General features: G+C 66.6%; 51 protein-coding genes and 1 pseudogene (2 of these 52 cut by a window edge). 15 read left to right on the forward strand and 37 right to left on the reverse strand.

The features are described 5' to 3' along the window. Positions 1–177, forward strand: partial view of an aspartate/glutamate/uridylate kinase gene (locus AZKH_RS24130; protein ID WP_015451920.1) — the final stretch only. Its footprint begins 426 nt before the window's first position; 177 of the gene's 603 nt are visible here — the last part of the coding sequence; its start codon lies beyond the left edge, outside the window; it ends in the stop codon at positions 175–177. 58 nt (positions 178–235) lie between these two features. Here AZKH_RS24130 and AZKH_RS24135 read toward each other — a convergent pair whose 3' ends face one another. From AZKH_RS24135 to AZKH_RS24155, 5 genes are read right to left on the reverse strand one after another with little or no spacing between them, the layout of a single operon-like run. Further along, positions 236–973: a (5-formylfuran-3-yl)methyl phosphate synthase gene (locus AZKH_RS24135; protein WP_015451921.1), complete on the reverse strand. Its 738-nt coding sequence runs from the start codon at positions 971–973 to the stop codon at positions 236–238. Next, positions 970–1560, reverse strand: coding sequence for a DUF447 domain-containing protein (locus AZKH_RS24140; RefSeq protein WP_015451922.1), 591 nt, complete (start codon positions 1558–1560; stop codon positions 970–972). Before AZKH_RS24140 ends, AZKH_RS24135 begins: the two co-directional genes overlap by 4 nt. Next, positions 1557–2993 (reverse strand): DUF6513 domain-containing protein, encoded by a 1437-nt coding sequence (locus AZKH_RS24145; RefSeq protein ID WP_015451923.1) that lies wholly within the window; start codon positions 2991–2993, stop codon positions 1557–1559. Before AZKH_RS24145 ends, AZKH_RS24140 begins: the two co-directional genes overlap by 4 nt. Continuing rightward, positions 2972–3697 carry a flavoprotein gene (locus AZKH_RS24150; protein ID WP_015451924.1) on the reverse strand — a complete coding sequence of 242 codons (726 nt, stop codon included), beginning with the start codon at positions 3695–3697 and terminating at the stop codon, positions 2972–2974. Before AZKH_RS24150 ends, AZKH_RS24145 begins: the two co-directional genes overlap by 22 nt. Continuing rightward, entirely contained in the window at positions 3600–5624 is a 2025-nt protein-coding gene (locus AZKH_RS24155) for a sigma-54-dependent Fis family transcriptional regulator (protein WP_015451925.1), read from the reverse strand. Before AZKH_RS24155 ends, AZKH_RS24150 begins: the two co-directional genes overlap by 98 nt. A 301-nt stretch (positions 5625–5925) precedes the next feature. Here AZKH_RS24155 and AZKH_RS24160 point away from each other — a divergent pair, with 301 nt between their 5' ends. Then, positions 5926–6426: a dihydroneopterin aldolase gene (locus tag AZKH_RS24160; RefSeq protein ID WP_015451926.1), complete on the forward strand. Its 501-nt coding sequence runs from the start codon at positions 5926–5928 to the stop codon at positions 6424–6426. A gap of 93 nt (positions 6427–6519) precedes the next feature. On the opposite strand, the gene fae is transcribed toward AZKH_RS24160, so the two are convergent. The 7 genes from fae to AZKH_RS24195 all read right to left on the reverse strand — a co-directional run bounded on the left by fae (position 6520) and on the right by AZKH_RS24195 (position 13174). Next, positions 6520–7032, reverse strand: a complete 513-nt coding sequence (fae, locus tag AZKH_RS24165; RefSeq protein WP_015451927.1) for a formaldehyde-activating enzyme — start codon at positions 7030–7032, stop codon at positions 6520–6522. Between the two features lie 95 nt (positions 7033–7127). Then, positions 7128–8030, reverse strand: coding sequence for a triphosphoribosyl-dephospho-CoA synthase (locus AZKH_RS24170; protein WP_015451928.1), 903 nt, complete (start codon positions 8028–8030; stop codon positions 7128–7130). 4 nt (positions 8031–8034) lie between these two features. Then, entirely contained in the window at positions 8035–9000 is a 966-nt protein-coding gene (locus AZKH_RS24175; RefSeq protein ID WP_015451929.1) for a RimK family alpha-L-glutamate ligase, read from the reverse strand. Next, positions 8997–10007, reverse strand: a complete 1011-nt coding sequence (gene mch, locus AZKH_RS24180) for a methenyltetrahydromethanopterin cyclohydrolase (RefSeq protein ID WP_015451930.1) — start codon at positions 10005–10007, stop codon at positions 8997–8999. Before mch ends, AZKH_RS24175 begins: the two co-directional genes overlap by 4 nt. Next, a complete protein-coding gene (locus tag AZKH_RS24185) occupies positions 9958–11142 on the reverse strand; it encodes an ATP-grasp domain-containing protein (protein WP_015451931.1) in 1185 nt (394 codons plus the stop codon). Before AZKH_RS24185 ends, mch begins: the two co-directional genes overlap by 50 nt. A 16-nt stretch (positions 11143–11158) precedes the next feature. After that, positions 11159–12070, reverse strand: coding sequence for an NAD(P)-dependent methylenetetrahydromethanopterin dehydrogenase (locus AZKH_RS24190; RefSeq protein WP_015451932.1), 912 nt, complete (start codon positions 12068–12070; stop codon positions 11159–11161). Positions 12071–12133: 63 nt separating this feature from the next. After that, the gene (locus AZKH_RS24195; protein WP_051071807.1) at positions 12134–13174 is read right to left on the reverse strand and encodes a beta-ribofuranosylaminobenzene 5'-phosphate synthase family protein; all 1041 of its coding nucleotides are present in this window, start codon (positions 13172–13174) and stop codon (positions 12134–12136) included. A 315-nt stretch (positions 13175–13489) separates the two neighbouring features. On the opposite strand from AZKH_RS24195, the gene AZKH_RS24200 reads away from it, so the two are divergent. The 5 genes from AZKH_RS24200 to AZKH_RS24220 are packed head-to-tail and all read left to right on the forward strand — an operon-like array spanning position 13490 to position 19530. Further along, complete coding sequence (locus AZKH_RS24200; protein WP_015451934.1) at positions 13490–13972, forward strand: formate dehydrogenase subunit gamma; 483 nt, start codon at positions 13490–13492, stop codon at positions 13970–13972. Beyond that, complete coding sequence (locus tag AZKH_RS24205; protein WP_015451935.1) at positions 13969–15528, forward strand: NADH-quinone oxidoreductase subunit NuoF; 1560 nt, start codon at positions 13969–13971, stop codon at positions 15526–15528. The genes AZKH_RS24200 and AZKH_RS24205 overlap by 4 nt, the downstream gene beginning before the upstream one ends. A gap of 22 nt (positions 15529–15550) precedes the next feature. Continuing rightward, complete coding sequence (fdhF, locus tag AZKH_RS24210) at positions 15551–18445, forward strand: formate dehydrogenase subunit alpha (RefSeq protein WP_015451936.1); 2895 nt, start codon at positions 15551–15553, stop codon at positions 18443–18445. Further along, positions 18442–19290 carry a formate dehydrogenase accessory sulfurtransferase FdhD gene (gene fdhD / locus AZKH_RS24215; RefSeq protein ID WP_015451937.1) on the forward strand — a complete coding sequence of 283 codons (849 nt, stop codon included), beginning with the start codon at positions 18442–18444 and terminating at the stop codon, positions 19288–19290. Before fdhF ends, fdhD begins: the two co-directional genes overlap by 4 nt. Before the next feature lie 3 nt (positions 19291–19293). Further along, positions 19294–19530 carry a formate dehydrogenase subunit delta gene (locus AZKH_RS24220; RefSeq protein WP_015451938.1) on the forward strand — a complete coding sequence of 79 codons (237 nt, stop codon included), beginning with the start codon at positions 19294–19296 and terminating at the stop codon, positions 19528–19530. A gap of 105 nt (positions 19531–19635) precedes the next feature. Here AZKH_RS24220 and AZKH_RS24225 read toward each other — a convergent pair whose 3' ends face one another. The 9 genes and pseudogenes from AZKH_RS24225 to AZKH_RS24260 form a co-directional block, all read right to left on the reverse strand. Beyond that, positions 19636–20304: a hypothetical protein gene (locus AZKH_RS24225; protein WP_015451939.1), complete on the reverse strand. Its 669-nt coding sequence runs from the start codon at positions 20302–20304 to the stop codon at positions 19636–19638. 164 nt (positions 20305–20468) lie between these two features. Beyond that, positions 20469–20615, reverse strand: a pseudogene (locus AZKH_RS27070) (3-hydroxyacyl-CoA dehydrogenase family protein); the annotation flags it as partial. 82 nt (positions 20616–20697) lie between these two features. Beyond that, positions 20698–21345: a response regulator transcription factor gene (locus AZKH_RS24230; RefSeq protein WP_015451941.1), complete on the reverse strand. Its 648-nt coding sequence runs from the start codon at positions 21343–21345 to the stop codon at positions 20698–20700. A 138-nt stretch (positions 21346–21483) separates the two neighbouring features. Beyond that, positions 21484–22353 carry a transporter gene (locus tag AZKH_RS24235; RefSeq protein ID WP_015451942.1) on the reverse strand — a complete coding sequence of 290 codons (870 nt, stop codon included), beginning with the start codon at positions 22351–22353 and terminating at the stop codon, positions 21484–21486. A 136-nt stretch (positions 22354–22489) separates the two neighbouring features. Beyond that, entirely contained in the window at positions 22490–23923 is a 1434-nt protein-coding gene (gene aldA, locus AZKH_RS24240) for an aldehyde dehydrogenase (RefSeq protein ID WP_015451943.1), read from the reverse strand. A 103-nt stretch (positions 23924–24026) separates the two neighbouring features. After that, complete coding sequence (locus AZKH_RS24245) at positions 24027–25763, reverse strand: PQQ-dependent dehydrogenase, methanol/ethanol family (RefSeq protein WP_015451944.1); 1737 nt, start codon at positions 25761–25763, stop codon at positions 24027–24029. Between the two features lie 76 nt (positions 25764–25839). Further along, on the reverse strand, positions 25840–26451 hold the full coding sequence (locus tag AZKH_RS24250; RefSeq protein ID WP_015451945.1) for a ubiquinol-cytochrome c reductase iron-sulfur subunit: 612 nt from the start codon (positions 26449–26451) through the stop codon (positions 25840–25842). Positions 26452–26642: 191 nt separating this feature from the next. After that, entirely contained in the window at positions 26643–27611 is a 969-nt protein-coding gene (locus AZKH_RS24255) for an AEC family transporter (RefSeq protein ID WP_015451946.1), read from the reverse strand. 61 nt (positions 27612–27672) lie between these two features. Beyond that, positions 27673–29241: a class I adenylate-forming enzyme family protein gene (locus AZKH_RS24260; protein ID WP_015451947.1), complete on the reverse strand. Its 1569-nt coding sequence runs from the start codon at positions 29239–29241 to the stop codon at positions 27673–27675. Positions 29242–29395: 154 nt separating this feature from the next. Here AZKH_RS24260 and AZKH_RS24265 point away from each other — a divergent pair, with 154 nt between their 5' ends. Both AZKH_RS24265 and AZKH_RS24270 read left to right on the forward strand, forming a co-directional pair. Next, positions 29396–31117: a thiamine pyrophosphate-binding protein gene (locus AZKH_RS24265; protein ID WP_041658080.1), complete on the forward strand. Its 1722-nt coding sequence runs from the start codon at positions 29396–29398 to the stop codon at positions 31115–31117. Positions 31118–31162: 45 nt separating this feature from the next. Then, positions 31163–31846 carry a GntR family transcriptional regulator gene (locus tag AZKH_RS24270; RefSeq protein ID WP_015451949.1) on the forward strand — a complete coding sequence of 228 codons (684 nt, stop codon included), beginning with the start codon at positions 31163–31165 and terminating at the stop codon, positions 31844–31846. Between the two features lie 68 nt (positions 31847–31914). Here the strand turns inward: AZKH_RS24270 and AZKH_RS24275 are convergent, their stop codons facing one another. The 9 genes from AZKH_RS24275 to AZKH_RS24315 all read right to left on the reverse strand — a co-directional run bounded on the left by AZKH_RS24275 (position 31915) and on the right by AZKH_RS24315 (position 40896). Then, positions 31915–32592, reverse strand: a complete 678-nt coding sequence (locus AZKH_RS24275; protein ID WP_015451950.1) for a histidine phosphatase family protein — start codon at positions 32590–32592, stop codon at positions 31915–31917. Then, complete coding sequence (locus tag AZKH_RS24280; RefSeq protein WP_015451951.1) at positions 32592–32963, reverse strand: DUF6285 domain-containing protein; 372 nt, start codon at positions 32961–32963, stop codon at positions 32592–32594. Before AZKH_RS24280 ends, AZKH_RS24275 begins: the two co-directional genes overlap by 1 nt. Continuing rightward, entirely contained in the window at positions 32963–33979 is a 1017-nt protein-coding gene (locus AZKH_RS24285; RefSeq protein WP_015451952.1) for a phosphotransferase family protein, read from the reverse strand. The genes AZKH_RS24280 and AZKH_RS24285 overlap by 1 nt, the downstream gene beginning before the upstream one ends. A gap of 17 nt (positions 33980–33996) precedes the next feature. Next, positions 33997–34779, reverse strand: coding sequence for an SDR family NAD(P)-dependent oxidoreductase (locus tag AZKH_RS24290; RefSeq protein WP_015451953.1), 783 nt, complete (start codon positions 34777–34779; stop codon positions 33997–33999). Continuing rightward, positions 34779–35972 carry an acyl-CoA dehydrogenase family protein gene (locus AZKH_RS24295; protein WP_015451954.1) on the reverse strand — a complete coding sequence of 398 codons (1194 nt, stop codon included), beginning with the start codon at positions 35970–35972 and terminating at the stop codon, positions 34779–34781. Before AZKH_RS24295 ends, AZKH_RS24290 begins: the two co-directional genes overlap by 1 nt. A 48-nt stretch (positions 35973–36020) precedes the next feature. Beyond that, positions 36021–37907 carry a TRAP transporter large permease subunit gene (locus AZKH_RS24300; protein ID WP_015451955.1) on the reverse strand — a complete coding sequence of 629 codons (1887 nt, stop codon included), beginning with the start codon at positions 37905–37907 and terminating at the stop codon, positions 36021–36023. A 17-nt stretch (positions 37908–37924) separates the two neighbouring features. Beyond that, positions 37925–38953 carry a TRAP transporter substrate-binding protein gene (locus AZKH_RS24305; protein ID WP_015451956.1) on the reverse strand — a complete coding sequence of 343 codons (1029 nt, stop codon included), beginning with the start codon at positions 38951–38953 and terminating at the stop codon, positions 37925–37927. A gap of 375 nt (positions 38954–39328) precedes the next feature. Then, the gene (locus tag AZKH_RS24310; protein ID WP_015451957.1) at positions 39329–40654 is read right to left on the reverse strand and encodes a type II toxin-antitoxin system HipA family toxin; all 1326 of its coding nucleotides are present in this window, start codon (positions 40652–40654) and stop codon (positions 39329–39331) included. A 2-nt stretch (positions 40655–40656) separates the two neighbouring features. After that, on the reverse strand, positions 40657–40896 hold the full coding sequence (locus tag AZKH_RS24315) for a helix-turn-helix domain-containing protein (RefSeq protein WP_041657902.1): 240 nt from the start codon (positions 40894–40896) through the stop codon (positions 40657–40659). Between the two features lie 194 nt (positions 40897–41090). On the opposite strand from AZKH_RS24315, the gene AZKH_RS24320 reads away from it, so the two are divergent. From AZKH_RS24320 to hppD, 6 genes are all read left to right on the forward strand, one after another. Continuing rightward, positions 41091–41720: a LysE family translocator gene (locus AZKH_RS24320; protein WP_015451959.1), complete on the forward strand. Its 630-nt coding sequence runs from the start codon at positions 41091–41093 to the stop codon at positions 41718–41720. Positions 41721–41850: 130 nt separating this feature from the next. Next, positions 41851–42873: an efflux RND transporter periplasmic adaptor subunit gene (locus AZKH_RS24325; RefSeq protein WP_015451960.1), complete on the forward strand. Its 1023-nt coding sequence runs from the start codon at positions 41851–41853 to the stop codon at positions 42871–42873. Continuing rightward, complete coding sequence (locus AZKH_RS24330) at positions 42873–44618, forward strand: ATP-binding cassette domain-containing protein (protein ID WP_015451961.1); 1746 nt, start codon at positions 42873–42875, stop codon at positions 44616–44618. Before AZKH_RS24325 ends, AZKH_RS24330 begins: the two co-directional genes overlap by 1 nt. Next, entirely contained in the window at positions 44615–45748 is a 1134-nt protein-coding gene (locus AZKH_RS24335; protein ID WP_015451962.1) for an ABC transporter permease, read from the forward strand. Before AZKH_RS24330 ends, AZKH_RS24335 begins: the two co-directional genes overlap by 4 nt. After that, entirely contained in the window at positions 45748–46857 is a 1110-nt protein-coding gene (locus tag AZKH_RS24340; RefSeq protein WP_015451963.1) for an ABC transporter permease, read from the forward strand. Before AZKH_RS24335 ends, AZKH_RS24340 begins: the two co-directional genes overlap by 1 nt. Positions 46858–46944: 87 nt before the next feature. Further along, positions 46945–48024, forward strand: a complete 1080-nt coding sequence (gene hppD, locus AZKH_RS24345; protein ID WP_015451964.1) for a 4-hydroxyphenylpyruvate dioxygenase — start codon at positions 46945–46947, stop codon at positions 48022–48024. On the opposite strand, the gene AZKH_RS24350 is transcribed toward hppD, so the two are convergent. The 7 genes from AZKH_RS24350 to AZKH_RS27075 form a co-directional block, all read right to left on the reverse strand. Then, positions 47957–48862: a DUF3025 domain-containing protein gene (locus AZKH_RS24350; RefSeq protein WP_015451965.1), complete on the reverse strand. Its 906-nt coding sequence runs from the start codon at positions 48860–48862 to the stop codon at positions 47957–47959. The genes hppD and AZKH_RS24350 overlap by 68 nt on opposite strands. Before the next feature lie 181 nt (positions 48863–49043). Continuing rightward, positions 49044–51155: an ATP-binding protein gene (locus AZKH_RS24355; protein WP_051071808.1), complete on the reverse strand. Its 2112-nt coding sequence runs from the start codon at positions 51153–51155 to the stop codon at positions 49044–49046. Continuing rightward, positions 51140–52267, reverse strand: a complete 1128-nt coding sequence (locus AZKH_RS24360; RefSeq protein WP_015451967.1) for an ABC transporter substrate-binding protein — start codon at positions 52265–52267, stop codon at positions 51140–51142. The genes AZKH_RS24355 and AZKH_RS24360 overlap by 16 nt, the downstream gene beginning before the upstream one ends. Positions 52268–52360: 93 nt before the next feature. Further along, positions 52361–54235 carry a bifunctional diguanylate cyclase/phosphodiesterase gene (locus AZKH_RS24365; RefSeq protein WP_015451968.1) on the reverse strand — a complete coding sequence of 625 codons (1875 nt, stop codon included), beginning with the start codon at positions 54233–54235 and terminating at the stop codon, positions 52361–52363. Positions 54236–54482: 247 nt separating this feature from the next. After that, positions 54483–55577, reverse strand: a complete 1095-nt coding sequence (locus AZKH_RS24370) for a YncE family protein (RefSeq protein WP_231874592.1) — start codon at positions 55575–55577, stop codon at positions 54483–54485. 67 nt (positions 55578–55644) lie between these two features. Then, complete coding sequence (locus AZKH_RS24375; protein ID WP_015451970.1) at positions 55645–56178, reverse strand: hypothetical protein; 534 nt, start codon at positions 56176–56178, stop codon at positions 55645–55647. A gap of 59 nt (positions 56179–56237) precedes the next feature. After that, positions 56238–56755 carry the end of a PepSY domain-containing protein gene (locus AZKH_RS27075; protein WP_231874593.1) on the reverse strand. The gene runs 1672 nt beyond the window's last position, so only the last 518 of its 2190 coding nucleotides appear in the window; its start codon lies off the right edge, out of view; its stop codon occupies positions 56238–56240.

The following is a 56755-nucleotide window of genomic DNA, read 5'->3' on the forward strand; positions in this document are numbered from 1 at the left end:
TGCCCGATTCCGGCGACGACGCCCGCCCCGGACGAATGGCCTGCGCTGTCGGCCGAGGGTATCGTCGATCGGCGGTTTCCGGCGTTGGCGTCGGAGGCGGCTTATCCGATTCACCTGTTGGAACGGACCGACCTCGCGCGCCTGCGCGAATTGTTGCTCGACGCAACCGTTGTCTGAGGCCGGCTGGGCGGGCGGTCCGCCTGCCGGATCAAGCTGCGCTGCTACAGGACTTGATTCAGCCCACGCACAGCTCGACCGCGGGCACGCGCGTCGCGTCGTGCAGCGCCTTGCGCAGCGCCCGCAACCTGTCGGGGTCGAGTGTGCCGATGCGCGAACCTTCGCACAGCGCACCCCGAAACCCCGCAAAATCCGGTTCCAGAGCCACTAGCCGCGGCAGATGCTGCGTACGCAGCGCCCCCGAGAGCCCGACGAGCTTGCCTGCGCCGCGCACGCACCCGACGAACTCGGCGAGCGCGGCCCTGGTGACGCAGTCGAAGAGGCTGCCGGCGCGCTTGTCTTCGGTGTCGGCCATCACGGCCGGAAAGGGCAGACGGCAGGCGGCGTGGACGGCGCTGAGGTCGATCCCGCGGTCGGCGATGAAGACCGGCACGACGGGGCGCGGCGACTGGGCGAGGCGGGCGAGTAGCGCGACCTGTACGCGGACGTCGCCGCCCGCGATGCCGACCTTGACGTAATCGACATCGCAGGCCGCAACGGCGGCGACGGCCGCGTCGATCTCGGCGAGCGCGTCGATCTCGGCGAGCGCGTCGGCCGCGTGATCGCCGATCGTCGCGCTGATCGGCAGCGCGGGATGCGTGTCGCGCAGCACGGCGACGATGTCGCGGATCTGCGGAATGGCAAGGCCGCCGAGCGCGCCGTCGCGCGGTTCCTTCAGGTCGATGAAATCCGCGCCGGCCGCTGCGGCGGCCAGGGCCTCGCCGCGGTCGCGCACGCTCGCGAGCAGGCGGATCATGCGGCGGCCTCAGTGGTGTCCTGAGCGGTGCCGGACGCCGCGCGGTGCGCCGCGACGGCCTCGGTCAGCCATTGCCACGCCTCGCGCTCGGTCGGGCCGGCGGTCTTGTCGATCGCGATCTGCAGGTAGGCCATCTCGCTGTCGATCTTCTCCGCCGGCAGCATCCGCAGCCGGCTCACAAGCACCGCCCCTTCGATGACGGCAGCCTGGGCGCGGTTGAAGCCGGGGAAAGGCGCATGCGTGCGCTCGCAGACGCGGGAGAAGTGCAGCACCGGGCGCTGCGGGTCCTCGTCGCAGGCTTCGAGCTGCAGCTCGACGTGGGCGAGCGCGCCGACGAGGCGGCGCCCGGTGATGCGCTCGGCCGGCAGCGTCGGCCAGTCACGGCGGCCCGTGACGCAGCCGGCGAAGACGCGCACGTCGGTCGTGAGGTTCATCACCGCGACGCCCGTCGCGAGGATGTTGTCGAGCGTCGCCGACGGCCTGAAGGGCATCAGCACAACTTCGTCGGCCGCATAGCGCGCGCCCATCGGTGCGCAGTGCACTCGTCCGTCGGCGCCGACGGTGGTCACGAGGGTCTCGAAGATCATGGCTGGGGCGCAACCTCGGGCGCGCGATTCTTTGGAGTCAAGGAAGCCGTGACGGCGCGCTGCTTGGTGGGCGCGGGGGCGCACTGGCGCATCAAGTCCTCGGCGGGGTGTTCGGTCGCGCAGCCCCAGTCGAGCGGCTGGTCCTGGGCGTAGCGCTTGCCGAGCGACCATGCGATCTCGGCGCGCGCGAGTTCGACGCCGAGGTAGAAGGCGTGGCCGGCGTCGCCGTCGAGCGCAAGCCGCGGATAGAGCGCGAAGGGGTCGGTGTCGACGTGATGGCCGTCGCGGTTGTAGATGTGCAATCCGAGGCGCGAGACCTGCACGCGGTAGCTCGGATCGCGCACGGCGCAGGCGGTGGCGTGGATCTCTTCGGGCGTATCCGGGAAGGGATGCTTGGCGTGCACGGTCATCAGTTCGTCGGTGATGCCCTTGGGCAGCGAGCCGCTCTCGCGCGCCTCGTACATCACGCGGCGCGCGACGTCGGCCTCGCGCACCGCGCGGCGCGCGTGCTGGCTCACCTGCGTCGTCAGCACCGCGCCGGCGCGCAGCTCGGCGGCGATGCCGAAGAGCACGGCATTGATGCCGCTGGTGTCGGCCTCGGTGAGCTCGGTGACGTTGCCGACGCCCATCATGATCGCGACCTCGGGGAAGCGCTCGCGCAGCCGCTGGTAGCGGCACAGCGAGCCGAGCAGCCCGAAGGGGATCGGATCGAGGATCGCATCGGCGAGGAAAGGCCGGCCGCGGCGCGCGAGCGTCTCGATCGCCGCGTACAGCGAGGCCTCGTCGCCAGGCTCGCGCGGGATCAGCACGGGCGTCGAGGCGACCTCGTCGGCGATCCACAGCGTGTCGACGGTGAGGCTCAGCAGGTAGTCGGCGCCGGCCCGTCCGCCGCGCAGCAGCTCGTCCGTGTCCTGCGAATCGACGCTGACCCGGAAGCCTTCGGCCTTCAGCGCGGCGACCGCGTCTTCGAGCTGCGGGAAGGGGGTCGCCGGCAGGCAGCCGAGGTCGATGACGTTCGCGCCGTCCGTCGCGAGGCGCCGCGCGCGCTCGACGATGGCGTCGACGTCGAGGCGCGGCGCGTCGACGATCTCCGCGAAGATGTCGATGTCGTAGGCGTCGAGCCGCCCCGCGGAGGCGCTGCGATTGAAGTGGCGCGGGATGTCCTTCAGCTCGTCGGGCCCGCGCTCGACCGGCACGCCGTAGTGGGCCGACAGCGCGTCGAGGTCGCCACGGCAGCGCCCCGGCACGAGCACGCGGTCGGCGCTGATCGGCGCGGGGACGCGGCGGCGGATCATGTCGGCGGTCATCAGCCCGGCGACCTGCAGGCCGATCTCGCGCACTTCCCAGGTGAAGGGGGCCGGCGCCATGCCGGCGAGCACGCGTTCGAGGGCGGGCTGCGCAAGGCGTCCCGTCAGGAGGACAATGTGCTCCATTTCAGAGACAACTCCGCGAGACGTGCATTCAGGGCCTGCTCCAATGTGGAGAGCGATTCGACGACCCGGCAATGATCGATCTGGCGTAGCCGGGCCACGTTCTCGAGGTCGATGTTGCGCGGACGCAGCTCGACCCACTCCCGCGGGCTCTTCGTGACGACCACAGGTTCGCTGTCACACGCAAATACGATGCCGGGTATGCCGAGCTTGCCCGCCTGCGCGAACATGTTGGTCGGCAAGGTATCGGAGATGCCCACGACGCATTTCGCGACGGTGTTGCTGGTGGCCGGTGCAATCACGACGGTGTGATAGACGTCGTCGTAGAGCATGCCGACCGGCACCGAGCTCGCGGTCTTGTCGCGGAACACGCGGAAGCGTTCCTTCAGCGCGTCGATGCGGTAGCCGTAGAGCGGCAGCACCTCTTCTGCCGCGGGCGACAGGAAGAAGTCGACGTTCGGCAGGCGGAACGCGAGCTCCAGCGATTCGGTGAGGAAATGACCCGAGCCCGTGATGGTCCAGGCCCAGCGGTCGCGCCGCGCGGCATCGCCCGCGGTGCCGCCGGTGGGGACATGCTCCGCCTCCTGCGGCGGAGCATGTCCCGGGATGTCACTGCATTGAGGGGTCGCCGTGGGAGAGGGGGATGCGCAATCGGTGCAATCGGCGGTACAGGGTGTTGCGACTGATATCGAGGGCTTTGGCGACATTGCTCACGTTCCAGCGTTGTTGTTCGAGCAGGCCGAGCAACACCGCACGCTCGCTGGCCTGAACCGGATTGAGCGCCGCCAGTTCATCGTCCGCAGCATCGCTGCCGCCCCCCGCCACCCCATCCGCCACCCCTTCCGTCTCGTGCAAGGCCACCGCAGGCGCTGCCATCGGCTCCGGCCGCGCTGCGATGCGTTGCCGCAGGGCCGGGGGCAGATCCTCCATCCGCAGCCGATCGCCCCCCGCAAGCACGACTGCGGTCCGCAGTACGTGGCGCAGCTGGCGAAGATTTCCCGGCCACGGGTGGCTCATCAGCAGGGCCTCGGCGTCCGCGTCGATCGTCATCTTCTGCCCCGCCGCCTCCTCCTGCAGGACGCGATACAGCAATTCGCGCTTGTCGGCGCGCTCGCGCAGCGGCGGCAGCGCCACCTCCAAACCGGACAGCCGGTAGTACAGATCCTCGCGGAACACCCCTTCGGCGACGAGCTTCGGCAGGTTGCGGTGACTCGCGCTCACGAGCTGGAAATCGACCGGGATCGTCTCCTCGGAGCCGAGCGGCGAAACCTGGCGCTCGTCGAGTACACGCAAGAGCCGGGCCTGCAACGCGAGCGGCATGTCGCCGATCTCGTCGAGGAAGAGCGTGCCGCGGTCGGCTTGCAGGATCTTGCCGCGCCGGCCCGTGCGCTGGGCGCCGGTGAAGGCGCCAGCACGGTAGCCGAAGAGCTCGCTCTCGATCAGGCTCTCGGGCAGCGACGCGCAATTGACGGCGACGAAGGCGCCGCTCGCAAAGGGACTGCCCTTGTGCAAGGCGCGCGCAAACACCTCCTTGCCCGCGCCGGTCTCGCCGTGCAGCAGCACCGGAATGCGTTTTGCGATGACGCGTGCGGCCACGTGCAGCTGCGAGGCGATGCGCTCGTCGCCGAACTCGGTGTCCGGCCCGCCGATGCCGCGCAGATTGACCGTCACCTGCTTCGCGGCGCCGCGTTCGGCATTGGATGCGTAGAGCGTCGCCGGCTCCTGCGCGACGACGAAGAAGCGGTTCGAGCGCTGCGTGCAGAAGGTCGGCACCGGATGGAAGGAGCTGCGGGCGCTGCGCTGCAGGATATCCGGCAGCGTCGTCTGAAACACCTCGTCGATCTTCCTGCCCCGGATCTCCTGCACCGACGGGATACCGAGCTGGAACAGCGCGCTGCGGTTCGCGGCGCGGATGCTGCCGTCGTCGGCGACGACGAGCTTGCCTTCGTGCAGCGTATAGACGAACTCCGGACGGCTGTGGAAGTGGATCGGACAGGCGTCGCGGAAGCGCAGGTCGAGCAGACGGTTCTCGATCATCTGGGCCGTCATGCTGAGCAGCACCAGCGAATGCTGCTGCATCAGCTGCGAGCGGCTCGTGACGTCGAGCACCGCGACGAGCGCGCCGTCGGGATCGAAGATCGGCACTGCCGAGCAGGTGAGCGACGTGTAAGCGCCAAAGAAGTGATCGTGCTGCCGCACCGCGACCGGCTCGCCGACGACGAGGCAGGTGCCCATGCCGTTCGTGCCGACCGCGGACTCGCTCCACACCGCGCCCGGGCAGAAGCCGACCTTGCCCATGTCGCGCGCGAACTCCGGGGCGGCCACCATGTGCAGGATGGTCCCTTCGGTATCGACCAGCACCACCGCGGACTCGCGATCGCCGAGCTGCTGGTACAGCGTGGTCATCTCGAGCTTGGCGCAGTCGATGACGTCGGCCGCCTTCGTGCGGCGCTCTTCGAGCGCGCGATCGGTGAGCACGGTCGGGTGCGACGGTCTGTCCGGGTCGAGGCGGTAATCCTTGACGCAGCGCTCCCAGGAGCTCGTCACGAGATCGGTGGTGCCGCTACCGCGGCCCTCGACCACCTCGTAGATCCGGTGCGCATGGCCCCGGGGCTCAAGCATCATCGACGACATCACTAATGTCTCCTCCTTCAAACGCGCGTGTCCCTTCCGCTTCCGGCGCAGGGCGTCTGACGCGCCCCGTCTGCCGCGGCGACCGCCGTCTTTCCGCGGCGGATCGTCCCATACAACCAACAAAGTATAAGCCTGCTCCGGCTGCAGCGACGATGCAATGGCGACCGGTTACGTTCCGCACTGCACCATCGCTACATGGCCCGCTTCTCGCTTTTCCGGGAGGAGGTGACACACATCTACTGCATCGAACGTGCCACCCCTACTTCCCACCTCCCGAAATCTCTCTCGCAGGAGCGCCATCTTGCACGCCACCCATCCACTGCAGCGGCTGCCGACGAGCGCCGCGCCTTCCACCGCCGCCGCCGCGATGGACGTCATCTTCATCGACGGCTTCCGCGGCAACACGATCATCGGCATCTGCGACGACGAGCTGCACGAGCCGCAGCCGGTGCGCATCGATCTCGCCGCCGGCGTGCCACGGGCGCTCGCATGCAACACCGATCGCATCGGCGATACGATCGACTACGGCGAGGTGCGTGCCGCGCTGCGCGAGCTGTTGCAGTCGCATCGCTTCCAGCTCCTCGAAGCCTTCGCCGAGGCCATCTCGAACCTGCTGCTGACGCGCTTCGGCGCCCACTGGCTGCGCGTGGCGGTGACGAAGCCGGGCAAGTTCGACGACGTCGAGGGCGTCGGGGTCGTCATCGAGCGCACCCGCACGGCGCCCGAGCAGGCCCCGCGCCGCGCCGCCGAAGTCCTGCATCTCCTCGGCTCCGGGCTCGTGCCGCATCCACGGAAGGACTGAACGGCCGCCCCTAACGCAAAAAGCCGAAGGATCCCTTCGGCTTTTTTCTTTGCATCGCGCCGACCGCGTCTGCCGCGGTCCGGCGCCCGTCGATTACACGTGCGCTGCGAACGGGTGGGCGACCGAGGACTTCTTCGCGACCACTTCCTCGGCGCGCGGTTGGCCCGTCACGGCGCGCTGGATCGCCTCGCGGGTGGCCTGGTAGTTGTAGTCCTGGATCTTCGCGTCGTCTTCGGCGAGCCAATGGATGAAGACGCCGACGCAGATGAACAGGTTGTCCGCCTCGTTCATCGGGATCGTGCCGTCCTCGACGCTGTCGGCGACCGCCATCGCGACGCCGCGCTGCGCCGGCCCGAACATTTGCACCGCCTGCTTGGCGCCCTTGATCGTGACCTTGTTGAACATCACCGTCGCCGGCTTCGTCAGCAGGTTCGGCGCGACCACCGCGAGCAGCGATGTGAAGCCGTCCTTGTTGTTCGTGAGCGCGTTGGCGAATGCCGTTTCCGCCGGGGTGCCGCGCGGCCCGATGATCAGGTCGATGTGGGCGACTTCATTGCCATCCCCGACCAGCGATTCACCCACCAGCATGCGATCGATTTTTGCCATTGCCTGTTTCTCCTTTGATTTTCACACGGCCTCCCTCACCGGAGGTGCGCCGCAGTTCCGGACGTCGGATGGGACCGATGTCTCATGAGGTGAACTCACGATCCATGCCAGCTTTCGGCAACGCGCAGACTGATCGCCTCAGGACGCAGCAATGCACCGGCGAAAAGCGTGCAAACAGTGAGATCGGCGGTCGTTCCGGGGTTGATTCCTGTCGTTTTCAGGCCTTCGTCCCATTCGGCGAAGGCCTTCGATTCGCCCGCGGCAGGGTCGCCATCGAAGCGCGTGCGCCACGCGGCGGCCTCGGCGGTGACAGTCTGCGCCGCGCCGAGACCGAGTTTTCGAACAATGTGTGTATCGGGCCAGGCCGCGAGGAATGCGAGGAAGACCGATTGAACGCCGCTCGCGAGGCCGGCGCTCGTCAGCCGCGCGACGCGCAGTGCCGCGAGGCCGCAATCGAACACGTCGGCATAGCCGTCGGCATACTGTCGGGCGATGCTGTCGCGGTCGGCGGCGAGCGTCATCGCGGCGCGCAGGTCGATGGTCGGCGCCGCAGCGACGTCCTGCTCGCGCGAGCGCCCGAGCCCGCCCGGGTTCGCGAGCGCGATCGCCCGGTACGCGGCCCGCGCGTCGTCGATGTCGAGGTCTGCGAGTACCGTGTGCAGGGCGCTCCGCAGTGCGGCTGCCTCCTCTGCCCCATCGAGCCGCTCCAGCGCGGCCGCGAGCGGCGCGCATAGCAGCAGGATGCCGAGATTCGTGTTGCAGCCGACCGCTGCCCGCGTCGCCGCGACGGCCGCCTCGATGCGCTCGCCCACCGGCATCCCGCGCGCGAATAGCGGCCCGGCGGAGGCCTCGGCGCTCGCGAGGAAGGCCTGCGCCTCCATGCCATGACCGGCGGAGTGGTGGCTGACGTTGCCGGGCTTGCGCACCGCGACATCGAGCCCGCAGGCCCACAGGAAAGCGGCCCGCCCGTGGGCGAGCCGTTCGTCGATCCGATCCACGATGCTAGCCCGCGCGCAGCTCGTCGGCCGGCGCCAGGGCGACGCCCAGCCGGCGGCCGAGGAGATCGTCGACCATCGCCTGCGCGATGTCGAAGCCGGTCACCGACTGCAATCCCCGCCACGCGGCGACGCCGTTGACTTCGAGCACCTGAGCGCCGAGCGGCGCGGCTGCGTCGGGCACGAGATCGACGCCGGCATAGTCCATCCCCAGCGCGGTGGCGGCGCCCTCGGCGAGCGTCGCGAGCGCCGGCGTGATCTGCGCGGCCCGGCAACGAGCGCCCTGCGCGACGTTCCTGACCCAGTGCACGCTCACGCGCCGCATCGCCGCGACCGCCCGCCCGCCGACCACCAGCACGCGCCAGTCGAAGCCGGGCGCGCCGGGGCCTTCCGGTTGCGGCACATAGCGCTGCAGATAGGCGAGCCGCCCGTAGCCCGCCAGATCAGGCAAGGGCACCGCCTGCCCGTCGACGCAGCCGACGCGTTGCAAGCCCTTGCCCTGCGAGCCGAACAGCGGCTTCAGCACGAGGCAGCGGCCCGCGGCCGTCTCGGCCATCACGAGCCGCCGCGCCTCGGCCTCGGACTCCATCGCCCAGCATGGCGGCGACGCGATGCCGGCGCGGTGCAGCAGGAAACTCGTCATCGATTTGTCGACGCTGCGCTCGATCGCCCGCGCGTCGTTGTAGACCGGCACGCCGAGCTCGCGCAGCGCGTGCAGGATACCGAGCCGCTTCGTGACCTGTTCGAGCGTGCCGCCAGCGATCCCGCGGACGATCGCGGCGACCGGCAGCGAGCGTCCGAAGCCCGGGATCACGATGCCGGAACCACCGCGCGAGGTGTCGAAGCGGCAATCCTCGAGATCCGCGCAACGGCCGTCGAAGCCACGGCGCGCGAGTGCCCGGCGCAGCCGGCTGGTGTGCCAGCCGGTCTCGTCCGTCAGGATCGCCACGCGCGGCCGGGCGGGGGCGCTCATGCCTCGTCCAGCCACAGACGCCGCAGCAGGCCCATGTCGAGCTTTCCGGCGTGCCAGGTCCGTCCGCTCGCGAGGTTGCTGACCCACACCTCGGCGGGAGCGAAGAGCGCGCCGTCGATGCGGTAGAAGTCGTAGTCGTAGTCGCGGAAGATGTCCGCGAAGGAGCGCCCGTAGTCGCGTGAGGTCGACGAGGGCAGCTTGTTCGCGAGCTCGCGCGCCGCGTCGTCATCGCCGGCAACGGTCAGATGCACCTGGCCGCCGTAAAGGATCGCGTCGTTCGTGCGCCCCATCGCGATGCCCGTGTCCGGGCTCGGCGCCGGCAAGGGCGCACGCGCACTCCCGTCGACGACGTCGCCGAGCGCGAATCCCAGTTCATGCGCCTTATGCAGCGCTACTTCGAGCACACGCGCGACGACCTGGGTCGAGCCGGCGAGGCTCGTCGTCGGCGTCAGCACCAGCGTGAGCTGCCACGGCTCGAGCCCGCAGTCGCGCAGGATCTTGTCGATCACGACCGGCGGCGGCGCGCGATCGACCTCGAGCACGAGCACTGCAGGACCCGCGCGGTCGCGGTAGCCGAGTTCCTCGAACAGCGGCTCGCGGCACGCGAGCGCACGCGCCGGGCCGGAACCGAGCGAGAAGAATTTCTTTCCTCCGCCCTCCTCCTTGCTCGCCGACAGGCTCCAGCCCGCGTACTGGCTCGCGAGGCACGCGAGCACCGGCTGCGAACTGGCGACCTCGACCCAGGTGGGCCAGCCTCCATCACCGTCGCTCCCCGAGGCGAGGCGCACACGGCCGAGCCCGCCCATGCAGATCTCGCCGATGGCGAGTCCTGCCGCGACGCTGCCGCGCGTGCCGATGCCGGCATCGACGATCGTGACGCCGGTCTCCGTATGCTGCACGTCGAGCCGCCACTCGGCCGCGCGGCCGGTCAGCCGCGCGACGAGCGGGGCCGCCAGTTCATTGATACTCGAGCGCTCGGAGGCGAGCACCTTCGCTGCTTCGTTCATCGACCTGCTCCATCAGGAAGGGAATCTGTTGACGGCGCCGCAGGAGCTGCGCCTCGACTTCGGCCACCGTATCGCCCACCGCCGACACCGTGCACAGCGGCTCGCCGCGCGCGATGCGCGTGCCGCTTGCCGGCAGGTCGTGGCACCACGTCCGCTGCGCGAGCGCATCGGATGCCCGCGCGCCGACCTCACAGGCCCGCTTCGCGAAGAGGGTCTCGAAACCACGCGGGCGCTCGGAACCGGCAAGGAGCTCGGGCCCGGGCAAGCGACCAGAGAGGCTCGCTTCGACGTGAACCCGCAGCAATCCGCCCGCCAGCGCGTGACGGTACAAGGCGATGGTCGCGGGCGGCCGCGGATTGAGCTCGATCACGCGGATCTCTTCGTCATCGAGCATGAAATCGAGGCCATTCAAGCCGCGCAGGCCGAATTCGGCCGCAAGCGCATCGAGCATCGTCTCCAGCGCACTGAGGACGACCGGCGCGACACGCACCGGGCCGATGCAGCCGCGGAACACGAAAGGGCGCTCGCCGAGCGGGCGCACGGTCTGGCGATTGACGCCGAGGAGCCGGCTGCGGCGACCGTCGGCGACGAACAGGGCCGACATCGGCACGCCGGCGGCGATGCGCTGGTAATAGACGCGGGAGCCCGCATCCGCGTCGTCATCAGGACGCGCCCGCCACACGCCCCACCCGCCGCTGCTCGCCGCGTTCTTGCGCAGCCAGCCGAACGGCGATGGAGGACAGTCGGAACGGGTCTCCGGATGCGGGATGCCGAGCGCCGCGAGGCGGCCGAAGAACAGCGCCGGATCGCGCACGCGTGCGACCACTTCCGCGGTGTTGCCGGCAAGCGGCAGCACTTCGGCTCCCGCCGCCAGCAGCTCCGGACATCCGTCGAAGCCGCTGCCGGCGACCCAGGCTTCGGCGCCCGCCGCGCGCGACCGCCGCAAGGCGTCGATCAGCGCTTCGCCATCGATCGCGAGGCGCGCCGTTTCGCCGATCGGAAACCACGCCTCCGCTGCGCGCCGTGTATCGCGGTCGCCGAAGAGATCCAGCGCGATGGCGCGATAGCCGCTACCGCGAGCGACCTCGGCAAGCATCCGCGCAGACAGCGCGGCGACGGCGAGCAGCGGGGACATGATGTTTCCTCCTACGTCAGCGGGCGGCCTTCTCGGCGACGACCTCACGCGCCATCGCGAAGGCCTCGCGGAAGCCGAGATAGACCGGCTTGTCCGCCTCGCGCATCATGCGCAGCAGCCGATGCTCGGTCTGGTACTTGACGTTGCCGATCGCCAGCGCGCCGATGCCCACGCCACGGCCTTCGGGCAGCGGCTTGCCGTCGTCCATCACGCCGACCCCGGCGATGCCTTCGGGCGGCACCGCATTGACGTCGGCCGCGACGAGCAGCCGGGCGGCCGCGGCGCGCTCCGCATCGGTGACGACCTGGACACCCGCAACGGACGCTGCGAAGACGACGTCGGCCGCGGCGAGTGCCGCGCGGCGCGCCTCAGGCGTACTCGCATCGGCGCCGGCGAGCCGACAGTCGAAACGCGCGCCGGTCTCGGCGGCGGCGGCCTCCGCCGAGGACAGCTTCGCATGGTGGCCGAGCAACACCTCGGCCCCGAGCCCCGCCGCAAGCACGCCGGCGATGCGTCCGACCGTTCCCGTGCCGCCGAGCACCAGCACGCGCTTGCCGGCGAAGCCCGTATCGTGCGCACGCTTCAGCTGCTGCTCGACGCAGGCGACGAGCGCCGCCGCGGTCGTGTAGGAGCCGCTCGGATCGGCCATCACCGACACCTCGAAGGGCGGCACCATCGCGGCGCGGGCGGTCTCGAGCATGTCGGAGGCGGCGATCACGTTGCGCCCGCCGATGAAGATGCCGGTCGCCTTCACCCCCTTCGGCCCGCGCGAAAAGATCGCGTCCTGCGTCAGGCCGCGGATCTCCTCGGCCGTCACGCGGCAGTACGGCACGACCACGTCATAGCCGGCATCGACCGCCATATTGATGTCGAAGGGGCTCATCTGGCCGGAGGGGGTGAACATGTGGAGGATGTATCGGGCTGACATGGATTCCGTCCGTGGGCGAAGGAAGATCGTTGAAAGAGAAAAAGGGAACGGCCGGAAGCGCGATCAGGCGCTTCCGCAGCCGCCCCAAGGAGAAGACGGTCGGTCGTCGAGCTGGGCGCCGTGGTTACGCCCGGCGACGACCACGAGGCGCAGCGCCGGATCGACGACACCGGCTGCGCGCGCGGCGGCGATGATTTCGGCGGCGCGCGCAGCCGTCGGCAGGATCGCGAAGCCGGTCGGCCCCCACGAGCTCTGTCCGATGCCGGCGCAATAGCGCGGGCGGATCCATTCGAGCACCCGCTCGACGGCCGGGCTCGTGTACATCGAGCCCCCCTGGGCCGGCGCGAAGTAGTCGCCGATGAGCCGCTGCAGCGTCGATACGCCCTCGGCGAAGGGCTCGAAGTCGCTTTCCATTGCGCCGGGCAGCACGCGCATCAGCACCTGGTGGCACAGTTCCGCGGCAAGCTCACGCGGGAAGGGCGCGAGGCGTTCCATCGCGACGCGTTCCTCGGCGCCGTGCAGCCCGTCGCGTTGCTCGTCGAGCACCAGCAGCACGCGCCAAGCCTGTGGAAACGCCATGCGCGCGAGCAGCGGGGGCGTCGCCCCTTCGACGCCCGGCCCGCCGTCGAGCAACAGACCGCCGCGGTCGAATCCGGCGATGCCCACGCCCGAACGCCCACCGCGGGCGAGCAGCGCGGCGATGCGGCGGGTTTCCAGATCGAGCCGATGGCAGGCGCTGAACGCGCGCCCCAGCGCCAGCGCGAGTTGCGTCCCGGAGCCGAAGCCAGCGTGTGCGGGGGGGCTGCGATGCAACACGACGTGCAGCGGCGCCAGCATGCCGGTCTCGGTCCGCAGCGCCGCGAGGTGCCGTGCGAGCCGCTCCCGGACCTCATTGCCGCAGTCGGCCGGCACCTCGATCGCGTCGCATTCCGACGCCGAAACGCTCACCTGCGTGCTCATTCCGTTGATGACGAGGCCGAGGCTCGCGAAGCGACGGCCGAGCGAGGCGCTGGGATCGAGGAAGCCGAGGTGCAGCCGCGCCGGCGCATCCACCATGGCGACGGCGGACGCGGACATCGGGGAGGCGAACGAAGCGATGGTCATCGGGGTTCCGGAGTCGGAGAGGTCTGCGGCATCCACAGCAAGCTCCGGGCCACTGCCCCGCCAGCCCCGAAAACCAAGGCACTGCGCGCTTCACAAGGTTTTCGGCGGGACACAGTGTCACGCGCATGGCGCACCTCGCGCCCCGTACAGCCGTGTTCGGAAAAACCGAATATGCCTGCAAAATTTCTCGGTTTCCCTCGTCATGGCGGGCGCCTAAGCTCCGGTCACCCGATCGGATGACGCCAGCCGTCTCACCCTCCCTCCCTCCATGAGCCGCCTCGCGCTCCGATCGGTTCCCCCCAACGGAGACCCCTCATGGCGGACGAAACCACCGCGGCAAGAATCCAGCGCATCGTCGACCAGCGCCGCACGCTGCCCGGCGCACTGCTGCCGATCCTGCATGCGATCCAGGACGAAATCGGCTGGGTGCCGGACGACGCGGTCCCGACCATCGCCACCGCCCTGCGCCTGAGCCGCGCCGAAGTGCATGGCGTCATCAGCTTCTACCACCACTTCCGCACCCGCCCCGCCGGTCGCCACGTCGTCCAGGTCTGCCGCGCCGAGTCCTGCCGTTCGATGGGCGCGGTGGCGCTCGAAGAGCACGCCAAGGCGAGCCTCGGCGTCGACTTTCATGAAACCACCGGCGACGGCGCCGTCACGCTCGAACCGGTGTACTGCCTCGGCAACTGCGCCTGTTCGCCCGCGATCCGCATCGACGACGAGATCGTCGGCCGCGTCGACGCCCAGCGTTTCGACGCCGAGATCGCCGCGCTGCGTGCCGTCCGGGAGGAAGTATGAGCACCCGCATCTACGTGCCGATCGACTCGACCGCCCTCTCACTCGGCGCCGAACGCGTCGCCCGCGCGATCGCTGCGGAAGCCACACGGCGCGGCCTCGACGTCACTCTCGTGCGCAACGGCTCGCGCGGCATGTTCTGGCTCGAACCGCTCGTCGAGGTCGAAACGCCGGCCGGCCGAGTCGCCTACGGGCCGGTGCAGCCCGACGACGTACCCGGGCTCTTCGCGGCGGACTTCCTCGCCGGCGCCGCCCACCCGCTCGCGATCGGCTGTGTCAAACACCAGCCCTGGTTCGTCGGCCAGCAGCGCCTGACCTTCGCGCGCGTCGGACTGACCGACCCGCTGTCGCTCGACGACTACCGCTCGTACGGCGGCTTCGAAGGCCTTGCCCGCGCACTCGCGCAATCCGGCGCGGAGACGGTCGCCCAAGTCACCGACTCCGGCCTGCGCGGCCGCGGCGGCGCCGCCTTCCCGACCGGCATCAAATGGCGCACCGTGCTCGACGCCGCGGCCGACCGCAAGTACGTCGTCTGCAACGCCGACGAGGGCGATTCGGGGACTTTCTCGGACCGCATGCTGATGGAAGGCGATCCCTACTGCCTGATCGAGGGCATGACGATCGCCGCCATCGCGGTCGGCGCGACCCAAGGCTACATCTACCTGCGTTCGGAATATCCGCATGCCTTCCGCACGCTGCAGGCGGCGATCGGCTGCGCGCGCGACGCGGGCTACCTCGGCCCCGACGTCATGGGCTCTGGCAAGGCCTTCGAACTCGAAGTCCGCATGGGCGCCGGCGCCTATATCTGCGGCGAAGAGACCTCGATGCTCGAGAGCCTCGAAGGCAAGCGCGGCACGGTGCGCGCGAAGCCGCCGCTGCCGGCGATCGCGGGCCTCTTCGGCAAACCGACGGTCATCAACAACGTCATGAGCTTCGCGTCGGTGCCGGTGATCCTCTCGCGCGGCGCGGCCTTCTACCGCGACTACGGCATGGGCCGCTCGCGCGGCACGCTGCCCTTCCAGCTCGCCGGCAACCTCAAGCGCACCGGGCTCTTCGAGTGCGCGTTCGGACTCACGCTGCGCGAGCTCCTGTACGACTACGGCGGCGGTTCCGCGAGCGGACGGCCGATCCGCGCCGTGCAGGTCGGCGGCCCGCTCGGCGCCTACGTCCCCGAGTCGCAGTTCGACGTGCCGCTCGACTACGAAGCCTACGTCGGCATCGGCGCAATGATCGGCCACGGCGGCATCGTCGCCTTCGACGACACCGTCGACATGGCCGCGATGGCCCGCTATGCGATGGAATTCTGCGCCGTCGAATCCTGCGGCAAATGCACACCCTGCCGCATCGGCTCGACGCGCGGCGTCGAAGTCATCGACCGCATCATCGCCGGCGAGGAGCGTGCGAAGAACATCGCGCTGCTCGGCTCGCTGTGCGACACGATGCTCGCCGGATCGCTGTGTGCACTCGGCGGCATGGCGCCCTACCCGGTGCAGTCCGCGCTGACCCACTTCCCCGAAGACTTCGGCGTCCCGCGCGCCGACAAGCAGGCGGCGGCCTGAAGCCCCGCCGAGGAGCAATAACATGTCCCTCCCCCGCGACACGGACTACGGCACCCCCAAGCGCGAATCCGCCGAGATGGTCAGCCTGACGATCGACGGCGTCGAGATCACGGTGCCGGCTGGCACCTCGGTGATGCGCGCCGCCCAGGAAATGGACATCGCGATCCCCAAGCTCTGCGCCACCGACAGCATCGAACCCTTCGGCTCGTGCCGCTTGTGCGCCGTCGAGATCGAAGGCCGCCGCGGCTACCCGTCCTCCTGCACGACGCCAGTCGAGCCCGGCATGGTCGTGCGCACGCAGACGCCCAAGCTCGCCGATCTGCGTCGCGGCGTCATGGAGCTCTACATCTCCGACCACCCGCTCGACTGCCTCACCTGCCCCTCCAACGGCAACTGCGAACTGCAGGACATGGCCGGCGTCGTCGGCCTGCGCGAAGTGCGCTACACCGCGCCGAGCAGTATCCAGAACAAGAACCACTTCGACGCCGCCAGCCGCGCCCCCCTCGACACCTCCAACCCCTACTTCGCTTACGACCCGTCGAAATGCATCGTCTGCAACCGCTGCGTGCGCGCCTGTGAGGAGACGCAGGGCACCTTCGCGCTGACGATCGCCGGCCGCGGCTTCGAATCGCGCGTCAGCCCCGGCCAGGGCCAGAGCTTCATGGACTCCGAATGCGTGTCCTGCGGCGCCTGCGTCCAGGCCTGTCCGACCGCGACGCTGATGGAGAAATCGGTCATCGAGCTGGGCCAGGCCGAACGCAGCCTCGTGACCACCTGCGCGTACTGCGGCGTCGGCTGCTCCTTCAAGGCCGAGATGAAGGGCAACCAGGTCGTGCGCATGGTCCCGCACAAGGACGGCCACGCGAACCACGGCCACTCCTGCGTCAAGGGCCGCTTCGCCTGGGGCTACGCGACCCACCCGGACCGCATCACGACGCCGATGATCCGCGCGAGCATCGACGAACCCTGGCGCAAGGTCAGCTGGGAAGAAGCGATCGCCTACGCCGCATCCGAATTCCGCCGCATCCAGGCCAAGCACGGCCGCAGCTCGGTCGGCGCGATCACCTCGTCGCGCTGCACGAACGAAGAGACCTACCTCGTGCAGAAGCTCGTGCGCGCGGCCTTCGGCAACAACAACGTCGACACCTGCGCCCGCGTCTGCCATTCGCCGACCGGCTACGGTCTGAAGCAGACGCTCGGCGAGTCGGCCGGCACGCAGACCTTCGACTCGGTGATGCAGTCCGACGTCGTACTCGTGATCGGCGCGAACCCGACCGACGGCCATCCCGTGTTCGGCTCCCAGTTGAAGCGTCGCCTACGCCAGGGCGCGAAGCTCGTCGTCATCGACCCGCGCGAGATCGATCTCCTGAAAGGCGCGCACTACGAGCCCGCCTACCACCTGAAGCTCAGGCCCGGCACCAACGTCGCGATCGCCAACGCGCTGGCGCACGTGATCGTCACCGAAGGGCTCGTGCAGGAAGACTTCGTCGCCGAACGCTGCGATACGGCCTCGTTCGCGATGTGGCGCGAGTTCGTCGCGCGCCCGGAAAATTCCCCCGAAGCGACCGCCGATATCACCGGCGTCCCCGCCGAAGCGGTACGCGGCGCGGCTCGCCTCTATGCCGGCGGCGGCAACGGCGCGATCTACTACGGTCTCGGCGTCACCGAGCACAGCCAGGGCTCGACGATGGTCATGGGGATCGCGAACCTCGCGATGGCGACCGGCAACGTCGGCCGTCTGGGCGTCGGCGTGAATCCGCTGCGCGGCCAGAACAACGTTCAGGGCTCCTGCGACATGGGCTCCTTCCCGCACGAGCTGCCTGGCTATCGTCACGTCTCGGACGGCACGGTGCGCGGCCTGTTCGAGGGCGCCTGGGGTGTCACGCTCGACGCCGAGCCGGGACTGCGCATCCCGAACATGTTCGAAGCCGCCCTCGACGGCAGCTTCCGCGGCCTGTACTGCGAGGGCGAGGACATCGCGCAATCCGACCCGAACACCCACCACGTCGAGGCGGCACTGCGCGCGATGGAATGCGTCGTCGTGCAGGACATCTTCCTCAACGAAACCGCCAAGTACGCGCACGTCTTCCTGCCCGGCGCGAGCTTCCTCGAGAAGAACGGCACCTTCACCAACGCCGAGCGCCGCATCTCGCGCGTCCGCAAGGCGATGCCGCCGCTCGCAGGTAAGGAAGACTGGGAAGTCACCGTCGATCTCGCCAACGCGCTCGGCTATCCGATGCAATACGGCCATCCGTCCGAGATCATGGACGAGATCGCGCGCCTGACTCCGACCTTCCGCGGCGTCAGCTACGAGCTGCTCGACCGGCTCGGCAGCGTGCAGTGGCCCTGCACGGACGCCGCGCCCGAAGGCACGCCGATCATGCACATCGACGCCTTCGTCCGTGGCAAGGGGCGCTTCATGCCGACCGAGTACATACCGACCGAGGAGAAGGTCACCAAGCGCTATCCGCTGATCCTGACCACGGGACGCATCCTGTCGCAATACAACGTCGGCGCACAGACGCGGCGCACCGCCAACGTCGCGTGGCACGGCGAGGACCGGCTGGAGATCCACCCGCAGGACGCCGAGGACCGCGGCATCCGCGACGGCGACTGGGTCGGCATCGCGAGCCGCGCCGGCGAGACCGTGCTGCGCGCGACGATCACGGCGCGCGTGCAGCCGGGCGTTGTCTACACGACCTTCCACTTCCCCGAGTCCGGCGCGAATGTCATCACCACCGACAACTCGGACTGGGCGACGAACTGCCCCGAGTACAAGGTCACCGCGGTCGAAGTGATGCCGGTCGCGCAGCCCTCCGAATGGCAGCAACGCTATCGGCAGCATCACCGCAAGCAGACCGCACTGCTGCGTGGCGATGCCGCGGCGGCGCTCGCCGGCAATGGAGAAAGGGTGTGAGCGCGCAGCTGAAACCTGAGGCCTGCCCTGTAGCCGAGCACGCGCCATGGGACGCGCGCGCTACCGTCCTCGCGTGCAGGCACATCGACGGCGAAGCGCTCGCAAGCGTTGAGACCGTCATCGAGGAAGTGCCCGTGGCGCTGGTCTACAACGGCATCTCGCACGCCGTGATGCTCGCTAGCCCGACCGATCTGGAAGACTTCGCCCTCGGCTTCAGCCTGTCGGAAGGCATTCTGTCGAACCCCGGCGAGCTTTACGACTGCGAAGTCGTCCATGGCCCCGGCGGCATCGAAGTGCGCCTCGACATCGCCGCCGCACGGATGTTCGGCCTGAAGGAGCGGCGGCGCAACCTCGCCGGCCGCACCGGCTGCGGACTGTGCGGCGTCGACAGCCTCGATGCCGCAGTACGTACGCCCGCACCGGTCGCCCCCCGGACGGCGGTACGCGCCTCCGCAATCCAGCGCGCCCTCGCGGAGCTGAACGCCCTGCAGCCGCTGCATCGCGCGACCGGCGCCGCGCACGCGGCGGCCTGGGCCGACAACGACGGCAGCCTGCAACTTGTGCGCGAAGACGTCGGCCGCCACAACGCCCTCGACAAGCTCGCCGGCGCCCTCGCCGCCCACCGCGTGAACCCGGCGGACGGCTTCGCCGTCGTCACGAGCCGCGCGAGCTACGAAATGGTGCAGAAAGCCGCCACTGCCGGCATCGGCGTGCTCGCCGCGATCTCGGCCCCGACCGCCTTCGCGGTGCGCGTGGCCGACGCCGCGCACGTCACGCTCGTCGGCCTCGCCCGCGCCGGGCGCATGACGGTGTACACCCACCCGACCCAACTCACCGGAACCTGATCGATGGACATCGACCATCTCGTCAAAATGGCCAACCAGATCGGCCGCTTCTTCGAAGCCTGGCCAGACCGCGCCGCCGCGCGCCGCGAGGTCGCGGACCACCTCACCCGTTTCTGGGAGCCGCGGCTGCGCAATGCACTGATCGAGCGGCTCACGACCGACGGCGCCGCCCGCATCGGCGCCACCCCGCTCGTTGCGGAGGCCGTCGCGATGCTGCCTCCCGTCGGACAGGCGCGTTGACTTCCCACTGACGTTCCCTCCCTCATCGGACCGCCAGGGGCGGCTCGAAACTCAGGTCTCCCGCCCGGTGCGGGGGTGGCCGCCCACACGCGTGATCATCGACCCTCACTTCGACGCCGCGGGCATCGTCATGGTCTTCAACACCTCGTCCAACTCCTTCAGGGCGCGCTGATCGTCCTCGGTCAGGGCGGCAGGCGCCGTGCAGCGGGGATCGGTCTTCTGCACCGCCGCCAGCATGCGGCGAGTGATGGGGATCGGATCGCAGCCATGGTCGATCTCGCACACCATGTCGAACGCGGGTTGCGCCTTCACATGGCAGGCAAAACAATTTCCCCCGAAGCGATTGACCACGTCCGTAAACCCGCGCTTGCGGATCTTCGATCCCTCCTTGGAGACGTCCAGCTCGAAGAATTCCCAGTCCTTGGTCGCGGCGTTGAAGCCCTTCGGGTGCTTCACCATGACCTCGCCGGGCACCAGTTGCACGACGGAGCCCGGCGGATACGATCCGGTTCCCTTCTCGGCGACCTTGATCGTGGCTTTGCGATTGCCGAGGAGATTGTCCACGTAGAAATGGCGTACCTTGACCATGTCGTTCAGGCACTTGAACGAGCTATCGCTAATGGACAGCTCTCGCGCCTGCGCTTCATGTCCACCGCTGACGGCAGCACTCAGCAAAAGCGCTACGCCAAGCGACCTGAACGTCGTCTTCAAGCCTTGACGGGCGCACGAGCCACGGGCGGAAAGAATTGGGGGAAAAGCCGGGATTTTCTTCATTTTTGTCACCTCGTCATCGAAACCTAGCCTCGCCGTGTCCCTCAACGAGTCGTGCAAAGCGCCACAGAATAAAAAAAGAAAGGTGCCGGCAGGAACGCAGGGGAGAGGAGGAATCCACCGTTCCAGCGTGATGACGAGGCACCTTTCCGTACGAAAACCTTAGGTCATGCGTAATTGAAAAAGCCGCGGCCGCTCTTGCGGCCCAGGAAGCCGGCGTCGACCATCTCCTTGAGCAGCGGCGCCGGGCGGTATTTCGGCTCCCCGAAACCCTCATGAAAGACCTGCATCACCGAGAGCATCGTGTCCAGCCCCGACGATGCCTACGTTCCTGATGCCCACGATGCGATACCTTCCGTATGTCGATTGAGATTGTTGTGTATGACCCCGCCGCGGCTAGGCCTCGATGAGCCCCGCCCGTACTGCAATCAACGCCAGCTGCGCCGCATTGGCCGCCTGCAGCTTCTGCTTGATGTGGTACAGATGCGTTCCCACGGTACTTGGGCTGATGCAGTGCGAATCGGCGACCTCTTGCACATTGCTGCCCTTCGCCAATTGCAGGAACACCGCGAACTCCTTGTCGGTGAGGGCGTCGATGGGGTCGGCCCCTTTGCCGAACTGCGCCAGCACGAGTTGCGAAGCCAGGTCGGGATCGAGGAAGCGACGGCCGCGTGCGACCTGAGCGACCGCGCGAACCAGCTCCGACGGCTGCGCCCGCTTGCACAGGTAACCCGTCGCGCCGGCCTTCAGCGCCCGAGTGGGAATCTGCGGGTCGTCGTGCGCGGAGAGCATCAGCACGCGCGCGTTGCCGTGATGCGACAGCAGCCGCTCCAGGGCGCCCAGTCCGCCGAGTCCCGGCATCGTCACATCCATGACGAGCACATCCGGCAGATGCCCGGCGAAGCAGGACACGGCTTCTTCTCCGGAGCCAGCCTCCGCAACGACCGTTGCGCCGGCCCCTTCGAGCAGCATCCGGAAACCCATCCGGACGATGGCGTGATCGTCCGCCAGCACCAGGCGCACATTCTCAAGCGTGGCAGTCATAGGCGCTTTCCTCATCCACTCGGGAGATCGGCAGTCGCTGGCAGAAACATGCCGGCAATGCGCTCCTTTCGATTGCAGGCATCTTCGCTCTCATGAGCATCGGCCGGCGGGGGAGCGAAGGCTCCCCCGCCGCGCTCGTCAAAACACGTACGCGAAGCGCACGTTGAGGTTGTTCGACACCGGCATGTTCTTGCCGTCGATGCCGCCCTGATAGTGCACCGCCAGGTGGTAGTTCGGCGCCAGGTGGAACATGACCCCGACCGCCGCAGCCAGCTCGTGCGCTTCGGGCGCGCCGGCCTTGCTGTTCTGCCATTGGTAGTCCAGGCCGACGTACGGTTCGATCAGTTGCGACACGCGGTAGCCGAAACGGTTATTGAAGTAGTAGAGGTTCGCCGGATCCGACGTGTTCTTGTCCTCGCGCGGACCGTTGATCGTCGTCGCGAGGTTGCCCGTGTAGTTGAACTTGTCGTACTGCGCATCCCAGAACACCGAGGCGACGACGTTCCAGCGCGTCGCACGCAGTTCGCGATCGCCGACGGGGACCTGCACAAAGAACATGTCGGTACCAAGCGTCCAGTGCTCGTTCGGCTTGATCCAAAACGCAGGTCCGGTCAGCGGGTCGGCAATACCGCTCACCCCGCCGCCGGTATCACGATTACTGACGCTGACCTTCGGAACGATGAGTTCCCAGGCGATGCCGACGCCATCGGTCACTTCCCAGAAGTGGACAAACTTGGAGATGCTGACCAGCGTCTCGACATCGGCCGTCTTGTCCTTGCTGCCACCGTTACTCCAGACATCCTCGTTTTTCTGAAAGGTGGAGTACTCGACAAACACGTTCCAGGGCTTCATACCCTTCGGGTCTGGAAGCGAGTACTCGTGCGGCCCGATGAAACCACGCGTGACCTGCGCCTGCGCCGCGGTTCCGGCAGCGCACAGCGCTGCGACGACTGCTCCCTGGATCACCGTCCTGACGCACGACTTTTTGCAGCTCTTCTGGTTCTTCACTTTTGGTCTCCTGCTTCTTCTCACGGATGGCGCCTGAAAGCGCCGTTTCTCTTCAATCGGGCGGGCGCGACTCGCCCTGCCGGGACCCGCGTGACGGATCCCGGCCCCTTCTCCCTGCCAAAAACGGATGCGGTGTTCAGGTGGTCTGCAGATAGACCACGTGCGTTTCGGTGTACTCGTACAGACCGTGCTTGCCGTCCGCGCCACCGATGCCGGACTTGCGGCGACCAGCGTGGAAGCCCTGCATGGCCTCGAAGTGCTCGCGGTTGATGTAGGTCTCGCCGAAGCGCAGCTCGCGCGTCGCCTTCATCGCGGCGTTGAGGTCACGCGTGAAGATGGACGAGGTCAGGCCATACTCGGAGTCGTTGGCGAGCGCGATGGCCTCGTCGAGATCCTCGATGATCTGCACCGGCAGGACTGGCCCGAAGATTTCCTTCGTCATCACGTCCATGTCGGAACGGCAGCCCATCAGCACCGTCGGCTCGTAGTGGAAGCCCTCGCGGTCGGCGACCTTGCCGCCGGTCAGAATCTCCGCCCCCTGCCGCCGTGCGCTGTCGACCAGCGCCGCGACCTTGTCCAGCCCGATCTTGTTCACTAGCGGCCCCATGTGCAGGCCCTGGTCCGCCATCGGATTGCCGTAGCGCGTGTCGGCCATCAGCGCGGTCACCTTCTCCGCCAGCGCCGAGGCGACGCCCCGCTGCACGTAGACGCGCTCGGCCGCGTTGCACACCTGCCCGGTATTGAGTACGCGCGATGCGTGCAACGCGCGCGCGGTCAGCTCGAGGTCGGCGTCGTTCAGAACGATCGCCGGGGCCTTGCCGCCGAGTTCGAGATTCACGCGGGTGAGGTTGCGCGAAGCCGTTTCCATGATGCGGATGCCGGTCTGCACGCTGCCGGTGAAGCTCACGAGGCCGACGTCCTTGTGCGCACTCAGCGCGGCACCGGTCGCACCCGCGCCGCTGATAAGGTTGAACACGCCGGCCGGCAGGTCGCACTCGGCGACGATCTCGGCGAATTCGACCGCGTTGAGCGGCGTCTCCTCGCTCGACTTGATGACGATGGTGTTGCCGGTCACGAGCGCCGGCGCCATCTTGCGGGCGATCAGGAAGAACGGGAAGTTCCACGGCAGGATGCCCGCGGTGACCCCGATCGGCTTGCGATGCAGGAAGATCGTCTCGCCGGGACGGTCGGAGGGGATGATCTCGCCTTCGATCCGGCGCGCCCACTCGGCCATGTAGTCCATGTAGTTGGCCGTGAAATCGACTTCCACACGGGCGAGGTCGAGGATCTTGCCCTGTTCCAACGTGATCGTGCGCGCGAGGCGCTCCTTGTTGTCGCGGAGCTTGTTGGCGATGCGGCGCAGGTGGTTCGCGCGCTCGATCGCCGGCAGCCTTTCCCAGGCCGGCTGGGCGCGCCGGGCGGCCTCGACGGCGCGATCGACATCGGCCGCGGTGGAGGCGGGCACGACCCCGAGGAGTTCGTGCGTCGCCGGGTTGCGCACCTCGATCGTGGCGCCGCCTTCCGAATCCACGAACTGGTTGTCGATGAAGTTGCGATACGACTTGTTCATTTGCCTGTCCTCACGTTATGGGCGGTCTGGTGGCCCGGATTTTTTGAACTCTGAATTCATTTCAACAAGACAAAAAAACGGGCCACCGTCACTCGCCCGACGATCATTTCGCCAGCTTGTAGACCATCACCGTGCCGCCCTGCGGCACCACCGTCTGATACCCGAGCAGCCGGTCGACGCCGCCCTGCATGCGCTGCGCATCGACGCCCCAACCCGACTGCACGGCGATGTATTGCTCGCCATCGACCTCGAAGGAGGTCGGCACGCCGGTCACGCCCGAGGGAGTGGCTGCTTCCCACAGGACCTTGCCGGAGGTCGCGTTGAAGGCGCGGAACATGCGGTCGTTGGTGCCGCCGCCGAAGACCAGGTTGCCGCCCGTGGTGAGCAGCGGTCCCCAGTTGAAGGTCGGGTACTTGTGCGTCCAGACCTGCTTGCCGGTCTTCAGATCCCAAGCCTGCACCTCACCCATCGTCTTCGGTGCCTCCTTCGCGCCCTTGGCCCAGCGCAGGCCGGTCAGGATCGCCTCGATCGGGTAGCCGATGTACAGGTCGCCCTTCTTGTACTTCGTCGGCTCCGGCTCGGGCAGCTCGGCGCACAGGTTGTTGTTGGCCGGCACGTAAAGCAGGCCGGTCTTCGGGTTGTAGGCCTCAGGGAACCAGTCCTTGCCGCCCCACAACGACGGGCAGAAATGCACGTCGCCCTTGCCCAGGCCCGGACGGTGTTCGTCGATGAAGGTCGGACGGCCGGTCTTGGGATCGATCGACTTGATCGTGTTGTTGTTGACGAAGGGATAGGCATCGACGAATTTCAGCTTCTGGCCGTCGCGATCCAGCACCCACAGGTAGCCGTTGCGGCCCGCATGCACGGCGGTCTTCACCTTCTTGCCCTTGACCTCGGTGTCGATCAGCAGCGGCGCGGACACCTCGTCCCAGTCCCAGGCGTCGTTCGGGTTGTACTGGAAGTAGGTCTTCAGCGCGCCGGTGTCGACGTCAAGGGCGATCGTCGAACCGGTGTAAAGGTTGTCGCCCTTGCGCCCCTCGGTCGGCCACGGCGCCGGGTTGCCGGTGCCCCAGTAGGCCAGGTTGGTATCCGGATCGTAGCTGCCGGTGATCCAGATGCTGCCGCCGCCGTTCTTGTACGTCTCGCCCGGCCACGTGTCGCCGCCCGGCTCACCCGGCGCGGCCGTGGTGTAGGTCCGCCACGCCTCTTCGCCGGTCTCCGCGTCGAAGGCCGCCACATAGCCCCTCACGCCCGTCTCGCCGCCGGAGGAACCGACCATGATCTTGCCCTTCGCCGCAAGCGGAGCGAGCGTGATGTACTGCAGGGCCTTCCAGTCGCCGACCTGCTTGATCCACACTTCCTTGCCGGTCTTGGCGTCCAGCGCGACGAGGTGGGCGTCCACCGTTGCCACATACACCTTGTCACCATAGAGTGCGACGCCACGGTTGGTGGGATGCAGTTGCAGCATCTCGCCGGGCAGCTCCTTCTTGTAGCGCCACAGCTCCTTGCCGGTCTTCGCCTCCAGCGCAATGACCTGCGCACCGGGGGTCGTCACGAACATGTAGCCGTTGTTCACGATCGGCGGCGACTGATGGCCTTCCTTCTGCCCGGTCGCGAAGGCCCAGGCAAGTTGCAGCTTGCCCACGTTCTTGTCGGTGATCTGCGACAGCGCGCTGTAACCCCAGCCCGCGTAGTTACCGCGGTACTGGAGCCAGTTCGCGGCTTCGGGATTCTTGAGCCTCGCATCGGTCACGGGAGTGTAATTGCCGACTGCGGCAAGCACCGCCGCCGGCAGCGCCGCCATCGCACATACGGCGAAGCCTTTCATCAAGCCCTTCATCTTCTTGTCTCCTCCATTGTTGGTCACAGCGGCCCCCATTGGGCCGCCGAGGGTGGCAAAACCGTGATGCGTCATTTCATGCCTGCGCCGTGAAGCCGGGCGGCGTTGCGAAAGGCCCCGCGATGACGAGTTCGTCGCCTTCGAGCTTGAGGGGCAGGACAGGAAGCGGGCGCGGTGCCGGGCCCCCTGCCACCGATCCGTGGTCGAGCGGGCGGAACTTGGAGCCGTGGCAGAAGCACGCGAAGACCTTCTCGCTGGACATCCAGGTCTTGATGTCGCAGCCCATGTGCGTGCAGATCGCCGAGAACGCGAGCACTCCGCCGGCGGACACCGCCTTGGACTCGGCATCGAGCTCGGCCTCGGGCAAGCGCAGCAGGACAATCTTGTTCAGGCGGGTCTCGGAACGCACCTTCTTCGAGGCGACGTCGAAGGGAAAAGCGAGTAGCGGCTTGCCGACCCGCAGGTCACCGAGCTTCAGCGGGGTCGGTTCGCCCTCCGCGTCATCCTCGACCAGGCGGTCGCCCGTTGCGTGGCGCAGCTCCTCCGGCACGGTCTCCATCGCCTGCGCCGAGCGCCCCTGGAGGCCCATTCCGGCCATCAGGCCGACCGCGGCAATCTTGAAGATCCTGCGGCGATGCGCATTAACCGGTGCTTGTGCAGCGCACGCGCAAGTTTCTTTGTCTTCCATTTGAATCGTCTCCGTCCGTGCGATCCCCTGCATTTGCCGCGGGGATTCTTGTCGCTCATCTCTGGTTTCGTACACTACAAATTCTGAATTCAGAGTGCAAGTAGTTTTGTGATTTTTTTGAATTCAGAATTCCCGCATTGCGCGTATGGGCAGGCTCGAACGCGCGCGATGGCCGGAGCCTGCCTCCGGCCCTAGCGGACCAGCACCGCGACGGCCCCCGAGAAGGTCAGGAAGGCGCACGCCGTCGTGACGAGCACGACGCGCGCGACGCGGCCCGTGTCGGCCCCGAAGCGCTCCGTGAGCATCGGGACGTTGCTCGCGCTCGGCAGCGCCGCAACCAGCACGAGCACCGTCAGCGTGAACGGATCCAAGGGGAGGCCCAGCGCGATCGCGAGCGTCCCGACACCGAAGATCAGCGCTGGGTGGACGATCAGCTTGTAGAGCACGACCAGGGGAACGTCCCCGATGCCCCGCCGCTGCGGATGTGGCGCCTTCACCGCCGCCTGGGACCGTGCCAGCACCGCGCCGATCGTGAACAACGCGGTGGGCGAGCCCGCGTCGGCCAGCATCTCGATGACCCGCATGAGGGGCTTGTAGGGGAGGAACCCGGTCGCCGACGACAGCCCGCCGAGCATGATCGCCCATGGCAAAGGATTCACCATCACGCTCTTCAGCGCCTTCACGGCCGCCTGGCGCGCCCCGCCTCCATCGGCAGTACTCAGGCGCGAGAGCGCAATACACAGCGACGACGTGATCACCATGTCCACGGCGAGCGGCACCATCACCGGTCCGGCCGCGCGGGCGCCCAGCAGCGACACGAGCAGCGGCATGCCCATGAAGCCGGAGTTCGGGAAGGCCGCCACCAGCGCACCGAAGGACGCATCGTTCCAGCCGATCGCGCCCTTGCGCGTGCTGATGACGGTCAGGCCGACCATGGCCAGCGCGCAGACCACGTAGACGATGAAGGCATTGAGATCGAGCAGCCTCGCGATCGGCGTGCCCGCACCGAAACGGAAGAGCATGCAAGGCAGCGCGAAGAACAGCACGAAGGTGTTCAACCCCGGAATCGCCTCCAGCGGCAGCAGCCGGCGCCGGGCCGCGAGATAGCCGCACAGCACCAGCGCGAAGAAGGGGAAGGTCACCTGCAGAATCTGTTGCATGCGCAGATCTCTCTCGGGGGGATTTGGCGGCAGCCTCGGCGCGACTGCCGCCCTGCGGTCGTCACGCCGTCAGCGCGCTGGAAGGAACGAGCCGCTGACGCAGCACGCGATGCAGGATCTTCCCGGTCGCGGTGCGTGGCATGTCCAGGTCCGCGATGAACACGATGGAGCGCGGGCACTTGAAACCGGCGAGACGCTCCCGGCACCAGGCCTGCATCTCCTCGGCGTCCGAGCGCTGGCCGTCGTGCAGCACGATCACCGCCTGCACCGTCTCACCCCACTTGTCGTGCGGAATGCCGATGACGGCCACATCCTTGACTTTCGGATGCGCGCCCAGGACGCCTTCGACTTCGGACGGGTAGATGTTCTCGCCGCCGCTGATGATCATGTTGCTCTTGCGGTCGACGAGCCAGATGTAGCCATCGGCGTCGCGGCGCGCCATGTCGCCCACCGAACACCATTCGCCACGGAAGGCCTCGGCAGTCTTTTCCGGATTCTTCCAGTAGCCGTCGAACACGTAGGAGGTGCGCGAGAACAGCTCGCCCACCTCCCCGTCGGGGACCTCGCAGCCGTTCTCGTCGAGCAGCCGGATCGCCCCGCTGCCCGCCCATTCGCGCCCGACCGACCCGAGCTTCACGAGCTGCTCGTCCGGCCGCAGCAGCGTGACCCAGCCCGCTTCGGTCGAACCGTAGAGCTCGTAGAGCTTGCCGTTGCGGAAGTATTCGAGGATTGCGAGCTTGGTGTCCTTGCGCGCGGGCGCCGAGGAGATCATCAGCTTTCCGACGCTGCTCATGTCGTAGCGCTTCTTCACCTCGTCGGGGAGCGCGAGGACCATGATGTAATGGGTCGGGACCAGCGACGTGAACGTGACCTTTTCCTGCGCGAGCGTCGCGACCAGCTTCTCGGGGTCGAAACTGCGCCCGTCGTCGATGATGCAGGTGGCCCCCATGTGGATGAAGGTCGTGCCGAAATACAGCGAATTGGCGTGACACATCGGCATCACCAGCAGTGCCGTGTCCTCGCGCGTGAACCCCATTTCGAGGGCGGTTGCCAACGCGATCAGCGTGCTGCCGGCATGGCTGCGGATTGCGCCTTTGGGGCGCCCCGTGGTTCCCGACGTATAGAGCAGCGCGCACATTTCCTCCGGGTTCACACGCGGGAATTCGGCCGGGGCGGCAGTCTGCGCCACCAACTCCTCGTAGCCGATCCACCCGGCACCGGTCGGGCTTCCGATGACGACCAGGCGCCCTGCGATCCCGTCCAGTTCGTGCCTGATCGAATCGACGGTGGAAACGAACTCGGCGCCCGCGATCAAGGCCCCGGCTTCGCAATTCCCGAGGATGTACGCGATTTCGGGCGCCGTCAGCCGGAAGTTGAGCGGCACGGCGACGAGCCCGGCGCGCGCCAGGGCGACATAGATCTCCATCCACTCGATGCAGTTGTACGCGAGCACGGCCACCCGGTCGCCCTTCTGCAAGCCCAGGCCGAGCATGCCAGCAGCAAGGCGACTGGCCCGCTCGTCCCATTGGGCGTAGGTCAGGGATCGACGCGAGTCCCGCGTCCCGAGCTTCTCGGGCATCAGTCGGGCGTGGGTCGCAACAGCATCGGAAATGGTCAGCAGATGGCTCATGGGGAGTGTCTCCTTGGGGTTTCGTCCGGACTCTGAATTCCGAACTCTGAACAAATTATAGACTTCTGAATTCAGAATGCGGTAAAATTTTTACCGAAACGAAGCAGTTTGCAACACCGCTTTGCGACCAACAGGAGGAGACAACATGAGCACCATGGCAATTTCGGAGCAGTCGGCGGCGGCAGTGATCGCGCGCTTTCTCAAACAGCGCGGCGTCAAGCGCGTCTATAGCCTCTGCGGCGGCCACATCATGCCGATCTGGATGCGGCTCGATGCGGAAGGCATCCGCATCATCGATGTGCGCGACGAACGTGCGGCCGTGTACATGGCCCACGCGGACGCGCAACTCAACGGCGGGTTCGGCGTCGCCATGGTCACGGCGGGCCCCGGTGTCACCAATGCCATGACCGGTATCGCGAATGCCCATGTCGCGCGCGTCCCGGTCCTGGTGCTGTCCGGCCTGCCGCCGCGCCCGCAGGAAAACCGCGGCGCCCTGCAGGACATCGTGCATACCGACCTCGTGCGCTCGATCACCCGCTACGCACGCACCGTCCGCCAACCGGAACTCGTGCTCCAGGAACTCGACGAAGCCGTCTCGCGTGCGATCGGCCAGGGGGGAGAACCGGGCCCCGTCTATCTCGACTTCCCCGTCGATACGCTGCGCGGAGAGGTCCCTCTTGCGATTCAGCTGCCTGAGCATTTCGCGCCCAAGGCGATGCCGACCCAGACCCCAGACCCCGTCGCCGTGCAGGCGGCCGTCGAGCTGCTATGGTCGGCCAAGCGTCCGCTCTTCATCTCCGGGCGAGGCGCGCAGGGCTCGGGTCCGGCGCTTTGCCAGCTCCTCAGCCGCCTCGACGCGGCCTATCTCGACACCGGCGAAAGCCGCGGCCTCGTGCCCGAAGACCACCCGTCCGTGGTCGCGGCGATGCGCGGTTCCGTCATGGGCCAGGCAGATCTGGTCGTGACCGTCGGCCGGCGTCTCGATTTCCAGCTCGCCTACGGCTCGCCTGCCGTCTTCGGAGATGCGCGCTTCCTTCGCATCGCCGACTGCGCGGCGGAGTTGCGCGACAACCGTCGCGGCGCAGTCGAGTTGATGGCGACCCCGGCGCTGGCGATCGAGGCGATCCTGGCAGCGGCGGGCGACCGTACGCCGGCGACTGACGTGGAATGGACTCGTGCATTGCGGGCGAAGCACTGCGAACGGGCGGACAAGCTCGTGAGTTCGATGCGGAATGCCCCCCCGGGCAGCGACGGGCTGATGCATCCGAATCGCCTCATCGCGGCCCTGCGCGATGCGCTGCCTTCGGACGCGGTCGTCGTCGCCGACGGAGGAGATTTCCTGAGCTTTGCACGCGTCGGCCTGCCCGCAACGACCTACCTCGACCCCGGCTCGCTCGGCTGCATCGGTGTGGGAACCCCCTTCGGCGTGGCTGCGAGCCTCGCCTGCCCCGACCGCACGGTGGTCGTCGCGACCGGCGACGGCGCGTTCGGCTTCAACGCGATGGAGCTCGATTCCGCCGTGCGGCACAAAGCACCGGTTCTCGTGGTCGTAGCCAATAATGGCGCGTGGGCGATCGAAGTGCGCGACCAGCAGGAAACGCATGGCAAGGTGTGCGGAACAAGGTTACAGTTCTCCGATCACGCTGCGATGGCGCGCGCATTCGGAATGCACGCCGAACGGGTCGAAAAGGCGGAGGACTTGCCCGGGGCGATCGAACGTGCGCTCGCCAACCGGCCTGCCCTGCTCGATGTCCTCGTGACACCGGATGCGGCCTCGTCCGACGCCAAGTCGGGGCTTGCATGGGTACCCGATCTGCAACCACTCGCGGCGTGGAACGACGCCGAGCGCCGCTGGCGCGACGGCGATGGAGCCTGACCAGCTCTAGCTTGACCTCCCATTCACGCGATAGAGTTATGCTCCATGAAGATCCTAGAAACCCAACCCAAGCTCGTCGAGCAAGTCCACAAGGCGATTCTCGAAGAAATTTCGGGCGGCAAGCTGCGCCCGGGCTCGCGGATCATCCAGGAGCAGATCGCGAAGGAACTGGGCGTGTCGCGCCAACCCGTGCAGCAAGCCCTGGCGCTCTTGCGCAATCAGGGCGTGCTGCGCGACGCGCCTGGCCGTGGCCTGCTGGTAGCGCCGCTCGACATCAAGTACGTCCGCAACATGTACGACATGCGGGCCGTCATTGAAGGTCTCGCATGCCGGCGCGCCGCTGAGCTGAACCCCAAGCAGGCGAAGGCCAAGGGACCGGCCCTGATCCGTGCGGGACGCAAGGCGGTCGCGGCTGGCGCATACAACGACATGATCGCCGCGGACATGGCCTTCCATCACTTCATCTACGCGCTGTCCGAGAACCCCTTCATCGCCCCCGCGATGGAGGCCCATTGGACGAACACGCAGCGCGTCATGGGCGGAGTGCTCGTCAACGAAGAGCAGCCCCGCAACGTCTGGGGCCAGCATGAGGCCATGCTGGATGCAATCGCAGCGGGAGATGGCCAGAAGGCCGAAGAACTCGGTCGGCAACACATCTCGCAGGCTGCCGACTTCATGATCCAGCGCCTCGAAGAAAACGGGTCCGCCGCCGAGGAAGCAACCGGCTGATTCGTCGTTCCGTCAGCCCGGCGAGCATCTCGGGATGCTCGGCCAGCAGCACGCCGGCCTCATCGGGTTCATATTGTGGAAACCAGCTCCCGCGGCAAGTGGCCGGCGCTGTTGAACGTTCGTAGGCCGGTCCGTCCCCTCGAGAACACGACTTCCGTCAGCGAACCATTCTGGATCAGGCGCACGAGCGCGCACCATTGTTCGTCACCGAGTCCGAGGACGTCGCAGACAACGGCAGCGATCACCCCGGAGGAGGTCACCGCAAGGATGCGCTGCCCGGAGGGCGCATCAGGAACCGCGACGACCTCACGCAACCACTGCCGCACACCACCGCGGAAGACCCCAAACGCGGCCCGCCCCGGTATCGCGACCCGATTCCTCGACCAGGCTTCGTAAGCGGCGTCGTAACAGCGCAGTTGTTCGGTCCTCGGCGGGGCCTCAGGCCCGGTCATCGGCCGGCCGAATAGTTCGGCCGCCGCTGCCAGCACTTCCTCCCCTTCCGCAAACTCCTCGAGAAGCGGCGCGAGCACGGGCGAATGTCCGATCCCGGAGGCAGCGATCACCAGCGCGGCCGTATCCGCCTGACGCCGGCGAGGCCCCGTCCAGACGGCGGTCGGCATGTCGCCGCGCTCACCCAGCCACGCGCCGGTGTGCCGCGCCTGCGCACGGCCGGTCTCCGACAGGCTGTCGTAACGGGCTTCGCCGAAAGAGGCCTGCCCGTGTCGCATCAGGACGAGCGTACTCATCAGGATTTCGACGCGAGCGCCTTCGGATTGCTTTCGGCGACCCGTTGCTCGCCCACCTTGCGAAGATGAGCCAGGATCGCAGCCCGCCGAGGAGCACCCGGATCGCCCTCTCCCGCGCGAATCAGTGCGGCCAGGCTCCTGCTCCCGTCGGCGAGCGACAGCTTCCCGTCATCGAGCAATTCGCGCAGCGCTGCAAGCTCTCGAGCCTCCGGGCCGTCGCCGTTGCGCAACTGCCGCTCGGCGATCGACATCGCATTCATCGCCATCAGCAGGGCATGCTTGCGCTCGGCCGGCAATGCGGGCAGCACCTCGTCACGCAACAGCTGGCGCGCACTTGCCAGCAGCATGTCGCCCCTCGGTTGTTCGCGCATCAGTCGTTCTCCGTCATGTTGAGGATTTCCCATTCAAGTTCAGGGACGATATGCCCCGTCAGGGCCAGCAGCAGCGAATTCTCTTCTCCCGAGCAATGGCGCTCGGCCTGCTGTATCGCGATGATGGCCCAGGTCACGTGTGCCATCACTTCCCAGTAGCGGACTGCATCGCGGTCGAGCGCCCAGCCAGACTCCATTTCGTAGCCACGGTACAAATCCTCGCGCTCGCCGATCCCACCCGCCTCGGCCCGAATGTTGCCAAAACGCCAGCATTTCGCGCAAAACCATCCGATGTCCTCGAGCGGATCGCTCCAGCGGGCGAACTCCCAGTCGAGCACGCCGGTCAGGCCCTGCTCGTCGACCATGTAGTTTCCCGTGCGGAAATCGCCGTGGCACAGGGTGACCAGACCGCGCTGCGGCGCGTGCCGTTCGAGCCATCGCAGGCCCCATTCGACCGCGGGGTAAGCCGTGTGGTGCTTGTCGAGGAAGGCTCGGTGCTCGCGCACACGGTGCAGCGCAGGCGCTTCGTCGTACCACGGCAGGAAATCCAGCGACGGATGGGGCGGGCGGACTGAATGCACGCGCGCGAGCTCGCGGCCCAGCCGTTCAGCCAGCTGCACCCGATCGCCGCCGTAGCGGCTGTCCTTGACGAGGAGATGTCCCGCCGCAGTCCCCCCGATGCGACGCATCAGGAAGAACGGGCGCCCGATCACCGCCGGATCCTCGCATAGCCACAGCGGCTCCGGCACGGTGACCCCCGCCTCGAACACCGTCTTCAGCAGCGCGAATTCCTGCGCCCGCCCATGACTGATCGCGACGCCGGCGGTCGGCGAATCGCAGCGCAGGACGCAAGCCAGCCGCCCCGCCCAAGGCCCGCCTTCGAGCTGCAAATCGACCCACCAGTTTTCCTGCACCGCGCCACCGGAAAGCAGCTTCGCCTCGACAATCGAGACCGACGATGCCTGGGCGGCCGACCTCACGAATCGTTCGACCGCCTTGCGTGAAGTTTCTTCCATGTCTTCTATCCTGCCACTCAAAGTCCGCTGACCAGATGGGCGCGATCGACTGCCACGCACGCGCCGGACATTGCTCCGCCCGCATCCGAAGCGAGCAGCAGCAACGGCCCGTCGAGATCGGCCAGCTCGCAAAAGCGGCGGCTGGGAATGCGAAGCCGCAGCTTGTCGCCCGCCTCGCTGGTCAGGAAATCGCGATTGAGGTCCGTGATGACGTAACCGGGCATCAGCGCGTTGACGCGGATGCCGTGACGCGCCAACTCGAGCGCCATCGCCTTCGTCGCCTGCAGCACGCCCGCCTTCGAGATCGTGTAGGGCGCGACGCCCCCGCCGACCCGTTCGCCGAGGATCGAAGCGATGTTCACGATGCTGCCCGGCTTGGCGGCAGCCACCATGCGCCGCGCGGCTTCGGTCGCGACCAGCCAGCAGCCCTTCAGGTTGGGATCGATCACGTTGTCCCAGTCGGCCTCGGTTTGCTGCAGCAAAGGCTTCGTGATGGTCTGCCCGGCGTTGTTGATGACGACGTCGGGCACGCCGGCGAGCGCTGCCGCCTCATCGAAGGCCGCGGCAACGGTCGCGGCATCGGTGACGTCGATCGCCACCGCATGGGCCCGCCCGCCTGCCGCCTCGATCTCGGCGACGACGTCCCGCAGCTTGTCCGTGCGACGCGCGGTCACGACGACTTCCGCCCCGGCCCGGGCGAGCAGCGCGGCGAAGTGCTTCCCCAAACCGCTCGAGGCGCCGGTGACCAGGGCGACCTTGCCATCGAGCGCGAACAATTTCCCGAGATATCCCGTGTCCATCACTGACGCTCTCCGGTCGGCGGCACCGCATCGGAACGCCCGGCTACGATCTTCTTGCCGAGGCTGAAGCGATGCACCTCACTCGGGCCGTCATACACGCGGAAGGCCCGCATGTCGGCGAAGATGCGCGGAACGATGGTTTCATGGGTGACGCCCTGGCCGCCCAGGATCTGCACGCTGCGATCGACGACGCGCCATTCGGCTTCCGAGCACACGACCTTCGCCCGGCTCGATTCGAAGTTGCAGCGCTGCCCCTGGTCGAGCAGCCAGGCCGTATGCCAGATGTGAAGGCGGGCCGTCTGGAGGTCCATCTCGTTGTCCGCGAGCATGAAGCTCACCCCCTCATGCTCGCCCAGGATGCGGCCGAAGGCGTTGCGGTTGCGGGCATGTTCGAGCGCGACGTCGTGCGCCCGCCGGGCCTGGCCGAGCCAGCGCATGCAGTGCGTGAGGCGTGCCGGCGCGAGGCGCACCTGCGCATAGCGGAAACCCTTGCCGAGCTCGCCCAGCACGTCGGACGCGGGCACGCGCAGGTTGTTGAAGGTCAGCACGCCGTGGCCGCCGGTGAAGCACGTGTCGAGCGCATCCATCGTGCGCACCAGTTCGATGCCGGGCCGATCCATGTCGGACAGGAACATCGTCGCCGAACCGTCCTCCATCTTCGCCATGATGATCGCGAACGCTGCCCCTTCCGCACCGGTGATGAACCACTTGGTGCCGTTGATCACATAGTCGTCGCCATCGCGCACCGCAGTCGTCGCCAGCATCGACGGGTCGGCGCCCGCACCCGGCGGGGGCTCGGTCATCGCGAAGCAGGAGCGCGTGCGCCCCTGCACCAGCGGACGCAGCCAGCGCTCCTTCTGCGCCTCCGAGGCGACGACCTCCATCAGGTGGATGTTGCCTTCGTCCGGGGCGTGGATATTAAGCGCCGTGGGGCCGAGCGTCGAATAGCCCGCCTCCTCGAACACGACCGCCTTTTCGACGTGCGACAGCCCCAGGCCACCCATCTCGCGCGAGGCGTGAGGCGTCAGCAGTCCCGCCGCGCGGGCCTTGGCCACCAACTCGTTGCGCAGCGCCTCGCTCGGACCATGCGCCGTCTGGCGGGGGTCCTTCTCCAGCGGAATCACCTCTTCGGCGATGAATTGGCGCACTTTCCGCTGCAACGCCTGCAGCGCCGGGCTAAGGGAGAAATCCATGAATGCTCCTTTCCTGTTGTTCGATTTGTCTTCGCCTTTCATGCGGCCTTACAGCAGGCCCGTCGCCAGCCACGGCACGGCCGCGACGATGATCAGCCCCACAAGCAGCGCAAGGACGTAGCCGAGGATCGGCCTGACCCCCTCCTCCGGCCTGACCTTGCCGATGGCGCACGCCGCGTAGTAGCCGACGCCGAAGGGCGGTGCGAAGAGCCCGACCCCCATCGCAAGCACGACAACCATCGCGTAATGCACTTCATGCACCCCCATCGACCGTGCGATCGGGAACAGCAGGGGGCCGAACAGCACGATCGCCGGGATGCCCTCGAGCACACTCCCGAGGATGATGAAGGCAACGATGGACACCGCGAGGAACATCGGCGCGCCGCCCGGCAGCGATGCCATCGTGCTGGCGAGGCTGTTGGAAAAGCCGGACTGCGTGAGCGACCAGGCCATTCCTGTCGCCGTACCGATGATCAGCAGAATCGCCCCCGACAACGCCGCCGTTTCCACGAGCATCGGGAACAGCCGGCGCCATTGGGCGCCGCGGTACAGCAGCAGGCCGGCGATGAACGCGTACGCGATGCCCAGCGTGGAGACTTCGGTCGCAGTCGCGATCCCCTCCACCACCGCTGCACGGATGACGAAGGGCAGGGCCATCGCCGGCAGCGCGAGAAGGAAGGCGCGGCGAATCTCGGTGCCGCTGGCCTTGCGCACCTTCGACAGATCTTCCTTGCGGTAGCGCAGCCAAACGACCGAGCACAGGGTCACCCCGAGCACGAAACCCGGCAGGAGGCCGCCCGTGAAGAGCGCCGAGATCGACACCCCGGTCACCGACCCGATCGTGATCAGCACCAGGCTGGGCGGAATCGTTTCCGTCTGCGCGCCCGTTGCCGACAGCAGCGCCACCAGGTCCCCCGGCTTGGCGCCCCGCTCCTTCATCTCGGGGAACAGCACCGGCGCCACCGCCGCCATGTCCGCCACCTTCGAGCCGGAGATGCCCGACACCAGGTACATCGCGCCCAGCAGCACATACGACAGGCCGCCGCGCACATGTCCGAGCAGGCTCGCGAGGAAGGCCACCATCGCTCGCGCCATGCCCGTCATCTCGATCAGCAGACCGAGAAAGACGAACAGGGGCACCGACAGCAGGATCAGGTGCGACATCCCCTCGTCCATGCGGCTGACCAGCACCATGAGCGGCATATGGGTCGTCAGCGAGAGGAAGCCGAAGGTTGCGAGGCCGAACGCGACGGCGATGGGAACGCCGATCAGCACCGTCGCCGCCGTCACCCCGACGAAGAAGATCAGCAAGTTGACGTTGCCGAGATCTCCCAGCACCGGTCCGAGCGCATAAAAAGTGCCGCAGATCGCCGCGACGGTCCCCAGTGCGAATGCGACAAGGCGCCAATCCCCGACGCGCAGCAAGCGGATGATGCCCATGATGACCATGAGCGCGAGACCGACGGGAAGCGCCGAGGCGCGCCACGCGTTCGACAGCTCCAGCGCCGGAGTCGTGACATACGCCTCCTCTGCCGCATACTCGTAGGCCGGACCGAGGATAAACACCAGGAAGGCCAAGGCGGCCGCCACCGCAACGGTATCGAGGAAGGCCTGCGCGCGGGGACCGACCTTTGCCACCAGGGCCGTCATGCGCATGTGTTCGCCACGGCGGAAGGCCACGACCGCCCCCAGACTGGCGAGCCACAGGAACAGAATCGACGCGGCTTCGTCAGTCCATACCAACGGCGTATGGAGGATGTAGCGCGAGACGACTCCGGCAAAAAGGATGCAGATCTCGGCCACGATGAGCGTCGCGGCCACCACCTCGACTGCCGACGCAAAGAGGCTGTCTGCCATGCGGGCAAAGTGCACGCGGCTTTTTTTTGCACCGGCGTGGCCAATACCGGCCGCGAACGAATGGGCGATCGTGTTCATGACAACCTCGCGGCCTCTCAGGCGATATCGCCGACGTACTGCTGCAGCAGCGCCCAGGCTTCAGGACCGAACTTCTCGCGCCATTGGGCATAGAAGCCGTTCTTGCTCAGGATCTTGCGGAAGGCCGAGCCATCCACCTGATTGAAAACGAGCCCTTTCGATTCCAGCATCTTCTGGACGTCGATGTTCGCCCGCGCGATGTCCTCGCGCTGCTTGCGCGCAGCGGCATTGATGTGCTTCTTCATCACCTGCTGCACGTCTGCCGGCAGGGACTTCCAGACGCGTCCGTTGGCGATGAACCAGAATCCGTCCCATGCATGGTTCGTGAGCGAGCAGTACTTCTGGACTTCGAAGAACTTCGCGGATTCGATCAGGGCGAGCGGGTTTTCCTGGCCATCGGCGACCTTGGTCTGCAGCGCCTGGTAGGCCTCGCTCAGGGGCAGGCTGACCGGGGCGGCGTCGAGCGCCTTGAACATCGACACCCACAAGGGCACGACCGGAACGCGGATCTTGAAGTTGTGGAGGTCTTCAGGGGTACGGATGGGCCGCGTGCTGCTCGTGATCTGCCGGAAGCCGTTATCCCAGACCGTATCGAAGGGCACGAGATTGACCTTTTCGATTGCGCTGCGGATGTGGTTGCCCACGGCGCCATCCATCGCAGTCCAGACCTCCTTGTAGTTCGAGAAGGCAAAACCCACCCCGGTGATCGACGTCGCGGGAATCAGCGTCGACATCACGGTGCCCGGGAAAGTCGCCAGCTCGAGCGCACCGGCGCGGATCTGCGACAACATGTCCGAGTCGCTGCCGAGCTGGTTGTTCGGGAACAGCTGGATCGCGACGCGACCATTGGTCTCCGCCGCAATCGCGTCAATCGCCTCTTTCAGGCGAACGTTGACCGAATGGGTCATCGGAAGATCGGTCCCGAGCTTCAGCTTGAACTCTGCGGGCTTGCCACCCGTTGCCTGTGCAAAGGCCGTCCTGCTCACGGCGGCCGTCCCCGCCATGGCAGCAAGCGCCAGGAACTGTCTGCGTGTGAAGTGCCCCATCTCGTCTCCTCCTAATAATGTCGGCGCCCTGACTGTCTCGTCGCGGCGCTGATTCGATTCACGCCACGGCCGCCCTTCGGCGGCCTGCAGCTAGAATTTTTTGAATTCAGAATTCGTTACCGCAAACTTAGTGTATTCGGAATTCAAACAATGTCAACAGGCAGACGCGAGGGGCGCACGGCGTCGATGAGAGGAACAATGAAAGTCGGAAAACACCTGCGGACTTCCGCGGGCCGGGGACCGCTCACGCTCGGGGATTGGCGGCGAGGCCGGGGGGGTACTCCACCGGATCGATGAGAACGCACCGCCCCGTCGAAGACCCGAATTCGCTCGGATCGGAGATTCAGCCCGTTCGATGAGCGGGCCTTTTCGCCATCAGAGGCGTTCGGCCGACCTTCGTATTCCTGTCGTCACGCTCTGGAACAGGTCCGGTGGAAAATCGGGCGGCAGCTTGGCCGCAACCTCCTCCACGACCGCCGGTACCCGGCTCACGACATCCTCGATGATGGCTTCCATGTCCGCCCCGGCGCCGCACTTGCGAGCCGTGTCGTTGAAATGGCGGCGCTGGATGTCGCGCAGGCGGCAGTGGGCATTCCTGCCCCGCAAGGCCATCGCAAGGCGCAGCTTCTCGTAGTCGAGATGATTCGGACCCGGGCCGGTCACGGGCCACGCGGACAACACGTCGTAAAGGGGCGTCAGCCGATATCGTCCCTGGGCCAGCAGGAAGATCGAAAAATTCTTCGCGTGTCCATCAGTGGCTGCGAGCATCCAGAAGATGAGCTGGGACTTCAGCAGATTCTCCAGGTCCTCCTGGCGCGTCTCCGAACCGTGCAGAATGCGTGCGATATCGACGAGCCCGGGACCGCCTTCCGACTCGTATTTCGCATGCGACGACGTGCCGGTGGCCTGGCAGAAATCCTCCTGCGGCAGACGCAACCAGTAGTCCCCTGAAGCCGCACGCCGGCGGTCGAAGCGCTCGACGACAAGCGCCTTTTGAGCACCGAAGCGATGGATCCCGCACGCTGCGACCGGCAAGCCGAAGCCACGCAAGAGCTGAGCGCACAGCCATTCGTTCTCGACCGACGTACGCATGTCCGCCTGGCGGTTGCCGACCAAACCAAGCGGCAGCTTGAAGATATGCGTCGTTGGGGTGGAACCGAGCGGGCGGCACCATTGCCCGGCGTGCCATGTCAGCGCGGTCTTTTCCTGCGCCCCCGCGATGGAGATCCGGAAATCCCCGTCGTCGGGGACGGGGCTGCCGAAAGGCAAGGCCGAACTCACGGCCCCGGTCAGCATCCGCTCCACCCCAGCCTCGTCCAGAGGCTCGACTTCGATCCGAAAGATGTCTTCGGGCGTCTTGTGTGACGGCAGGAGTTGAACGGCCCCGACGCAATCGCGTCCGATGGCCTCGAGCAGATCGAATGCCCCCTGGCTCTGCGTCCGGAAGCGCGACTGCAAGCGCGCTCGAATTCGATCGCTATCGGGAAGCAGGTTGTCGAAGAAGTGGGTAACAAGTTCCCCGCGCAAGGGCTGGCCGGGCGTCATCGGCAAGGACAGCGACAAAGGGCGGCCCTCGGGAGCGTCCATCCATTCCGCGTCATACCGAAATTCTGCAGGGCCGCGCGCAGGGATGCGCCATTCGCCGACGAGTCGACCGTTGGTCCACACGTTGAGGGCGCGGGAGTGCGACGGGCGGCCCACGCTTACCACTCGCCCGTGTCGGAGGCCGGCGTCTTCTCCTGGAGCACGAGCTCCAGCCCGAGCAGCCCCGCCAGGGAGATCAAGCGGTCGAGGGTGAGACGCTCGGGATGAGCTTCGATTTCGGAGAGCCGGTTCTGGCTGATCCCGAGACCGACCGCCACCTGGGACTGGGAAAGTCCCAAGGCCTTGCGGCGGGCCACGAGAAGCTGACCGGCTTGTCGGGAGATGGAAAGTCGGGGCATGAGCGCATTATCGCTAAATCCGATAAATGCAGTATATCGGCTAATTCGATATTTGCAAGATATCGAATTAGCCGATATTTGGTCAGCCCGAACCCGGGCGAAACGCGATCGGTCAGTGTCATCCCAAGAGCGATCCGCAGGCGGCGTGGGATAATGAATGCGCAACGCACCACGCCGCACTTTCCGGAGCCGAGATGCTTGAGCACTTCCAGTGGATCCCCTTCCTGCTTGCGATCACCCTGCTGACCATGACGCCGGGTGTGGACACCTTCATGGTGATCCGCAACGCGGCCCGGGGAGGCTGGCGCGACGGCTTCCTGACAAGCTTCGGCATCTGCTGCGGCCTCTTCGTCCACGCCACGATCTCCGCCGCCGGCTTGTCGGTGATCCTTCTCGGTTCGGCCCAGGCCTTCATGGCCCTGAAGCTCGCCGGCGCGCTCTACCTCGCCTGGCTGGGTTTTCAGAGCCTGAAGTCGGCCTGGCAGGCCAAGGGCATGCGCATTCCGGAAGTGAAGGCCAAGGAGGTCAGCCCGTGGGTGTCCTTGCGCGAAGGCTTCCTGTCGAACGTGCTCAACCCCAAGCCGATCGTCTTCTACATGGCCTTCCTGCCCCAGTTCATTGATCCGGCCCAATCCCCGCTCGGGCAATCCCTGTTCATGGCCGGACTGCACTTCGCGATTGCGAACGTCTGGCAAGGCCTGCTGGTCGTGCTCGTGAGCCGGGCGCGCCTGTGGCTGGCGCAGCCCCGCGTGGCCCGCACTCTCGACGGCATTGCGGGCGTGATGTTGCTGGGCTTCGGGGCGAAGCTCGCGTCCAGCCAGTAGTCTCTTCGCGCTCCGCTCGCTCCGGCAGCATCGGTCGACTTTGCGACCAGATGCTCGTGGCGTACCATCGGCATGAGCTGTACGTCATGTTCGCCGCTGGCTCAGCGATCAGCGGGAAGAAGAATCGAGAATGAACAAGAAGCTGCTTGCGATACCGCTCGTCCTTGTCGCGCTCGGTGGCGCCATCTGGATGGCGCGGCGGGACCATCCCGAGAACGAAAGCACCTTGGTACTCCAAGGGAATGTCGATATCCGGGAGGTCAATCTCGCCTTCAACGCCAGCGGGCGCATCGAAGAGGTGCTTGTTCATGAAGGCGACCGGGTGCAGAAGGGGCAATTGCTCGCGAAGCTCGACACCAGCCGCACCGGACTCGCCCTCGACCAGGCGAAGGCCCTCGCGGAGGCGCAACGCAGCCAGGTCGCCAAACTCAGGACCGGTTCGCGCCCGGAAGAAATCAGGCGCGCGGCCGCCGAGCGCGACGCCGCCCAGGCCGCGGCGCGCGACGCGCACCAGTTCCATGAGCGCCAGCTCGATCTGGTCGCCAGGCACTTCGTTTCCCAGCAGCAGGCCGACAGCGCGAAGAACGCCCTGGATGGCGCGCTGCAGCGGCTAAAAGCGGCCGAGGAAGCCTACCGGCTCGCGGTCCTCGGGCCGCGCAAGGAGGACCTCGCTACCGCAGAGGCGACGCTGACGGCACAGAATTCCGCGATTGCGGGCCTGATGCACGACATCGCCGAAGGCGAGCTGTTCGCTTCCGACGACGGCGTGATCGAAAACCGCGTTCTGCAGCCGGGGGACATGGCCTCGCCGCAAAAGACCGTGCTCACGGTCGCGTTGACGGACCCGGTCTGGGCCCGCGTCTATCTCCCCGAAAAGGCCCTGGGCCGCGTGCCCGCGAGCGCCCGAGCCACGATCACCACCGACAGCCACCCCGACCGCAAGTACGCGGGCTGGGTCGGCTTCGTCTCGCCGACGGCGGAATTCACGCCGAAGAACGTCGAGACGCCGGAACTACGCACGAGCCTCGTCTATCAGGCGCGCGTCTTCGTGTGCGACGGCAAGGAGGAGCTGCGTCAGGGCATGCCGGTGACGGTCACCATCGCCTACGACCAGCCGCCCCCCGAGGGGAGACCCTGCGCGAAGGGCCAGTGATGCCCGACGACGCCGTCCTTGCCGCTGCGGACCTGCATAAGTCCTTCCGGGCCGGCGGCCGCGTCGTGACGGCCCTCGACGGCGTCAGCCTGCGCGTCCGTGCCGGTTCGGTCACCGGCCTGATCGGCCCCGACGGCGCCGGCAAGACCACCTTCATGCGGCTCGCGGCCGGCCTGCTCGTCCCCGACGCCGGGCATGTCACCGCGCTCGGGCTCGACTCGACGCGGGACGCGCTGAGGGTTCAGGCCGCACTCGGCTACATGCCTCAACGCTTCGGCCTCTACGAGGATCTGACGGTCCAGGAGAACCTCGATCTCTACGCCGACCTGCAAGGCATCCCGCCGCCGGCGCGCGCCGAACGCTACGCGGAACTGATGCATATGACCGGCCTCGCGAGATTCACCCAGCGCCTCGCCGGCCAGCTCTCGGGCGGCATGAAACAGAAGCTCGGCCTCGCCTGCACGCTCGTGCGCGCGCCCCGTCTGCTGCTTCTCGATGAGCCGACCGTGGGCGTCGACCCGGTGTCGCGCCGCGAGCTATGGGCCATCCTCGACCGGCTCGTGCAGAACGAAGGCATGAGCGTGCTGCTCTCCACGGCCTACCTCGACGAAGCCGAGCGCTGCGCGGAGGTGATCCTCCTCCACGACGGGAAGGTGCTCGAACAAGGCCCGCCCGCCTCGATGAGTGCGCGCATGAAGGGGCGCACCTGGGCGGTGTCGCGACCGGGCACACACCACCGCGACCTGCAGGCCGAACTGGACGGGCAAGCGGGCATCGTCGACGCGCTCGTCCAGGGGGAGCACGTGCGGGTCGTGACGACCGGCACTGCGCTGCCGCAGGCGATCGCGGAAGATCCGGCCATCGACGCGCGCCCGGTGCCGCCGCGCTTCGAGGACAGTTTCATCGATCTGCTGCGCGGCGGCCAGGACCGGCGTGTCCATTCGCCGCGGATGAACGGCACGATGCAGGAAGGAAGCGCCGACGGCGACGAACCCGTCATCCGCGTGACGGGGGCGAAGCGCCGCTTTGGCAATTTCTGGGCGGTGGACGGGGTCGATTTCGAGATCCGCCGTGGCGAGATCTTCGGCCTGCTGGGCGCCAACGGCGCCGGCAAGACCACCACCTTCCGCATGCTCTGCGGCCTGCTGCCGGCGAGCGCCGGGCATCTGGAGGTGGCCGGGCTCGACCTTCGCCGCGCGGCTTCCGCGGCACGCGCGCGCATCGGCTACATGTCGCAGAAGTTCTCGCTTTACGCGAACCTCAGCGTCGCCCAGAACCTCGACTTCTTCGCCAGCGCCTACGGCCTCGTCGGCACCGCCCGCCAGGAGCGCATCGCCTGGGCGCTCGAAGAGTTCGCGCTCGCGACGACGGCCGACCAGATCAGCGGCGACTTGTCGCTCGGCTACAAGCAGCGTCTTGCGATGGCCTGCGCCCTGATGCACCGGCCCGAGATCCTCTTTCTCGACGAGCCGACCTCCGGCGTCGATCCGCTCGCCCGGCGTGAGTTCTGGCAACGCATCAATGCGCTGGCCCGTGAAGGGGTGACGGTGCTCGTGACCACCCATTTCATGGAGGAAGCGGAATACTGCGATCGGCTCGCGATCATGGCCGCCGGCCGCATCCTCGCGACCGACGAGCCGGCAGCGATCAAGGCCCACGCAAGAAGCCCGCAGCACCCCGAGCCCAGTCTCGAGGATGCCTTCATCGAGCTGATCGAGGCCTCGTCGACCGAGGAGGCAGCATGAGCGAAAACCGGGGCGGAGCCGCGATGCGCGTTAGAGGCCTGGTCCGCAAGGAGTTCCTGCAGATCATGCGGGATCCGAGCAGCATCGCGATCGCCTTCCTGATGCCGATCTTCCTGCTGATGCTCTTCGGCTTCGGCGTATCCCTGGACGCGGACCACGTGCCGATCGCGGTGGTGGCGGAAGCCCCTTCCAAGGACAGTGCCAACTTCCTCGCCACGCTGCAGGGCTCTCACTATTTTGCAGTCCGGGTCGCGGACTCGATGCCCGTGGCCGAGCAGGCGTTGCGAGCCGGCGAGGTCAGGGCCATCGTCCGCCTGCGGGCGGACTTCTCGCGCCGGATGCGCCAGACCGACGGGGCGCCGATCCAGCTCGTCATCGACGGGGTCGATGCGAACACCGCCCGCCTCGTGGAGGGATACGTGAAGGGGGCATGGGGAACCTGGCTGGGAAGCCTCGCGGCCGCACGCGGCGAAGAGTTGGAGATGCCCGTCGATCTGCGACCGCGGATCTGGTTCAACAGCGAGCTCCGGAGTCGCAATTACCTCGTGCCCGGCCTCGTGGCCATCATCATGACGCTGATCGGCGCCCTGCTCACGGCTCTCGTCATGGCCCGCGAATGGGAGCGAGGAACGATGGAAGGACTCATGGTGACGCCGGTCAGCATGAGTGAGGTGCTCGTGGGCAAGCTCGTGGCCTACTTCATCCTCGGCACCGGGGGGATGCTGCTCACCGTGGGGCTTGCCGTGTGGGTCTTCGAGGTGCCCTTGCGGGGATCGTTCTGGGTCCTGTGGCTCTGTTCGAGCCTTTTCCTGCTCGCTGCGCTCGGCATGGGGCTGACGATCTCGACGCTGGCCCGCAACCAGTTCGTCGCCGGACAGATCGCCATCATCGCCACCTTCCTCCCGGCCTTCCTGCTCTCGGGCTTTATTTTCGACATCGGCAGCATGCCCCCGGTGGTGCAGGCAATCACGCACCTCATCGTCGCCCGTTATTTCGTATCGATCGTGCAGACCCTCTTCCTCGCCGGCAACGTGTGGTCGGTGATCGTTCCCAACGCGCTCGCGCTCGTCGCGATGGCGGCGATCTTCCTGACCGTCACCTGGCGCAATTCCCGCAAGCGGCTGGATTGATGCTGCAACGCATTCTCGCCCTCATCCACAAGGAGTTCCTCGCGCTGCTCAAGGACCCGAAGAGCCGCACAGTGCTCATCGTGCCGCCCCTGATCCAGTTGCTGGTGTTCGGCTACGCCGCGAGCTTCGACCTGAAGCAGATTCATTACGCCGTCTACAACGAGGACCGCGGCATCGCCTCGCGCGAGCTGCTGGCGCGCTTCACCGGCGCCCCCAGCTTCCGCCAGGTCGCCGAGATCCGGTCCGAAGCCGAAATCGCGCCCCTCGTCGACGCACGCGAAGTGCTCGTGACGATCCACGTGGGGCCGCGCTTCGGCGCAGACCTGGAGGCGGGGCGCCCTGCCCCCTTGCAGGTCATCATCGACGGCCGCAACTCGAACACCGCGATGATCGCGCTCAATTACGTGCGCACCGTCGTCGACCGCTTCAACGACGACTGGATCGCCGCGAGAGGCCTGCGCGGGCCGCCGGCACGCATCGAGGTCCGCGACTGGTTCAATCCGAACCTGGAGAGTCGCTGGTTCTTCATCCCCGGCATCATCGGCATGCTGACCTTGATGGTCACGATGCTGGTGACGGCGCTCACCGTGGCCCGGGAACGCGAACAAGGCACCTTCGACCAGCTGCTCGTCACCCCGCTGCGGCCCGCCGAAATCCTCATCGGCAAGACGGTGCCCGGTCTCGTCATCGGCATCATCCAGGCCACGGTGATCCTGCTGATCGCGACCCAGTGGTTCGAGGTGCCTTTCATGGGCCGCCTGCCGGTGTTCTACGGCGGGCTGCTCCTGTTCCTGCTCTCCGGCGTCGGCACCGGCCTGCTGATTTCGGCCCTCTCCGCCACCCAGCAGCAGGGCCTGCTGGGCGCCTTCCTGTTCATGGTCCCCGCCGTCATCCTGTCCGGCTTCGCGACGCCCATCGCCAACATGCCGCGGCTCGTGCAGCTCTTCACCTACCTCGATCCGCTGCGCTACTTCCTGATCATCCTGCGCAAGGTGTTCCTCGAAGGAGCGGGGATCGACATCCTGTTCGACCAGTTCTGGCCCATGGCGCTGATCGGTGCGGGCACGATGCTCCTGGCGGGCTGGCTGTTCCGGCATCGCATGTACTAGCCGCCTGCTCCGGTTCACGCCGATCGGTCGAACTGCCGCTCGCCGACGACGTCGACACTTCCATCAACGCAATCGGGAAGCACTGCCATGGCTGACCTCTTCGAAAACCCGCTGGGACTGATGGGCTTCGAGTTCGTCGAGTTCGCATCGCCCACACCGAACGTCCTCGAACCGCTGTTCGAGGCGATGGGCTTCACGCTCGTCGCCCGCCACCGCTCGAAAGACGTCGTCCTCTACCGTCAAGGGAAGATCAACTTCATCATCAACAGCGAACCCCATAGCCTCGCCGCCTACTTCGCCGCGGAGCACGGCCCGTCGGCTTGCGGCATGGCGTTTCGCGTGCGCGATTCGCATCTCGCCTACCGCCGCGCGCTCGAACTCGGCGCGCAGCCGGTGGACATCCCGACCGGCCCGATGGAGCTGCGCCTGCCCGCGATCAAGGGCATCGGCGGCGCACCGCTGTACCTGATCGACCGCTTCAAGGACGGCGAATCCATCTACGACATCGACTTCCGCTTCGTCGAAGGCGTCGACCGCCACCCCGCCGGCCACGGCCTGAAGCTCATCGACCACCTGACGCACAACGTCTATCGCGGCCGCATGGCCTACTGGGCGGGCTTCTATGAGCGCCTCTTCAACTTCCGCGAGATCCGCTACTTCGACATCAAGGGCGAATACACCGGGCTGACCTCGAAGGCGATGACCGCACCGGACGGCAAGATCCGCATCCCGCTCAACGAGGAGTCGTCGAAGGGCAGCGGCCAGATCGAGGAGTTCCTGATGCGCTTCAACGGCGAAGGCATCCAGCACGTGGCGCTGCTCACCGACGACCTGCCTGCGACTGTCGACAAGCTGCGCGCCGCCGGCGTCCCGTTGATGACGGCACCGCCCGCCACCTACTACGAGATGCTCGACGAGCGCCTGCCCGGCCACGGCGAAAGCGCCGCCACCCTGCAGTCCCGCGGCATCCTGCTCGATGGCACGACCGAAGGCGGCAAGCAGCGCCTGCTGCTGCAGATCTTCTCGGAATGCGTGCTCGGGCCGGTGTTCTTCGAGTTCATCCAGCGGAAAGGCGACGAAGGCTTCGGCGAAGGCAACTTCAAGGCCTTGTTCGAGTCGCTCGAACGCGACCAGATCCGTCGTGGGGTGCTGAAGACCGAGGCTTGAGACTGGGCTCGCGCAGCGGCCTGAACTGGCGCACATCGCGGTAATACTCGCGCTCGGCGTTGTCGACAGTCACTCCCGGAACGCCGAGCAGTGGCAAGGGCAAGAGCCGGCGGGGCGACAGGTCTTCGAGTTGCTCCGTGAGATGCTGTGCGAGCCAGCGGTCGGCCTCCACCTGCTGTTCGTCCGGCGAAAGCGCGAGCCAATCGGCGTCGACGCCGCGGTAGATCGCCTTCGCGCAAAGGCCGAAGAAGGGTTGCCGCAGTTGGTCCCAGGTGCCGTGACCGAAGACGAGGAAGCGGGTCGTTGCCTGCAGTTCGCCCCTTCGCTCCCAGAACGCCTCTTCCCAACGGTGAGCCGCGAGCAAGGCCGGGATCTCCGGACTCGCCGACACGACGACGATGCCGCACTCGTCGAACTGCGTGAGCGCATCCCGACACGAACCGCGGCCGGGAAGGCCGGCTTCGCGACGCGCCGCGATCTGCGCGAGATGGAGCGCGTTGCAGGTCGCCTTCGTGCGCGGCCAGACGCACCACGCCATCGCGTTGAAGAAGTCGTGCCAGTCCTCGGGACGAGTCGGGACCTCGCCCGTGGCAAAGATCCGTTCCTCGTAGGCCGGATCGTCTTCGTGCGGGACCACGAAGCGGATCGTGCGGTCCGAACCGGAAGTCGCCGCGGGAGCGACCTCGTCGAGCAAGCGATTCAGCTCGTCGACGCCCGGCAGCGGCCGCGATCCGAAGCGCGCCAGAAGGCCCGCAATCGGTTCGAAGAGCGGACGGCTCGCGAATGCTGCCGGTGCGGCATCGATGCTGATCATGGGCAGCAAGGATACCAGCGCCATGACTTGCCGCAGTTCCCCCGCAGCTGCGTCACGCACCGCGCGGTGAGCCGCCAGTCGCCTCATTTTGAGGCACGGAGGTTTTTTCCAGCGGCGACGGCCGTTTGATCCAGTGTTTACGGACTTATCCGTCGAGTTATCCACAGTTGCTGTGGATCACGCCAGTGGTGGCAGCCCCCTGTCCTTAGCTTGCGCCGTTGCCTCGCTCCCGGAGGCTCGCTTCGGACAGGGCTAAAATGGCCTTGGACTGATACGTGGCAGCCAGACGCTGTATCCGCTCGGCGAAGGGCCGATAGGCTTCATCGCCTTCGAGAAGCTTCGCCGCCCAGATGCGGATATTGCGAATATCGCCAGCCTGGGCCAGACGATGCAGGACCTCCAGTTCCGGGCGCAGCGGCACGGCCATGGGGGTCTCTGCCGCCCGGACCTCCTCCTCCCCTTGCGCATGTGTCCAGTGGAGCCCCAACAGGCCGCCGATCGTCTGCAGCAACCCTTCCTGCTGGACCGGCTTGGAAAGGAAGGCACTCGCACCGGCTGCCAGACTGAGAGCCTCGTCGTCCCGGCCAGCGCTGGCCGAGACGACGACCACTGGGACGTCTGCCAACTCCGGCAGCTGGCGCAGGCGCCGGGTCGCCTCCAGCCCGTCCAGGACCGGCATTACCCGGTCCATCAGAATCAGGTCGGGCGGCTGAGCCTGGGCCAGCGCCAAGGCCTGCAAGCCGTCGTTTGCCTCGTCTACCGCGAAACCGAGGTCCTCCAATAGATCCGCTAGCATTGCCCGGTTCGCCGCCACGTCGTCCACCACCAGCAGCCGTCTGCGCGGCCCGGCATAGCCGACGACCGCCCGCGCCACCTGGGGCAGCGCGGCGGCTCGCTCCACCGGCAGCTCCAGCTCGAACCAGAACCGGCTGCCCTCACCCAGCCGGCTCTCCACCTGGATCTCCCCGCCCATCAGCCGCACCAGCTGGCGGCTGATCGCAAGCCCGAGGCCTGTACCGCCGGCCCTGCGCTCGACCTCACCCATCTGTTCGAAGGGCTGAAAGAGGCGCTCCATGTGTTGCGGGGCGATGCCGATCCCCGTGTCCAGGATTTCGAAGCGCAGATGGGCCTGCGCCTCAGTCCGCGCGAGGCACTGTACGTGTAAGCACACCTCGCCGCGGTCAGTGAACTTCACCGCGTTGATCAGCAGGTTCAGCAACACCTGCCGCAGCCTTCCTTCATCCACCCGCACCGCGGCCGGCAACTCCGCGGATAGATCACTGCGGAACAGCAGACTCTTCTGCTCGGCCTTGACCCGCAAGATGTCGGCAATCACCGCCAGGAATGCCGACAGGTTCACGATCCCCACCGCAAGCTCGAGCCTGCCAGCCTCCACCTTGGCGAGATCCAGCACGTCGTTGATGAGCATGAGCAGATGCTCGCCGCTGCTCTGGATCGTGACCAGGCCGGCTGCCGCCCGCTCGGACAGGGCCTTGTCCCGGCGGAGGATCTGGGCATAGCCGAGGATGGCGTTCAGTGGCGTGCGCAGCTCGTGGCTCATGTTCGCCAGGAAGGTGCTCTTGGCGCGACTGGCACCCTCCGCCCGATCCTTTGCTTCGACCAGTTCCCGGGTCGATCTGCGCAAGCGCTCTGCCATAGTGTTGACGCGTGTGGCGAGGCGGCCCAGCTCATCGCCGGGCTCCACCGGACAGCGGACGTCCAGATCGCCGCCGGCGATGCGGTCGACCATCTCCTCGAGATGACTAATGCGGCTCGCGACCATGCGCCTGAGGAGCCAATAGGTCATGCCGCAGAGCGAGGCCACGACCGCTGCCATGATCGCCAGGATGGCCCGACGGGCTTCGGCAATCGCCTGCTTCGCGAGCGTCCGCGTCATGACGACGCGGACTTCACCGATCTTCTGCCGTGGAAAGCCTTCGAAGCGCGCATGGATGATCTCCCTGACGCGGACGATGTCGTCTTCCGGACCCGCCGCATAGGTGCCCTTCACGGTGGACACCGGGCCATGATTGACCGCGGTGACTTCGAGCTCCGCCCACTCGGGCTCGGTCATGAGCGCAGCCAACTGGCCGTCGATAGCCTTGCTATCCGCATTCCACAGCGGCAGCGCCAGGGATTGGCTGAGCACGTCCGCAACGCGGCTCGCACGCTGCTCCAGCTCGGCGAACCGACGCTCGGCCTCAAGCTCGATGAGGAAGTAGGCCGAGCCGCCCGCCACCACCGCGACCAGCAGCGAGAGCGCCAGCATCAGCTTGGTGTGCAGGCTGGCACTGCGACGATTCAAGATGGCGGGCATGGGCAGATCAAACGGCCTTTGGGGGTGTCCAGCAGGCGCTCCAGGCGGAAATCGTATCGCCCGGTACGCGGATGCAAGGCCCGCGAGTAGATGCCGAAGTCCAGGGCGCCGTCGTGCCGAAAAATCAGATCGTCGTAGCACGCCACGTTGTCCCGCTGGACCACGTACAGGTAATCGAGCTTCTGGTTCGAGCCGCCGTGGACTGCGAAATCCTTGCCATGGTGGTAGTCGTAGAGCATTACCATGACGCAAGCGCCGATCAAGTAATGACCGGCGGCCGTGGCAGTCAAGCCGCCTTGGGCGATGCTCGCCAAGGCGTCGCGGGTGCCCCCCATGCTGCCCACCAGGACCTCGACGCCGCGATGCTTGACCGCGCGCACCGCACCCAAGGCCACCAAGTCGTTGGTAGCCAGGATGACATTGGCCTCGGGGTAGCGTGAGAGCAGGAGGCTCGCCTTCCGCTCGCCGTCCGCGTGGCTCGGGTCGCCATAAACCACCTGCAGGATCCGGCCGCGATTGCCGCGTGCCAGGAAGTCCTCGACGCCTTGCATGCGCTCCTTGGTGATCGGCGCACCGGGGTCCCCCATGATGCCGATCACCTGCGCTTCGCTCCTTCCGAGGCGTCGTTGAAGATATTCCATCAACAGGTAGCCGCCGCGGGCCGAGTCGTCGGTGGCGGTGCCGATCCAATTGCGGATTGATTGGCGCTCGCTGCCGATTTCGCGTCGCTGCTCGGGCGTCACGTCATTATGAATAAGGAATATCCTGGACGACGAGCGAGCCAGCGTCGTCATCAGCCGCTGAACGACCCGCTCCTGGTTGACGATGACGACATAGTGCGGGGGAGTAGCGCGCCGGGCCACCTCCTCGCATTGGCGCAGCATCAGCAGGTCGTCGCGCTCGGCCCACAGTACCTCAAGCTCCATTCCGAGAGCGCGGGCAGCATCAGTCATGAAACGGGCCACCGTGCGCCAGAAGGGACCTGTGCCGCGCTCCATGGGTTCGCCGGGATTGAGGAACACGACCCGCGGGTGAGGGTGAGACCGCCCTGCCGCCGCGCTAGTCCGGGTCAGCAAGCCGGCGCAGGTGAGTAGAAAGTTTCTGCGATTCATCCGGAAATCTCCCCGTCGAACGCTCACCCGGTTAGTTACTCACCGTGGCTCTCACGGACTTCGCCAGATCCCGACTGAAGGTTTGGCGCAGGGCTAGCACACCCTGTGCGACCATTCCTCGTCCCATATCCTGAATTGTTCTGCCGGCATCGGCTCGCTGACAAAGAAACCTTGGGCCACATCACAACCGAGTGCTGCCAACCGGTCCCATACCGTCTGGCTTTCTACTCCTTCGGCCACAACCTCCAGTTCCAGGTTATGCCCCAACTCGATAGCGGAGCGCACGATGACTTCGGAATCCGCGCTTGTCGCAATCGGTATGACGAAGGACTGATCGATCTTCATCGCGTCGATCGGCAGCTTCTGCAGGTAGCTGAGGCTTGAATACCCGGTGCCGAAATCGTCGACGAACAATTGGGTATCGAGCTGCTTCAGGCGAGTCAGGGTCTCCACGGCACCCGCCGGATCTTCCATCAAGGCACTCTCGGTCAACTCGAACTGAATCAACTCCGATCCGATTCCCCAGGTCGCGAATAAGCCGCGGATGCGGTCGATGAGCCCCGGGGCGCGCAGATCCTGGGCAGAGAGATTGATCGATAACGCCCGATCCAGCCCGGCCTCGTGCCAGGCATAGCATTGGCTGAAGGCGGCGTCGAGCACCCAGTTTGTCAGGGGTGTGATCAAGCCGGCCTGCTCCGCCATCTTGATGAATTCCAGCGTCGACACCATGCCGTGCTTCGGATGCTGCCAGCGCACCAACGCTTCAGCCCCGCACACGCGCGATGACGCAATATCGACCTTGGGCTGGCAATAGAGCAGCAACTCATCGTGCTCGATCGCGTGGCGCAAATCGCCCATCAAGACCAGCCGCCGAGTGTCTTCCTCCTCCTGCCCCCCGGTGTACATCGCATAGTCGCCGCGCGATGACCGGGCCTGATGGGTGGCGGCATTGGCGCGGCGGAGCAGCATATCTGGGTCGCTCCCATGGCCGGGAAACAAGGCGATTCCGACGCTGACGCGGGCGTCGACCATCAGGCCTGAGACGGCAATCGGCTCATGCAACATCGCCATCAACCGCTGCGTCACCCGGATCGCAGCCTCGGCGCCCCCGGGCACCAGCAACGCGAACTCCGCATCGCCGCCCCGCGCCAGGGTTTCGTTGTCCTTCACGGCCTCGGTGAGTCGTCGGCCCAGTTCCTGCAACAGACGATCTCCACAGCGGTAACCCAGCACCTTGTTGATTTCGTTGAAGCGGCCCACTTTCAAACACAATACGGTCAGGGCGCTGCGCTGCTGCTTGGCCGTCTGGATCGCGGCCTCGAGCGTTTCCAGCAAGTGCGTGCGATTGGGCAGACCGGTCAGCGCATCATGATGCGCCATGTAATGAATGCGGCGCTCGGCCTCTTTGCGCTCAATGATCTCCGCACGCAGGCGGGCATTGGCTTGTTCCAGTTCGGCAGTGCGATCGGCCACGCTCTCTTCGAGCACTTCGTTGGCGTGCTGGAGGGCCGCTTCCGCCGTCTTGCGCATGGCGATTTCCTGCTCCAACCGCTCGTTCTGTTCCGCCAGACACTCACGCGCCTCACGCAATGCAAGATGCGTAGTAACCCGGGCCAGCACCTCTTCGACCTGGATCGGCTTGGTGACGTAATCGACACCGCCGGCGGCAAAGCCGGCGAGCTTGTCGTGGACATCGGCCAGCGCCGTCATGAAGATCACGGGAATGTCACGCGTCTTGTCGGAGGCCTTCAGGCGGCGGCAAGTCTCGAAGCCATCCATCCCAGGCATCATGACGTCGAGCAGGATCAAGTGCGGGTGAATGATTTCGGCGCGCCGCACCCCTTCTTCGCCATCCTGCGCGACGGCCACACGATATCCATGGTCTTCGAAATGGTCGAACGCGACCCCCAGGTTGGCGGGCGTATCGTCGACGATCAGGATGAGAGGCGCGCTGAAGGGCAGGTCCATCGCTGAGACCTCCGTGGGCTTGCTGTCTGGCATCTTTGTCTTTCGCCAATCAGTCGGCTCTATCCCCTCGCGGCTGCCCGCCGCAACGGCGAGACCGAATCTGCAGCCACGGCCGCGCAACGCATTGCCGCGCGAAACGCTCGCATGCTCATCCAGGGGCGGGGGTAGCCTGCCGGCCTTGCAGCGCCAACTATTCAAACCATACTACACCCCTCGGCCGACAGCGCGCCAGCGGCGGACGGACCAGTTACTTCGGCGCGTAAGTGAGCACGGTGAAGGTATCCGCAAAATAAAGGTTGGGATAGAACGGGGCAACGCCCTTGCTCATCTTCTTGCTGGGATCCGTCGTTCCTTCGGCGGTCACCATGAAGATTTTTTTGCTCTTCGGATCGAGCGCCAGCGTGCGTGCGTAGGGGCGGGTCGTGGTGGCCTCGGCGAGCTTGTATGTGTCGGCATCGACCTGATCGTAGATGACGAGATTCGCGTCCACACCATTGGAGGTATAAATCTTCCTGGTCGTCGGATCGTAGATGACTCCGTCGTTGCCGCGCCCGATTTCCAATGTCGTGATCATCGTGCCCGATTGCGCATCCATCACCGCGAGTACGGGGTTCTTGCCGCGGCAGCCGACGAAGATGCGTTTGTTGGCTGCATCGTAGGCAATGCCGGTGGGCTCCTCGCAAGGTGCGCTCTTCCACTCGTCGGTCACTTTGCGGCCGGCGATGTCGATTTTCACCACCGCGTTGCGGTCGCGTAAGGCCATGAACAAGTTGCCTTCGCCGTCGGGCACCGTTCCATCGAGCTTCTTGCTGTCGATCGGCAGTTTACCGGCGATGGTGCCGGTTTTCGCGTCGACAAACACGACCGTCCTGTTTTCCCCGATCGTGAACGCGACCTGCTTGGTCACCGGATCGTAGAAGCCGTTATCAGCATCGTCGCCGATCTTGATCCGGTCGATCGGCGCGAGTGTGGACAGCTTGAATACGGTCGTTGTGCCGTCGCCGTTCGCCGTATAGCCGCGATCGAACTCCGGAATCAGCGTTACACCGTTGGCATCATCGGTATTCGCGATCGTGCGCAGCAGCTTCTTCGACTTCGTGTCGTACACGGCAACACCGTCGCCGCGGCGCGCAATGAAAAGGTAGCCGCGGCTCGGGTCGAGCGTGAGGTAGTCCCAGCTCGGGGCTGCGCTCTTCAGCGTCGTCGCCGACTCGAGGCGGTGGAAAGCCTCCGATGGCATAGACGAAGCGAGCAGTGCAGCGAACAGCGCGGCGCAGGCGACCCGCGCTCTTGCACGAGGCGTCCCGGCCTGGCCTTGATTGCGATTCAGTAATGAAGTCATCGTTTCATCCCTCCGGTGTGATTTGATAAGGAAGCCCTGCGTGGTCAGCTCGCAGCCGGTGCTGACCTCAGTCGGCGCGGTCGAACAGCGCCTTGTAGCTCGGAATCTGCTTGGCCAGTTCGTCGCGCAGCGTTACGGATTTGGCGAAGAATTCCTTCTCCTTCGCGCTGGTGCTTGCGTCGGCCGGCGGATTCCTGAAGGCGTAGACGACGAGCCCGACGTTTTCACCGGACTTGTCGCGCATCGGGGCCAAAACGACGAACTTCTTCGGGTCGTCGTTACGGTGCCAGCGTGGATCGACGATGGTGATCCCTTTCTTGATCACGTCGATGTCGTCCGGATCGTCCGCATTGCCGATGCGGTCGGGAAAGCTCCCCGCGAACATCGTGTAGACGTTCTCGTGCCCGGGCGGCACGCCATGCAGCGTGACGCTCAGCAGCTCGGGATGCCTCGCCATCGTCTCGTCCGAGAGCTTCTGCCCGTAGATCTTGTTGGCGGGCGGGGTCCAGTTCTTCGGCTTCGCGTCGGCCGACATCGCCGCGCTACTGACGAGGGCGAGCGATGCTCCGAAGGCGATCGTGGTCTTTACCAGTACGCTCATGTCTCCTCCTTGGAGAAATGCAGTCATGCGGCGGGTGAATCGCTCGTGAGTGAGTGGCCCTAAAGATCAAGCACCAGGACCGGGCTGCGCGCACGCGAGCAGCAGGGTGTGAACTGGTCGTCGCATGCGTGTTCGGCGGCGGTCTGATAGAGATCGCGGTGATCCGGGTCGCCGTCGATGACCCGTGTTAGGCAGGTGCCGCAGACGCCCTGCTGACATGAGGTCGGAATTACAATCCCGTGCTCCGCGAGCGCCGCGACGACGGTCTGGTCCTTTGCGACACGCACCACCTTGCCGGTGCTCGCGATCCTGACGTCGAACTCCGTGTCGTCCGCCGACGGCTGCACGGGCGAGGCGAAGTACTCGCGGTGCAGCCGCTGCTCGGGCCATCCATTACGCAGCGCCGCTTCCAGCACGCGGTCCATGAAGCCTTTCGGACCACAGACATACAAATGGGTGTCCCGTGCCGATCGTTTGACCAGCTCCTCGACGTTGAATCGCTGCTCGGCAGGACCGTCGCTGAAATGGAAATGGACACGATCGGCGAATGCCGACTGCCGGATCCGCTCGCGGAATG

The sequence above is a fragment of the Azoarcus sp. KH32C genome (assembly GCF_000349945.1).
Classification (GTDB): domain Bacteria; phylum Pseudomonadota; class Gammaproteobacteria; order Burkholderiales; family Rhodocyclaceae; genus Aromatoleum.

Excerpts from the sequence above, each read along its gene's own strand:
- AZKH_RS24135 (WP_015451921.1), bottom strand. The coding sequence starts at position 973 with ATGATCCGCCTGCTCGCGAGCGTGCGCGACCGCGGCGAGGCCCTGGCC.
- AZKH_RS24140 (WP_015451922.1), bottom strand. The coding sequence starts at position 1,560 with ATGATCTTCGAGACCCTCGTGACCACCGTCGGCGCCGACGGACGAGTG.
- AZKH_RS24145 (WP_015451923.1), bottom strand. The coding sequence starts at position 2,993 with ATGGAGCACATTGTCCTCCTGACGGGACGCCTTGCGCAGCCCGCCCTC.
- AZKH_RS24150 (WP_015451924.1), bottom strand. The coding sequence starts at position 3,697 with ATGTCGCCAAAGCCCTCGATATCAGTCGCAACACCCTGTACCGCCGAT.
- AZKH_RS24155 (WP_015451925.1), bottom strand. The coding sequence starts at position 5,624 with ATGTCGTCGATGATGCTTGAGCCCCGGGGCCATGCGCACCGGATCTAC.
- fae (WP_015451927.1), bottom strand. The coding sequence starts at position 7,032 with ATGGCAAAAATCGATCGCATGCTGGTGGGTGAATCGCTGGTCGGGGAT.
- AZKH_RS24175 (WP_015451929.1), bottom strand. The coding sequence starts at position 9,000 with ATGAGCGCCCCCGCCCGGCCGCGCGTGGCGATCCTGACGGACGAGACC.
- mch (WP_015451930.1), bottom strand. The coding sequence starts at position 10,007 with ATGAACGAAGCAGCGAAGGTGCTCGCCTCCGAGCGCTCGAGTATCAAT.
- AZKH_RS24185 (WP_015451931.1), bottom strand. The coding sequence starts at position 11,142 with ATGTCCCCGCTGCTCGCCGTCGCCGCGCTGTCTGCGCGGATGCTTGCC.
- AZKH_RS24190 (WP_015451932.1), bottom strand. The coding sequence starts at position 12,070 with ATGTCAGCCCGATACATCCTCCACATGTTCACCCCCTCCGGCCAGATG.
- AZKH_RS24195 (WP_051071807.1), bottom strand. The coding sequence starts at position 13,174 with ATGACCATCGCTTCGTTCGCCTCCCCGATGTCCGCGTCCGCCGTCGCC.
- AZKH_RS24200 (WP_015451934.1), top strand. The coding sequence starts at position 13,490 with ATGGCGGACGAAACCACCGCGGCAAGAATCCAGCGCATCGTCGACCAG.
- AZKH_RS24205 (WP_015451935.1), top strand. The coding sequence starts at position 13,969 with ATGAGCACCCGCATCTACGTGCCGATCGACTCGACCGCCCTCTCACTC.
- fdhF (WP_015451936.1), top strand. The coding sequence starts at position 15,551 with ATGTCCCTCCCCCGCGACACGGACTACGGCACCCCCAAGCGCGAATCC.
- AZKH_RS24220 (WP_015451938.1), top strand. The coding sequence starts at position 19,294 with ATGGACATCGACCATCTCGTCAAAATGGCCAACCAGATCGGCCGCTTC.
- AZKH_RS24225 (WP_015451939.1), bottom strand. The coding sequence starts at position 20,304 with ATGAAGAAAATCCCGGCTTTTCCCCCAATTCTTTCCGCCCGTGGCTCG.
- AZKH_RS24230 (WP_015451941.1), bottom strand. The coding sequence starts at position 21,345 with ATGACTGCCACGCTTGAGAATGTGCGCCTGGTGCTGGCGGACGATCAC.
- aldA (WP_015451943.1), bottom strand. The coding sequence starts at position 23,923 with ATGAACAAGTCGTATCGCAACTTCATCGACAACCAGTTCGTGGATTCG.
- AZKH_RS24245 (WP_015451944.1), bottom strand. The coding sequence starts at position 25,763 with ATGAAGGGCTTGATGAAAGGCTTCGCCGTATGTGCGATGGCGGCGCTG.
- AZKH_RS24250 (WP_015451945.1), bottom strand. The coding sequence starts at position 26,451 with ATGGAAGACAAAGAAACTTGCGCGTGCGCTGCACAAGCACCGGTTAAT.
- AZKH_RS24255 (WP_015451946.1), bottom strand. The coding sequence starts at position 27,611 with ATGCAACAGATTCTGCAGGTGACCTTCCCCTTCTTCGCGCTGGTGCTG.
- AZKH_RS24260 (WP_015451947.1), bottom strand. The coding sequence starts at position 29,241 with ATGAGCCATCTGCTGACCATTTCCGATGCTGTTGCGACCCACGCCCGA.
- AZKH_RS24265 (WP_041658080.1), top strand. The coding sequence starts at position 29,396 with ATGGCAATTTCGGAGCAGTCGGCGGCGGCAGTGATCGCGCGCTTTCTC.
- AZKH_RS24270 (WP_015451949.1), top strand. The coding sequence starts at position 31,163 with ATGAAGATCCTAGAAACCCAACCCAAGCTCGTCGAGCAAGTCCACAAG.
- AZKH_RS24275 (WP_015451950.1), bottom strand. The coding sequence starts at position 32,592 with ATGAGTACGCTCGTCCTGATGCGACACGGGCAGGCCTCTTTCGGCGAA.
- AZKH_RS24280 (WP_015451951.1), bottom strand. The coding sequence starts at position 32,963 with ATGCGCGAACAACCGAGGGGCGACATGCTGCTGGCAAGTGCGCGCCAG.
- AZKH_RS24285 (WP_015451952.1), bottom strand. The coding sequence starts at position 33,979 with ATGGAAGAAACTTCACGCAAGGCGGTCGAACGATTCGTGAGGTCGGCC.
- AZKH_RS24290 (WP_015451953.1), bottom strand. The coding sequence starts at position 34,779 with ATGGACACGGGATATCTCGGGAAATTGTTCGCGCTCGATGGCAAGGTC.
- AZKH_RS24295 (WP_015451954.1), bottom strand. The coding sequence starts at position 35,972 with ATGGATTTCTCCCTTAGCCCGGCGCTGCAGGCGTTGCAGCGGAAAGTG.
- AZKH_RS24300 (WP_015451955.1), bottom strand. The coding sequence starts at position 37,907 with ATGAACACGATCGCCCATTCGTTCGCGGCCGGTATTGGCCACGCCGGT.
- AZKH_RS24305 (WP_015451956.1), bottom strand. The coding sequence starts at position 38,953 with ATGGGGCACTTCACACGCAGACAGTTCCTGGCGCTTGCTGCCATGGCG.
- AZKH_RS24315 (WP_041657902.1), bottom strand. The coding sequence starts at position 40,896 with ATGCCCCGACTTTCCATCTCCCGACAAGCCGGTCAGCTTCTCGTGGCC.
- AZKH_RS24320 (WP_015451959.1), top strand. The coding sequence starts at position 41,091 with ATGCTTGAGCACTTCCAGTGGATCCCCTTCCTGCTTGCGATCACCCTG.
- AZKH_RS24325 (WP_015451960.1), top strand. The coding sequence starts at position 41,851 with ATGAACAAGAAGCTGCTTGCGATACCGCTCGTCCTTGTCGCGCTCGGT.
- AZKH_RS24330 (WP_015451961.1), top strand. The coding sequence starts at position 42,873 with ATGCCCGACGACGCCGTCCTTGCCGCTGCGGACCTGCATAAGTCCTTC.
- AZKH_RS24335 (WP_015451962.1), top strand. The coding sequence starts at position 44,615 with ATGAGCGAAAACCGGGGCGGAGCCGCGATGCGCGTTAGAGGCCTGGTC.
- AZKH_RS24340 (WP_015451963.1), top strand. The coding sequence starts at position 45,748 with ATGCTGCAACGCATTCTCGCCCTCATCCACAAGGAGTTCCTCGCGCTG.
- hppD (WP_015451964.1), top strand. The coding sequence starts at position 46,945 with ATGGCTGACCTCTTCGAAAACCCGCTGGGACTGATGGGCTTCGAGTTC.
- AZKH_RS24350 (WP_015451965.1), bottom strand. The coding sequence starts at position 48,862 with ATGGCGCTGGTATCCTTGCTGCCCATGATCAGCATCGATGCCGCACCG.
- AZKH_RS24355 (WP_051071808.1), bottom strand. The coding sequence starts at position 51,155 with ATGCCCGCCATCTTGAATCGTCGCAGTGCCAGCCTGCACACCAAGCTG.
- AZKH_RS24360 (WP_015451967.1), bottom strand. The coding sequence starts at position 52,267 with ATGAATCGCAGAAACTTTCTACTCACCTGCGCCGGCTTGCTGACCCGG.
- AZKH_RS24365 (WP_015451968.1), bottom strand. The coding sequence starts at position 54,235 with ATGGACCTGCCCTTCAGCGCGCCTCTCATCCTGATCGTCGACGATACG.
- AZKH_RS24370 (WP_231874592.1), bottom strand. The coding sequence starts at position 55,577 with ATGACTTCATTACTGAATCGCAATCAAGGCCAGGCCGGGACGCCTCGT.
- AZKH_RS24375 (WP_015451970.1), bottom strand. The coding sequence starts at position 56,178 with ATGAGCGTACTGGTAAAGACCACGATCGCCTTCGGAGCATCGCTCGCC.